This is a genomic window from Rossellomorea sp. LJF3 (assembly GCF_037046045.1).
Taxonomy (GTDB): Bacteria; Bacillota; Bacilli; order Bacillales; family Bacillaceae_B; genus Rossellomorea.
In genome coordinates this window covers 1-54698 of record NZ_JBANLY010000013.1, presented here as the reverse complement: position 1 = coordinate 54698, position 54698 = coordinate 1, and the positions used below count along the sequence as shown (strand labels likewise).

The window sequence follows — 54698 nt, the reverse complement described above, 5'->3', positions numbered from 1 at the left end:
GATTCAACAGTATCAGGACATTTCCGGTATCCTTGCCAATCTGCATGAACTGACTCCTTCACAACGGAAGAAGATTGAGGAAGACCTTGACATGCTGCATGTTTCAAGGAAACTGGCTGAAATTCATTGTGAAGTTCCTCTGTCTGTGTCGGTTGAAGAAGCCAGATGGGAGCATGTATCACATGATACACTTACGCTTGTGGATGAATTGGAGCTTAAAGTTCTTAGACGGTTTTTAGTAGGTTCGAATGTGCTTTCGGCTTCGAGCTAAATATGATAAGAGTGTCAGGATTTAAGCCTGACACTTTTTTTGTGGTTTATTTTTTATTCGTTTTTTTAGCAGCATTCTCTAATGCGCTTTTCGGTTCGGTCGCGAATTCAGCATCCTGTGAAATTCCTTGGGGGTTTACACTCTTGGCGCTTTTCCCTTTATTTTTATTATTCCCTTTAGTCATACATAAGACCCTCCTTTCGTGTGATCTTTACTATTTTGTCTTGGTTACCTACAAATATCCCATGTACAGAGAATTTTAGGACACACTACGAATAAGGGAGGTGTTAGGGTGAATAAAGGAATCATTACCGCACTGATCAGTATTGCGTTTGCCCAAGGATTGAAGATTCCGCTGCACTTCTTGAAAAAGAAGGAGTGGAAGCCTGAACTGTTTTTTCAGACAGGGGGAATGCCGAGCTCCCATAGTGCCGGAGTGGCATCTTTGACGACATTCATTGCGTTAAAAAGAGGGGTAAGAACGATTGATTTCGCTCTTTCATTCATCTTTGGTCTGATCGTCATGTACGATGCCCAGGGAATTCGCCGCCAAACCGGTGAATTGACCCTTAAAGTAAATAGTCTAGATGAGCTTGTCAGGAAGGCACATGAAAAGGAAACCGTTGAATTCGAAGAGAAGAAACCTAAAAGACTGAAGGAAATGCTCGGACATCAGCCGCAGGAAGTGGTCGGTGGTGCATTGCTTGGTTCCCTTCTTGGTTTCATTGCCTTCTTGTTTTCCAAAAAGGATAGGCAAAAGAAAAGATTTTCTGTAAGATAAGAGAAGACAAAGTGGCGATAAGGTGAGGAGAAACGTGAAAAAAACAACAGAAGAATATCTCATAGATCTGGAAAACAAAGGATTCAAATTTCAGGAAGACGCGATAGGCTTCATCTATTTCGGCAAAAAATACACAGACGCCCCGGATGAACTGGTCAATAGTGCCATTGAAATTACGTTAAAAGCACAGAAGCAATTTGACAGCAGTTTCTATATGTCTATATTAGAAAGACTCCATTCCCAGAAAATCCCTTCCAGAAAAGAAGCATTAAGGTGGATGGAGAAACAGGGATTGGCATAACCCAGGGACCATCAGAAAGGCATATATCCTTCCTGATGGTCTTTTCTTGTAGTGTTTGTAAAGCGCTTGTGGAAATTTGATAAAGGCGAAATCAGTAAGGCTGAATCTCTTTTAGTTCAGGTGGATGGCTTTCCGGGCCAGTTCATCAGCTGCTTTATTTTCCTTGCTGGGTATCCATTTTACAAAAAATAGGTTCATTTGCTTCGTCAAGTTCAATATATCGCCGAGCAATGGTTTATATTGTAGATTACGTACAAACTCTTTCTCAATCGCATGAACGACAGCTTGCGAATCACTTTTCAACCATACGGTATCTGTCTGCTTCTCCAAACAGATTTCAAGTGCTTTTTTGCAGGCAAGGAATTCAGCTTCATGATTGTCCATGATCCCTAAAGGAATGCAATGTTTTTCCACTTCACCGTTGTATTTGATGAAAATACCGGCTCCACTTGGTCCGGGGTTCCCGGCACTTGCACCATCAATATATACTTCTAACAATCGTATTCACCTCATACACATTCAGAATATAAATATAGTAGCATATTAAGAGAGAGGAAGGAGAATGCTTTATGGGATTCTTGACAATCCATACTCTCTCTATACATAGCAAGAGCCGGGTGTAAGGCATACACCCGGCTTCGGTCATCCCATATTCTTCGGAAATCGTTTTGCGATATAGCCAAAAGGGGTATCCATAAGGGAAATCACCCATTTGAGAAGGTAGGTTGTAATGAAAATCTCAAACCAAACGTGCATCGGATATTCACCAAGGAAGGCGATGCTTGTGAAGACGAGGGTATCCAATAGTTGACTCACCATCGTACTCCCGTTATTGCGGATCCAAAATTGGCCATCTGTCGGGAACTTCTTCTTCAGATACGTAAAGATATATACGTCCGTAAATTGGCTTACAAGATAAGCGGCAAGGCTGCCAAGTGCAATCCTCGGGATGATGCCAAAGATCGTCGCAAGGGATTCCTGGGCGAAATCGTCAGGATGTGGTTGAAATAAGAGCGCCAGTTGCATAATAATAGTCATGACGATCAACGTGAAGAATCCAAGCCAAACCGCTTTCTGTGCATCTTTTTTACCATACTTCTCGTTCAGGATATCCGTCACAAGAAAGGCGGAACCGTACATGGCATTCCCGAGTGTCGCCGTCAGACCAAAGATTTCAATTGTCTTTACGACCTGAAGGTTTGCAAGTATTGTCGAGATCCCTATCCAGACAAAGAGTCCGGTTCGTCCAAACATTCGATACATGACAAGTAAACATGAGAATGTAATGAGTACGAAAACCAGGCCAAACCATATATTAAACATAATAAGTCCTCCTATCGTTCATAAGTGAATGAAACAATAGTCCTCATTATACAAAGAAAAAATGATTTTGAAAAATAAAATGAAGAAAAGGGAGTGAAAGAGGAATGAAAATGAAAATTAAATTTAAATACAAAAGCAAAACGGCATCCGATATATGGTTCGAGTCTGGGTTTTTCCAGCGAAAAGAAACATTGATACATGTAGATGATCTGATGAAAACGGGAAGGGTCATTGATCTTGAAATCATTGATGAAATGGGAAACTCTTGGACAAGGAAAGAATACATCAAATTGAATCAGGAGTTAGAAAAGGAACCCGAAAATATCGTTGTGTTTTTTGATGGCGGGTTCGATAAGGAAACGAGCTATGCGGGTGCCGGAATGGTCATCTATTATGAAAAAGGCGGGGAATCTTTTCGGATCAGAAAAAATGCACTTCTCGAGGAAATCGAAAATAATAATGAAGCTGAATACGCTGCATTACATTTAGCCATCGGGCTGCTTGAAGAAATCGGGGTGAAAAATGTGCCTTGTACGATAAAAGGAGATTCCCAGGTGGCAATGAAGCAGCTTACGGGAGAGTGGCCTTGCTATGAAGAGGGGTTGAGCAGATGGCTTGATCGAATTGAAGGATTGATTCAAAAGCTTGGGCTGAAACCCAACCTTATCGTCCTGAACAGGAAAGACAACAAAGAAGCCGATAAGCTTGCCAACCAGGCACTTCAAGGCATTAAGGTACACAGTAACAAACGATTAGAATAATTCTGCTGTGTATTATATACTCTATTAATACAATGATTTGCTGTTCGTGAAAAAATCTAGGAGTGATCTCATGAATCGAAAAGAAGTGGTGGATAAAGTGGATGAGCTTATCGACACCTACTGTAACGACTGCTTACTGAAAGCACACTTTCGCAAAGAGTATGGCAAAACGTATGCTCACCGCTTTTGTATCGAACAATGCACCATCGGGGAACAAATCCGTCACTACGGAGAATATTTGAATAAGAACAATGCATATCAAAAATAAAGGGCAGCCATTCAGGGGCCGCCCTTCATCATGTTGATCTATTGTTTTGTACGATTATAATTTGACTACGTTTGCAGCTTGTGGTCCGCGATTCCCTTCAACAACATCGAAAGAAACTTCTTGACCTTCTTCTAATGATTTGAATCCTTCACCTTGAATCGCTGAGAAGTGAACGAATACGTCCTCTCCACCTTCAACTTCGATGAATCCAAAACCCTTTTCATTGTTGAACCATTTTACTTTACCATTTTGCATGTTAGAATCCTCCTAAATCGTTCAAGCACGTTTGTGCCTCTGGAAAATAGTTTTCACGAAATGAATGATGATTATGGCTTGTATATAAGCATAAAAATCGTTCACTTCAATGATGTCTTAACTATACAATATGACGTTTTTCGAGTCAACATTCGTCCTATTTATGAAGGATGTAGTTGACTGTGCAGGGATAACGGTGGACTGGTGAGTTATGCGGCATGTCGGGGTCCGGGTTGTATTCATCCTGTAGTTATAGTAAACTTTTAATGATATTTATGGAAATTTGGAGGGTAAAAAATGCCTACACCAAGTATGGAAGATTATATAGAACAGATTTATATGTTAATTGAGAACAAAGGTTATGCCAGAGTATCGGATATAGCAGAAGCTTTATCTGTCCACCCCTCCTCAGTTACCAAAATGGTGCAGAAACTTGATAAGGATGATTATCTCATTTATGAGAAATACCGAGGTCTTGTTCTCACTCCGAAGGGAAATAAAGTAGGAAAGCGTTTAGTTTACAGACACGAGCTATTGGAGCAATTCCTTCGTGTCATTGGAGTGAAGGAAGAACATATTTATGAAGACGTGGAAGGAATCGAACATCATTTAAGCTGGGATTCCATTGATCGCATTGGTGACCTCGTACAATTCTTTGAGGAAGAAAAGAGCCGGGTAGAAGGACTGCGAACGATTCAAAACCGCAGTGAATAATGTTCATATCCATTTTCTAAAAGCCGCGAATAGCATAAGACAAGGGTAAAGGACTTTCATTTCAAATGAAAGTCCTTTTTGGATGGACGGTTCGGTAATCAAAATATTGAAGGGTAGTCGTTAAACGTTCCATCCTCGACTGACAGACTGGATAACTCCGCTTCTCCCCATTCATTCTCGTTGAGTGTGACGCCTTGAAGTAAACCTTCGGATGCTTCCAAAACAGCTTTCCGGTAGGAAATGATACGGCCGGAAGAGGTTTGAAAGCTTATAATGTCTCCGTGATAATTCCGTTGCACCTTAGAGATTTCTTCCATATCTATCACCTTCTCTGTTCAGACTTTACCATTAGTATGAACAAATCAGAAAGAAAACATAATGCTAACTGAAAGATAATTATAAGTTTACATAATAATATTATGTTTATAAATTGATTCATAATGCCTTTATGCAGGAATTGAGGCGGTGGACTGAGAATATAGAACAGTATAGAAAAAAATGTTGAGGTGTACATATGAAAAGTTCAGAATGGCATACAAGCGCCAAAACCCGCTGGGAAGATAATGCCGATCATTGGCATTCAAAAAGCGTCGAAATGTGGACTACTGGAAGCAGAAAGGCCGTCATCCCTTTCTTTCATGATCATGCAGGGAATGCAAGAACCGTTGCGGACTTAGGGTGTGGCGATGGATATGGCTCTTATCTGTTGTATGAAAAAGGATATTGGGTCACAGGGATGGACTTCTCAAGGAACATGATCGAACTTGCCAAGGAGCAGGAAAGGGACAACCTGTCCTTCGTTCAAGGGGATTTGAATTCCCTTCCATTCCAGGATGGGCAATTCCATGCTGTAATGGCGATCAATTCAGTAGAGTGGACGGAAAATCCTTTACACACATTAAATGAGATTGAACGGATAGTGGCTAAGGATGGATTTATTTGCATCGGCTTATTGGGACCGACTGCTCATCCAAGGGAAAATGCGTATCCCCGTCTTCAAGGTAAAGAGGTCATCTGTAATACCATGATGCCGTGGGAACTGGAGAAGCTTGGGCGGGACAAGGGATGGAAGAAGGTCGGCGAAGACTATATCTACAAAAAAGGCGTGAAATCCACGCATACAGACAACCTCTCCAACGAATTAAAGCAAGCCTTGACGTTCACGACATTATTTATGTTTCAAAAATAAAACATGATCGATTCTCATCGTCCCGGGAGTCGATCATGTTTTACTATTCCCCATCATTACCATCAAGTTTGTGTAGGGAGAAGCTTGAGAGAAGAGCAAAAGTGTTCATTTTTAGTGTAAAATATAGATACAATAGAAATAGACAAGCTACGGTTACTCTAAATTTAAAGCTAAGAGGGTGAACTGCCATGACTACAATAAAGAAAAAAGTATTATCGGATATCGAGATAGCTCAACAATCCACTTTACTGCCGATCGTGGACATTGCTAAAAAAATCGGCCTGACAGAAGATGACGTGGAGCTTTACGGCAAGTACAAAGGAAAGATATCCTTTGAAGCGATACATAAACTGAAAGACTATTCACAGGGGAAATTAATCCTTGTAACATCGATCAATCCAACGCCTGCAGGTGAAGGGAAGTCTACAGTGACAGTGGGACTCGGGGATGCTTTGAACCGATTAAATAAAGAGACCATCATTGCCATGAGGGAGCCTTCACTTGGACCGACGATGGGGATCAAAGGGGGAGCGACAGGGGGCGGCTATTCACAAGTGCTTCCCATGGAGGACATCAACCTCCACTTCACCGGTGATATCCATGCCATTTCCACAGCCAATAATGCTCTGGCTGCTTTGGTGGATAATCATATTCATCAAGGTAATGAATTGAATATCGATCAAAGAAGAGTGGTGTGGAAACGATCGATTGATATGAATGATCGTTCCCTTCGCCAGATCATCGTCGGTTTGGGTGGACCCGTACAGGGGGTTCCACGGGAAGACGGCTTTGATATCTCTGTAGCGTCTGAAATCATGGCTGTTCTCTGTCTATCTCAGAGTATCGGTGAATTAAGAAAAAGACTCGGTCAGATGGTCGTCGCCTATAACTGGTTAAAACAACCGGTGACCGTCGAGGATCTCGGTGTGGAAGGGGCTCTGACGTTATTGCTGAAGGATGCCCTCAAGCCTAATCTCGTCCAGACGATCGAGCATTCCCCTGCTCTTATCCACGGAGGTCCGTTTGCCAATATAGCTCACGGGTGTAATAGTGTCATGGCGACGAAAACAGCTTTGAAGCTCGCTGATTATGTGGTGACAGAATCCGGGTTCGGGGCAGACTTAGGAGCGGAAAAATTCCTGAATATCAAGTCCCGTGCTGCAGGTAAATCTCCCGATGCCGTAGTTCTGGTTGCCACCATCCGTGCCTTGAAAATGCATGGTGGCCAGTCGAAAGAGGACCTTCATACAGAAAATCTACCGGCCCTGGAAAAAGGATTGTCCAACCTGAAGAAACATATGGAGACCCTCGAGCAATTCAATGTGCCATTTGTCATTGCCATCAACAAGTTCACAACAGACAGTGACCATGAAATCGATGCCCTGATCAAATGGTGTGAAAACCAGAATAAAAAGGTTTCATTAACTGATGTATGGGCTAAAGGCGGAGAAGGTGGTATCGATTTAGCACAGAAGGTTTTAGAAGAGATAGAAGGGAATAAAAAGGAATTCTCCCCGCTTTATGAACTGTCAGATTCCCTGCAAGTGAAAATTGACACCATAGCAAAAAAAGTATACGGGGCAAGTGGAGTGGAGTACACGGTCAAAGCGAGAAAACAGTTGGAAGAGTTTGAAACACGTGGCTGGGGCGTTCTCCCGATCTGTATGGCCAAGACGCAGTACTCCCTCTCGGATGACCCGGCAAAACTCGGCCGTCCGGAGGATTTCACCATCACGATACGCGAACTGAAGCCAAAGATCGGAGCCGGCTTCATCGTTGCGTTGACGGGAGAAGTCATGACGATGCCCGGATTGCCGAAAAAACCGGCTGCGTTCGGAATGGATGTAGATGAAAACGGCAGGGCAATCGGACTGTTTTAAAGATGAATGATGGAAGGGAGGAGCGAAGATGTTTGACCCGACAGCATTTGATAACTTGAAGGTAATCTTTGAAGGAGCAGTCTACGATCTTGACTTGACAGGGGATATTCAGATACTTGATCGGAAGGATTTGTTTGATTTTGCTCATTATGAGCGGTGTTATCAAATTCATTATTCCCTCCCATATAAAAAATCGCTTTCAATCGAGTTTCATCTGAAGGCGGATATGGGACATTTCCTGGCAGAAAGAAAGATGATGACTGAAAAGAATACGGCAGGAGCGGACATACTAATCATCTATAAAGGTGATGAAAAACTTCAACGTCAGATGGAAATCCTTGAAGAAGCCTGGGGGAAAGATAAATACTGGGAGTGGAAAGAAGTGAAGTCCTCCGTTAAACCGACCTTATTTGAAGGAATCTTAACCTTCAATCGGGTGATTACGGAGGAAATGGTCGATGATGTTTTACAGATGATATCGTTCTCTGTAGACACACTGAAACAACTTGACCGAAAGGACTTCTAGTCCTAGGTTGAGCTCATATAAATAGAAAAAAGGGGAATTTTTCATGAGAATAGCATGGGTAACAGATAGTACTGCATTTGTTCCAAATCAATCGGAGAATGGGGAAAACGACATCTATGTTGTTCCGATGAGCATCCTGTTCGGGGAGAAGGAGTATATGGACGGAATTGACCTGTCCCCTGAAGAATTGTTCGCTAAATTAAGGACCGAAAAGGTGGAAGTGAAAACCTCCCAGCCTTCAATCGGCAGGTTTAAGGAATTATTCGAACAACTGTCAAGGGACTATGACTATATCTTCTCCATCCATGTTTCGTCTCATTTCAGCGGCACCTTTTCGTCTGCTTATCAGGCAGCGGAACTACTGAAGGACACCACTCCAAATATTAGTTGCATCGATTCGAAAATACTTTCCAACCCGTTGACAGAATTGATTCAGTACGGTCAACGTTTATCGGGGGAAGGAAAAGATCCCCTCCAGATAAAAGAGGCGATTGAAGAAAGAATAAAATCATGTGAGACGTATGTGATGGTAGGGAGCCTGGAACAGCTACATAAAAGCGGAAGGATGGGCGGTCTATCCTTCTTTCTGGGGAGCGTCCTGAAGATAAAGCCCATGCTTTCCATTGAAGATGGTAAGCTTAAAGTGGAAGACAAGGTAAGAAGCATAAAAAAAGGCTTAAGCAGCATGAGTCACCAGTTGGATCTTGCTCTCGCAAATAGGAGCATAGGGAAAGTATCTGTATTACACGGGTTAAATCGGGAAGATGCTTTAGAATGGATGGAACAGCTGAGACAAGCTTATCCTGAAATTGAATTTGGCGCCTATCCCCTCGGGGCAGTGATCGGCGTACATGCTGGTGAAAACACAATCGGTAAAAGCTGGTTTTCAGAAAGTAAATGAAAAAACCAAAGAAGGAGTGATGTGTAGATTCAGGCATCCACTCCTTTTTATTCTGAAAGTAGAACATCATTTGGTACAATGGAGGAGAAGGTGGAGATATGGAGCGTAAAGAGCTGGACCAAGTAATAGACTATTTAAAACAAGAGTACATAGGTGAATCAACCGGACATGATTGGTATCATTTAGATCGAGTGAGAAAACAGGCCCTTAGAATCGCGAGGGAAGAGCAGGTGTCCCATACATATATCATTGAGCTTGCGGCACTGCTTCACGATGTGCCGGACGATAAATTCGTAGGCGAAGAAGAAGGAAAGAAAAAGCTGGATCATATCTTAATGAATCTCACACTCAATGAAGGTGACATGACGTTACTGAAATCGATCATCTATTCCATCTCGTATAAAGGTGGTCATGAAGCGGAATTGACTACGCTCGAAGCGAAAATCGTCAGGGACGCCGATCGCCTTGATGCCATCGGGGCAATCGGCGTCGCCAGGACATTTGCTTATGGTGGCAGGAAAGGCAGAGCGATGTATGACCCTGATTTTCAAGTGAGGGAACAGATGACCGTAGAGGAATACAGAAATGGGGATAGCTCGAGCATCCATCATTTTCACGAGAAATTACTGAAGTTGAAAGATTTAATGTGCACGGATACCGGCAGGATTCTGGCAGAAGAACGCCATGAATTTATGCTGCGGTTTCTAGAGCAATTCAATAAAGAATGGACTGGTCAAGAATGAGAATGTTAACTGCTGAGAATCTTTCCAAAACTTATGGGGAGAAAACTCTGTTTAAAGATATATCCTTTTCCATCACGGAAAAGGAAAGAGTCGGACTGATTGGAGTGAACGGTACAGGTAAATCAAGTCTGTTGAAACTGATAGCCGGAATGGAAGAATATGATACCGGTGATCTTTCAAAACCGAACGACTATCATATTGCCTACCTTCAACAGGAACCCGCATTTGATGGGGAATTAACCGTTCTTCAACAAGTATTCCGCGGAGAAGCGAAGATCATCCAGGCTATGAGAAACTATGAAACGGTGCTCATGGAGATGGAGAAGGACCCGGAAAGTCCAAGGGTACAAGATGAATTATTTGAAGCACAAAAGCAAATGGATCTCCTCAACGCCTGGGATGCAAGTGCAAATGCAAAAGCCATATTAACGAAACTAGGCATCCACGATTTCGGGAAGAAGATGAATGAATTATCCGGGGGGCAAAAGAAGCGGGTGGCCCTGGCAGGGGTCCTCATTGAAACTCCGGACCTGCTTATATTGGATGAACCGACCAACCATTTGGATTACCAGTCCATCAAGTGGCTGGAGGACTATTTGGGGAAGTATAACGGATCGGTGTTACTCGTTACACATGACCGGTATTTCCTTGATAAAGTGACAAATCGCATTTTTGAATTGGATGGAGGCAGTCTCTATGCCTATAGAGGGAATTATGCTTCCTTTATTGAAGCCAAAGCTTCACGTGAAGAAGTGGAACGCCAATTATCCGAAAAACAGCAAAACCTTTACAGGAGAGAGCTTGCATGGATGAGAAGGGGAGCAAAAGCCCGGACCACGAAACAAAAGGCCCGTATCCAGCGATTCGAACACCTGGAAGATACCATGTCATCCGGTCCGTCCAATGGACAAGTAGATATGGCGCTTGGAGGAAATCGTTTAGGCAAGCAGGTGTATGAGTTCAAAGGCGCGTCGAAACAATTTGAAGACAAGCGAATTTTAAATGAATTCTCTTTCCTGATCAAGCCTAAAGACCGGATCGGGATAGTAGGGAAAAACGGAAGTGGTAAATCCACCTTCCTCAATCTCCTTGCAGGAACCGATGAGCTGACAAAAGGAGAATTGCTCAAAGGACAGACCGTCAAGATCGCCTACTATACCCAGGATCATGAAGAACTGGATGAAAGTATGAGAATGATTGAATATATAAGGGAAGCGGGAGAGTATATAACCACAGATAAGGGAGAACAAGTTTCCGTGACGTCCATGCTCGAGAGATTCCTATTTCCAATGAGCACCCATGGGACTTTGATCCGAAAGCTGTCAGGCGGTGAAAAACGAAGGCTCTTCCTGCTGAAACTATTAATGTCAAAACCGAACGTCCTGCTTCTGGATGAGCCTACCAACGATTTAGACACAGAAACCCTGACAGTGCTTGAAGATTATATCAAAGAATTTTCCGGTGTTGTGATCACTGTTTCACATGACCGCTACTTCCTGGATAAAACAGCAGATCAGTTGTTAATTTTCAATGGAGATGGACAGATCGATTTCTATTACGGGGAATATACTGAGTATCTGGAGAAGAGTGAAGCTTTAAATAAGAAGCAGCCGACAGATACAACGAAAGAACCAGTCCCTGTTAAAGAAGTGAAGGAGAAAGAGAAAAAAAGGCTCTCTTATATGGAAAAAAGAGAGTGGGATGAAATTGAAGATAAGATGGCAGGCATCGAAGCAAAAATAGAGGAAGCGGATGCCGAGCTCCAAAAAGTCGGCAGCAATTTCGAAAGGGCACAACAGTTGATGAAGGAAAGTGAACAGCTCAACGAAGAACTGGAAAGGCTCATTGAGAGATGGACCTATCTCTCTGAATTTGCTGAATAAGTCTCTTTCTTTAAGGCAACAAGGATACTGTGTTAAAATGGAAGGTAAATGAACAGTTTAGAGAAAGGGGTAACAGTCTTGAGGATTTTATCAATTGAACCTACTCCAAGTCCGAATACGATGAAAGTTCTTCTCGATCAGGAAATGAAGGCCGGGAAGAGCAACAATTATAAAAAAGATGAAGCGGAGGGAGCTCCTCCCGTCATCAAGGAAATCTTGGCCATCGAAGGTGTGAAAGGGGTATACCATGTTGCCGACTTCCTGGCCGTCGAACGGAATGCTAAATTCGATTGGCAAGAGCTTTTGCCTCAGGTGCGAAAAGCATTCGGTGAAGATACAGCTGATGAGAAAACGGAATCCCCCATGGAGGAACATTTTGGTGAAGTGAATGTCAGTGTACAGATGTTCAAAGGAATTCCGATGCAAGTGAAGGTGACAGATGGGGAACAAGAAAAACGCTTTTCCCTGCCTTCTTCATTCCTTGAAGCGATTGGTCAGGCCCAAAAAGTGGGGGATAATGTCGTCCTTCTCAGAAAGTGGAAAGATTATGGCATCCGGTACGGTGATCTCGATGAAATCGGCAGTGACGTGAGTGAAGAATTAGTTGCAGCCTATCCTTCTGAAAGACTATCGGGGCTTATCGTGGAAGCACAGGAAACAACCGATGCCAAGGGACCACTCATTTATAAGAAAAAGCAAAAGGTGACCGTTGAGGATTTTGAAGCGCCGGAATGGGAAACCAGGTATCAGAAACTGGATGCGATGGAGGATCCTACATTGGGCGACTTACCTCTACTTCAAAAAGCCCTCGAGGACGAGAAAGTATCGATCCGCAGATTAGCCGTTGTGTACCTTGGAATGATTGAAGATGAAAGAGTCCTTCCATTGCTGTACCAAGGATTGCATGATAGATCCGTTACAGTAAGAAGGACGGCGGGTGACTGTCTTTCTGATCTGGGCTTTCGAGCGGCCATCCCTGAAATGGTTGCAGCCTTGAAGGATAAGAGTAAACTGGTTAGATGGCGCGCGGCCATGTTCCTTTATGAAGTCGGTGATGAATCTGCCCTCCCTGGTTTAAAAGAGGCGGAAAATGACCCTGAATTCGAAGTGAAACTTCAGGTGAAAATGGCCATTGAACGAATTGAAGGCGGCGAAGAAGCAAAAGGATCGGTTTGGAAACAGATGACTGAAGCACGTCACCAATAAACAGGAAAGGATTGATTATACATGTCTATGGCATATGAAGAATATATGAGACAGTTGGTTACGCCGATGAGGCAGGAATTGACGCAAGCAGGCTTTAAAGAACTTGGTACAGAAGAAGAAGTCGAGAATTTCATGGAAAACACAGAAGGAACGACCCTTGTTGTCGTTAACTCTGTTTGCGGATGTGCAGCAGGACTTGCACGTCCCGCTGCCACTCAATCCGTCATGAATAACGATAAGACCCCTGACCAACTTGTCACGGTATTTGCAGGACAGGACAAAGAAGCGACTGCCAGGATGAGGGAATACTTCGACGGTTACGAACCTTCTTCTCCGTCCATGGCTTTGCTTAAAGGAAATAAGGTCGTGCACTTTATCCCCAGGGAAGAAATTGAAGATCACGACATTTCTTCCATTATTTCAAACCTGGTGACTGCATTTAACGAAAACTGTTAACAGTCCATAAAAAAAAGAGCGGGTGACAGAGTCATCCGTTCTTTTTTTGTGGTAGGATAATGAAAAGATGATAGAAAAACGAATATCCGAAGGAGAATCACTAACGTGTTTGTCACCACTTGTGGAAGAGCCAATCAGAACGTAATAGATAAAGCGCATAAGGCAGCCGATCTCCTTTCTATACCATATATCCCGAGGGAAAAAAGATCTATACGTCACCATATGGAAAAAATCGATGGGGACTGCCTCGTCATCGGGAAAGAACGGCTTGAGCTGCATACGCGGGAAGGGAAGGGCGAGCCATTCTTTTTCCATCCAAATTCCGCATCCTTCCGAATCAAGAGACTTATGAGGGGGGAGAAGGATCCACTCATAGAAGCGGCAGACCTTAAGGAAGGCATGAGCTTTCTGGACTGCACCCTTGGACTTGCTTCAGATAGTATCATCGCGAGTCATATCGTAGGGGAGGAAGGGTCGGTAACAGGGATTGAAGCAAATAAATTCATTGCCCATATCGTTCTTCATGGACTACAGGAATGGAATTCCCCGCTACCTGCGTTAAATAGCGCCATGAAACGTATAAACGTACTCAATGGACATTTTGACGAAGAACTAAAGAAATTCAGGAATGATGCATTCGACGTCGTTTACATTGATCCCATGTTTGAAGAAGCATTGACCGACTCACATGGAATCAATCCCATCAGACAGTGGGCAAGCTATACCGGGGTTACAAAAAAAGGAATAGAAGAAGCGAAACGAGTGGCCAAAAAGCGGGTCGTACTAAAAGAACACTACCAATCACCCCTATTCGAAGAAATGGGCTTTGAAGTAATAAAAAGGCCATCAGCCAAATTCCATTTTGGCGTCATCCGGTTATAAAAGACCTAATAAAATAGACAGGCATCCATCGCCTGTCTAATCCCATAAATATCAATCAGTGAATCCCAGCACAATAAAATAACCTAACAGAAGTATGTATCCGATATTGATCATAATTCCAGTATCCATCTAGTTATCCTCCTTACAAAGTATCCTCATTAATATACTACCACATAAAGATTTTTATATCCTACAAAAAAATGAAACCTTTTTCACTTTTTAATCGTAAGAAGTAGTATAATAATAGACGTAATACATAGGAAAGGACGTTATCTATGTCGATCTGGCTCAAGAAATCGTTTTTTATCTTACTATCCATCCTGACATTTGGACTTGTTTCACCATCACAGGCCTTTCTGAATGAAGAAAATCATGCCCTTGCCAAGAATAATGGCAAGCCTTCCACCGTGGAAACGACCCCAGAGGAAACAAGGGAAGAAGAAGCTGCCCTAACCCATGAGGTATTCATAGAAACCATGGTGGTACAAGCAGAAAAAAATGCATATGAAAAATTCGGGACCAAGATCAAGCCTGTCATAGAGGATGAATTCAGATCGTTAATCCTTCCAAAGATTGAAAAGGCGATAGCGGATACAGCAGCAGAGTTTCCGGAAGAAGACTTAACGTCCCTAACCATTTCAGAAGTACCTCAATATGCTAAAACCGAAAAGATCTTTCACATCTATGACGAGCGTTCGGGTGAAGATATCATTCGTTTTCATGTAAGAAAAGACCATCCACCTAAAGATGGCCATTATTTCAACTTTCACTACCATACGGTACATGACCAATTCCAAGCACACCATGAACTGGGAAGCATTTTCTGGGATAAGAACACCCCTCCTCAATGGATGAGCGTGTCCTGATCTAAAATATATCAAAATAAAACAAAGCAAGCACGTGGATGAGCGTGCTTGCTTTTTTGCTCATTTTTAAGAAATGGAAATAATACTCTCTGAAATCGGGTCTATCATTATGGTAAAATAGTAATAATTGTATCATCGGCGCATCATAAGACAAAGGAGGGATCAGAGTGAAACGTACCTTCATCATCCTTCTGATTACAATCACTCTTGTCATTCTCTGGACCCATACAAATGCTACTTACGATGGCACCCTCTTAAAACACTCAACTCTTAAAACGCATGTAAACCTTCAATCCAGTAAGCAGCTGGAAAATATGATCCTCTTACCAGAATCAACGTTTGATCAAGAAGAGGCAGGTGCTATGATCAAAAGACTGGACCATATTCCGACATCGCTATTGGAGTCCGCCGAATCTCAGGATATCAAAATTCGTTTATTCCAAAACAAATTAACCGATTTTTCTACGACAAGTCACTTGAAAGGAGTCACCCCGAGAGGGTACACTAATAAAAGTATTACGTGGGATGATGTCCCTGGAATAGGTGGTTCCAAGCTTGTATTAGTGAAAATCGGTCACAGCGGGAAAGGAAAAGGGCACAACTCATATAATCTGGAACTTCACGAGTTCGCCCATAGCATTGATCGGTACGTCTTAACGGATCTGTATTATGAGCTGAAATTCTTACCCCTCTGGAAAAGGGAAGCACCCCGGGTTTTCCCGGGTGAAGAGTATTTCCTTCAATACAAAGAAGAATATTTTGCTGAAACATTTGCTATGTATTATTTGAATCCCGAAACTAGGAATCTACTGAAAGAAAAGGCACCCGCAACATATCGTTTTTTTAAAGAACTATAAACTAGTAAAAGGTGTGGTCACTGTGAAGCAGTATTTAGACTTGTGCAAACATGTACTGGAAAATGGGACAAAGAAAGAGGATCGGACGGGAACGGGTACGATCAGTACGTTCGGTTATCAGATGCGTTTTGATTTGCAGGAAGGATTCCCTCTTCTTACAACGAAGAAGTTGCATGTCAAATCCATCATCCATGAACTGCTGTGGTTCTTAAAAGGGGATACCAACGTAGCCTATCTTCAGGAAAATGGAGTCCGTATCTGGAACGAATGGGCTGATGAAAATGGTGAATTGGGACCTGTATATGGGCATCAGTGGAGATCATGGACTGGTGCAGACGGTGAAACGATCGATCAGATCACTAACCTCATCGAAACGATCAAACATAATCCTGACTCTAGAAGGATGATCGTCAGCGCATGGAATGTCGCTGATGTGGATCACATGGCTTTGCCTCCTTGTCACTGCCTGTTCCAATTCTACGTGGCAGATGGTAAATTATCCTGTCAGTTATATCAACGATCTGCCGATGTATTCCTTGGCGTTCCGTTTAATATTGCTTCATATGCTCTTTTAACGATGATGGTGGCACAGGCTTGTGATCTGGAAGCAGGTGAATTCGTCCATACTTTCGGTGATGTGCATATCTACCAGAATCATGTAGATCAAGTGAACTTACAGCTTTCAAGAGAGCCTAAAGCGTTGCCGAAGCTTGTAATCAATCCTGAAGTCAAAGACATATTCAATTTCAGCTTTGAAGACTTCAAACTGGAAGGATACGATCCCCATCCGCATATCAAAGGAGTCGTGAGTGTATGATTTCGTTTATATGGGCGATGGATCAGAATCAGCTGATCGGGAAAGACAATGGACTGCCTTGGAGACTGCCAGAGGATCTGAAATTCTTCAAGAAGACGACGAACGGACATGTTATCGTAATGGGGAGGAAGACATTCGATTCCATTGGTAAGCCGCTGCCTAATCGTGAAAATGTGATTTTGACCAGAGATACAGCATTTCAACAAGAAGGCTGTCTTGTCATGCATTCTGTTGAGGAAATTATGAAATGGGCTAAAGAAAAAGGCGGAGAAATCTTTATTATGGGGGGAAGGGAAATATATAAACAGTTCGTCCCTTATGTAGAGAGACTATATGTCACACAGATCCATCATGAATTTGAAGGGGATACAACCATGCCTGCCATCCCATGGGAAGAATTCACCTGTATCTCATCGGAAAAGGGTGTCAGGGACGAGAAGAATCCTTACGACTATGAATTCATGATCTATGAAAGAAAATAAATGAACGACCCGTGTGAAGCTCAGATCATAATGGGCTTCCCTTTTTTTTATTCTCCGGACGATTCGGATTCTGTATAAAAGATTGGGAAAGGCTGCCTTGGACGAGTTGAGAATCGCATCATAATAAAAAAGGTCCAGCCATACGCTGGACCTTTTTATCCATTGGAATGATGAATTTACACATAGAATAAGATACAGAAATACATAAAACCGCTGCCGGCAAGGACGAACAGGTGCCAGATGGCGTGATTATAAGGAAGCTTGTTCCACACGTAGAAGATGGCACCGACGGAGTACATGATCCCTCCTGTTAAGAGAAGTCCGAATCCAGCCCCTGTCAAACTGGCATAAAGTGGTTTAATCGCAATGATCACGAGCCAGCCCATCACAAGATAGAAGAGGGTGGAGACCACTTGGTAGCGCTGAACAAAATAACACTTGAACACGATCCCCACTATGGCAAGACCCCATACGATTCCAAATAAAGTCCATCCTAATGCGCCTCTCACACTGACAAGCATAAATGGCGTATACGTTCCTGCGATCAGCACATAAATGGCCGAATGATCCAATATCGCAAATAGATTTTTCACCTTTGAAGGCTTAAAGCTGTGCAAGAGTGTCGAAAATAAGTAAAGAAGAATCATCGAAGCTCCGAATATCGAGAAGCTGACAATATGCCAGGCAGATCCTTCGTGAACGGCAAAAATGATTAACATCACTAATGCCGGAATGCTGAGAATCAAGCCGATGCCATGGGTGATGGCGTTCGCAACTTCTTCCTTCCAATTGGAAAAATCGAAATCATATGTCAAGGTGGTTTCATCCTTTCTACGATCGTCTGATTTGATTGATCGCTTAACGAATCTCATATATTCATGATAATCCTCTTTGTGCTATTGTGCAATCATCAACATAGTAAAGGAGTAAAGTATTATGGTTGGATTCGAGTGCGGAATGATGTATATTCCTAAGTAAAGATACGATGATGAGGTGCCAAATATGTGCGGTAGATTTTCTTTGACGACCCCCTTGGAAGAATTGGTAAAACACTATTTGATAGATGAATTTCTTGAAGACTGGCAGCCGAGATACAATATCGCTCCATCTCAGAACGTCCTTTCCCTTATTTCTCATAAGGGGAAGAGGAGGGCAGGTGAAATCACATGGGGGCTTGTTCCCCATTGGGCTGACGCCTCTAAGTGGAAACCATTGATCAATGCCCGTAGTGAAACGCTCCTCGTTAAACCCAGTTTTAAATCACTTGTGCATTCAAGAAGGATGGTGATCTTTGCCGATGGTTTTTATGAATGGAAGAAGGAGGGATCAGGGAGGATTCCAGTAAGGTTCCAATTGAAAGAAGAAAAGCCATTTGTATTTGCCGGGTTATGGGACAGGAATGGGGAGGTCACCACATCGACCATTCTGACAACCGAAGCCAATTCACTGGTTGAAGATGTACATGAAAGAATGCCTGTGATGCTCACAAACAGTGAAGATATTGAGAAATGGCTCAACACCGATGAATACTCCTTTGATCAGGCGGCATCCGTCTTAAAGCCACTCCCACGTGAAATGATGAAGGGGTACCGGGTGTCCACCTACGTGAACTCTCCTAAACATGATTCATCGGAATGCATTGTTCCGGTATCAGAAGGATAAAAAATTTTCATACTTTTGCACGGTTTGACATTTTATGCGGGCGTAAATAGGGTATAATATAGGCATAAACGGGTGAAAAAGAGGATTGATACTTTGCTTACCAAAACCATCGAGTTCAAATCAAAGTATGGACGGAAGGTCAAAATCTCAGAAGTTCCTGTATTGAAGAAAGACAGCCCTCTCTACCTAAGGGTAAATCTCAGGCTGCATCAATTTATCACTAAAGTGATGAATCATAATGGGCCTAAGACCATCTTCAGCTTTAGAGAACATTTAAAGAGAACGACGAAATGGTCAGAGTACGAAGAAATTTATCAATCAGAAGAGTTAAAGAATAATGCATAAGTTTGACGGGGTTCTGATCCTAAAGGCATAGAGATGCCCTTGGATCAGACCTTTTTCTATGACTTCCGTTCTGGTAGGGCCTTATCCCGGCATTTATACATCCATCCATGGCCTATGAGGAGGTAAATGCTTACTATCTATTTAAATCCTCAGCGATTAACGATATAATACTAATGATATGGGAGATAGGATGTGGCAAAATTGACCAAAATTAAGATTGTAACAGATTCGACAGTTGATTTATCTGATGAAGTCGTAAAAGAATTGGATATTCATGTGGTTCCTCTGTCCATTTCAATTGATGGAGAAACATACTTAGATAGAGTAGATCTTTCACCTTTAAGCTTCTTAGAAAAAATGAAGGCTTCGAAAGAATTACCAAAAAGTTCTCAACCGCCTGCAGGGTCATTTGTTGAACTGTATGATGAATTAGGTAACGATGGATCACGCGTTTTATCCATACATATGACCGGTAATATGAGTGGGACCGTTCGATCGGCAGAGTCTGCTGCGGAAATGTCTTCAGCGGATGTGACGGTAGTAGATTCCCGTTTCATTTCAAAAGGGTTGGCCTTTCAGGTGATTGAAGCCGCCAAACTTGCTCAAGAAGGAAAGTCTATGGATGAAATCCTTGCAGCCATCGAAGAGATCCGCTCCAACACCAAGTTGTTTGTCGTGGTGGATACCCTTGAAAACCTTGTAAAGGGTGGGAGAATCGGGAAAGGGCGCGCCATGATCGGTTCCCTGCTCAATATCAAGCCGATTGCATCACTGGAAGGAGCAGAGTATACTCCGGTTGCAAAGGTTCGAAGTCACTCACAAGTAGTGAAGTATTTAACGGCACAATTTGTGGAAGATGTGAAAGGAAAGACCGTACGGGGAGTTGGACTCGTCCATGCGGATGGAATGAATCTCGCTCAAAACCTGAAAGCCAAGATCATAGAAAAAACGGGTTACGATCAAATCGAGATCGCTCCGACAACACCTATCATCAGTACTCATACAGGTATCGGGGCCATCGGTTTCATGTATTACACTGACTAATGAAAAAAGACGAATGGGAATCGATCCTTTCGTCTTTTTTTCTGTATGAAAAAGACAGCAGGAAATCCTGCTGCCTGTTATCATGAAGGCATCGGAGTAGGGGTGGGCTTTGCGTATCCTTCTTTATACTGTTCATCTATAAATGTTCTGATTTGTTTGATGGAATCACCATTCTTATACTTTACGATGGATTCAGCTGCGATTTTCAAGCAAAGCTCACATCTGGTACCGTGGTCGTCCCACACCACTTTGTCACCCTCCGTTTTATAAACAAAGCAATTCAGATTGCTTTCGTGCCCGGCCGAATCACCGCATCCGCAGTAACAAGGAATATATTTTAGAAGCTCAGGGTTTTTAGCTGCCGAGGAATAGATGAGTTTCATATTGTCATCCTTATCATCAAGAAAAGAGGGGAGGGTGTCGACAGAAGCGGTTTCTTCCCTGATGTCCCCGTTAGCAGCAGTATGGTCTTTATGAGTATCTTCATTCTTATCACTTGAACAACCGGCAAGTAATCCTAATAAAGCAATCAAAAACGTGAAATATAAAAAGATATTTTTCTTCATTCCAATCACCTTTCATTTTAGATATATACGTATTGTATCATGGTAACCATATCGGGTTCGTCCATGTTATGGTTGATTTTATGAATATTCTTGCCACCTCATAACTACAATCAACATATCATAGAAATATAATAGGCAAGAAAGGCTCAAATTGAATCGGGAACGACAGCATTTCCTCCTTATTAGAGGATGTTTGGTGAAGGGAAGTGTATGTGCTTGTCTGATAAAAAAAAAGTATTGGTGATTTCAGATTTTGGAATCGATGATATCGTCGCGGTACTGTATGCTTACTATAGCGATACGATTGAAGTCGTTGGGATCGTTTCGGACTATGGGAATGTTTCCAGAGAATCCGCATTGAAAAATGTAAAATACCTGCAAAGCATTACGGGGATAACCGATATCCCGGTTATCGGTGGTGCAGTATCTGCCTTGACGGGTACCCGGCCGAATTTCTATCCGGAAGTTCATGGCGTGGCGGGACTCGGGCCGATCGTTCCGGATGAAATGGCATTCGACCCTTCTGACATAAGTGAAAATTTCTATGAAATCAAGGAACTCATCAATCAATACGCAGGAGAACTCTATATTTACTCTGCAGGGCGATTGACCTCATTGGCCACTGCCTTTATTTTGTACCCGGAAACGATGAAGAAAGTGAAAGAATTTTATGTGATGGGTGGGGCTTTCAATGTTCCGGGTAATGTGACCCCGATTGCAGAAGCCAATTTCTATGGAGATCCTTATGCTGCGAATATCCTGATTCAGCTTGCCCCGAAGAAAATTCACCTCATTCCATTGGATGTTACAATGTATGCACTCATAACCCCCCTCATGATTGATCAACTTCACGAATTTTATCTGAAATCAAATGATAAGGTTGGCCAGATCATAAAACCAATGGTTGATTATTATTACAGGTTTTATAAGAAGACCTATCCAGGTATTACTGGAAGTCCCCTTCATGATCTAGTGGCCATGTGGGCCCTGGCCGATGGTGGGAAGATGGTATTCGAGGAAGTCCCGATACGGGTTGCCGTCAATACGGGCTGTACATTTGGTCAAAGTATCGGGGATTTCAGGAAGTCAACGGATAAGGAACCTTGGCGAATCCATAACATTGCAAAACAATTCCATTACGGACAATTTATAAAGGAGGTTTTTGCCACTTTACAATCAGGACCGAGCCGTCAAGAATGGCGATGACCAATTGATGAGTGTATTAATGTTTTACAGGTAAAGAACCGTGATATAATAATGAAAAGAGTAAGCGAGGTGACACATATGAAAAAGATGTCCATTCTCATGCTCGCTTTTGTTTTTTTCCTGGCAGGGTGTTCGTTAGAAGATGCTGCAGATCACATTACAAGGGAAGTATCCAACTGGGATAAAGAAAGTCCCAATGAAACTTTTATACCGAAAAACTTGAAGGTGGTTTCAATAGGAGATTCATTGACTCAAGGTGTCGGTGACAGTACGAAAAACGGTGGGTATGTTCCTTATCTGGAAAAGAGCCTCGAAACATTGGATGGTGTAAAGGATGCCCAATTTCATAACTACGGAGTCAGGGGAAACCGTACCGATCAATTACTGAAAAGACTGAAGAAGGAAGATGTGAAATCTTCCATTAAAGAATCTGATTTAGTTATGATCACCATCGGTGGAAACGATGTTATGAAAATTTTTCGTGAAAATTTATCACACTTGAAGTTAGAGGTATTCCAGGAGGAGAAACGACAATATCAACTCCGGTTAAAAGAGATCATTGAAACGATCAGAAGTTATAACCCCGATGCAGGCATTGTCCTGGTCGGTCTGTATAATCCTTTTAATACTTGGTTCTCGGATATTGATGAAGTCAATCAGGTGATTCATAATTGGAATGAAGCTAGCATACAGGTACTGGCGGGTTATGATAAGACGTTATTCGTGAAAATCGAGGACTTATTTATCGATGCAGGGGATACTTTGTTGTATGAAGACTACTTTCATCCGAATGATGAAGGGTATAAACTGATCGCAGACCGAATGTTTACGGATCTGGCAAAAGGGGAAACATTAGCTACATTGACAGATAGAAAAGATTCTGTTGAGGAAGAGGAGCAGCCGTCATGAAGAACAAATGGAAGGTGGGGTTCTTTGTCCTTTTAGGTATGATCATACTGGGATTCGTCATCATCGTGTCCATGATCTTTATGCCTGTAAAGGATGATGCACTGCCTGACAACAACAAAAATACAGATAAACAAGTAGGATTTAATGTAGAGACCAACAAGAAGGATTTAAATCTTATCATTGAACATTATATTGAAGAAGAAGGGATGAAAGGGCCGGTGGATTACGATGTTCAGCTCAAGGATGATGTTGAACTACTGGGATCCGTCCCTGTCTTTACTTCAGATCTGGACTTTAAATTGAATTTTGAACCGAAGGCGTTGGATAATGGGGATATTCTGTTAAAACAAAAATCCATTTCAGTAGGTTCACTGAATCTTCCGGTCAACTATGTATTGAAAGTGATCAGGGATTCTTATAATTTCCCGGACTGGGTAAAGATCCAACCCAATGATGAATTGATTTATGTCTCTTTGCAAGACATGAAACTGAAGAGTGATGTGAAAGTACGTGCAAACGAATTTGATTTGAAAGAAGATAATATTTCATTCAGACTTCTCGTCCCTGTCGACCGTGCACAATAAGAAAAAGGTGGCTTCCTGCTGGAGTCACCTTTTTTGTATGGTAAACCATTTTATGCTGTGACTTTACCCTTTCAACAGTAGAGCTTCCAATTCCGGTGTTCCATTGGCTAATCCAACGGCAACGATCGTATAGGCCTGATTCGGGCTCAGCTTTACATTCGGAACGTTCAGTACACTGTTTTTACTTCCGGCGACCCTTGCCTCGAGATTGACGGTCATTGGAGTCAACCCAAGATAATCGGTCGCTTGTTTAAAGGATATATCCGGGAATATGACATCCCCGCCTTTTACAGCTATATCGACTGCAGGGGCATCAGGGGAAAGGTGAATGAACTTTACCTTTGTTTCCCCAACTGGAACTGTTGGGTCATCCAGATAAGGAAGTAATTGCATTTTATTAAGTGTTCCGACAGCTGCAAAAGTGTAAATCTTTCCTGGATCGATTTTTACTTTTTTACTAATGACTGTTGTCACACTTGTACCTGCAGGGTATACATCAATATGATATTTTCCGGCTGGCAAAGTTAAATAATCACTAACATCCTTGAAGGCTACATCCCGTAATACACGATTTCCGTTTACATATACATCGACATTCGGTGCATCAGGTACGGCATGTAACACACGGACGTACGAAGGCTGAGCAGAGATGGTCATGTCAGCCCGCTGCGCCTGCAGGGCAAGCCTCATATATTTAAGATGTTTCTGGTAGTAATGAACGTGCATGGACGGATCGGAATATTTATAATAACCGGATAACAAGTCATACATCGCAGCTTTCGTCAAATAATCATGTTGGCTCATCCGTATCTCTCCCTTAACAGTATTAACACAATAGAATATGCCGGGGAGACAAAATGGTGAAAACACCTATTTTTATAAAAATCAGAAATATAGCTTGCAATCAGGATGAAAATATTGGATAATAAAAGTATTAATTGAGAAAGTGGGTGATGTCATATGAACCTATCATTAATTGAGCAAAAGGCTAATGTAAATACGTATTATATCGGTTCTGCACGTCAACTCACTTTAAACGGGATTCTTTGATTTTTTTCATTTCTTCTATCGTGAAAAATCCGTTGACGTGTCGAACCACGCAACGGATTTTTTATTTTGGGAGGAAACAAGTTGAATACTAAAGAAACAGTTTTTGAAATGATGAACCACCTGACAGAAGAAGGATTTATATTGGGAAGGGTTGTGACCGAACAGAGGGGTGCCTTTATGGTCATGACAAGAACAGGGGAAGTGTTAAGTAAGATTTCAGGGAAACTCAGGTTTGATACCGTTCAGCGCGAAGACCTACCCGCCGTAGGTGACTGGGTACTTCTAAGCAAGGAAGGGGCGGTCATTGAAAAGGTACTGCCTCGGACTAGTAAATTCTCGAGGAAAAAAGCAGGAAATGAAGCAGAAGAGCAAATCATTGCCGCGAATATCAATACAGTCTTCATCCTATCTTCATTAAATGATGATCTCAATAGCAAGCGGATGGAGCGCTATTTACTTCTATGCTGGGAAAGCGGTGCAAATCCTGTCATCGTCCTGACAAAATCGGATACATGTTCCGATATAGAAGAAAAGAAAAAAGAAGTGGAGAATACTTTGCTTGGGGTGAAAGTCGTTACCATAAGCGCCGTCAGCCGGGAAGGGATAGAGAACCTGATGCCTTATTTAGATAAGGGGCAAACCGTCGCCCTCGTTGGTTCTTCAGGAGTGGGAAAATCCACACTGACCAATCTGCTTGTAGGGTATGATGTCCAGAAGACAAAGGAAATAAGGGAATCCGATGACAAGGGCCGCCATACCACGACTCATCGGGAACTGTTCCTGTTAGAAAATGGTGCTGCGATCATTGATACACCGGGGATGAGAGAAATCCAATTGTGGCAGGGGCAGGAAGGATTGTCCACACAATATCATGACATTGAGGAATTGGCCCTTCTCTGCCGATTCAATGACTGCCAGCATGAAGATGAACCAGGCTGCGGGATTCGCATGGCCATTGAAGAAGGAAGCCTTTCAGAGGAGAGGCTCGAACACTATCAGAAGCTGCAAAGGGAAATCGCTTATATGGAAAGACGGGGAAATAAGCGGTTAGAATCTTTGGAACGAAAGAAGTGGAAAAGTATTGGGAAGCAGAGAAAGCTTAAATAAAGGACGAAAAGAGTGACCCCTTGGGCACTCTTTTTTTAGTCATGAAGAGGCTCGACTCAAGCTAATTGCTTTCCCTTTTTAACTGGAATGCGTTAAAATCGCATACAAAGGGAATAGTGAAGGAAAATGTTATGGAAAGGATGACGAGCATGTCAGAAACTGAAATGTATCAAAAAGCCACGTTTGCCGGAGGATGTTTCTGGTGCATGGTAAAACCATTTGATGAACAGCCCGGAATCGGCAGTGTGACATCCGGATACACAGGGGGACACGTTCCAAACCCATCTTATAAAGAAGTATGTTCAGAAACGACAGGTCATTATGAGGCCGTTCAAATCGAATATGACCCATCTGTTTTTCCTTACGAGAAGTTATTGGAACTGTACTGGCAGCAAATCGACCCGACGGATCCAGGCGGTCAGTTTTTTGACAGGGGCCAATCGTATAAGACGGTCATTTTTTACCATGATGAAGAGCAGAAAAGGCTTGCCGAGGAATCGAAGGAAAAGCTCGGACAGTCAGGGATCTTTTCCAAGCCCATCGCCACCGAGATTTTACCTGCCAAGGAATTTTATCCGGCAGAGGAATACCATCAGGACTATTACAAAAAGAACCCGGGTCATTATCAACGATACAGCAGGGGATCTGGAAGAGTTGCATTTATTGAAAATCATTGGGGGGATAAGAATGAGTAAAGATGATTTAATGAAAAAGCTGACACCCGAGCAATATGATGTCACCCAGAACAATGGGACGGAGCCGCCGTTTAGAAATGAGTATTGGAATACGTTCGAAGAGGGCATCTATGTAGATGTCGTCTCGGGAAAACCTCTATTCAGCTCAAAGGACAAATATGATGCCGGCTGCGGATGGCCAAGCTTCACTAAACCGATCGATGAAGAAGAGGTTTTAGAAAAAGAGGATAGAAGCCACTTCATGGTCCGGACGGAAGTTAGAAGTAAAGAAGCAGATTCTCATCTGGGTCACGTGTTCAATGATGGACCCGGCCCGACAAAACTCCGGTATTGTATCAATTCGGCAGCACTCAGGTTTGTCCCCGTCGGGAAATTGGAAGAGGAAGGCTACGGAATTTACAAGAAATTATTCTAACATAATGAATTGTTGTGAAAACATTCACATATGTGATAAAATAGACTTTCCATGTTTACTTTAAGTTACATATGTGTATATAAAAATATGAAGAGGAAGGTGAATGATGATGCTTAAAAAGCTTTTTGGCAAAAAAGAAGAAGCACCTAAAACGGTTAATGCTGTAGCACCTTTAACAGGTACCGTGAAGTCACTTGAAGAGGTACCGGACCCTGTATTTTCACAAAAAATGATGGGGGACGGAATCGCCATCGATCCGACCATAGGAAAAGTCGTTTCACCTGTAGACGGTGAAGTCATGCAGCTTTTCCCGACAAAACACGCAGTTGGAATCAAAGCGAAAAACGGCGCTGAAATCCTGATCCATATTGGACTTGAAACCGTCTCCATGAACGGTGAAGGGTTTGAGGCTCATATCTCAGAAGGATCAAAAGTGAGTATCGGTGATCCACTGATAACGTATGACCTTGAGCTTGTAAAAGCAAAAGCGAAAAGCACCATCACTCCTATTATCATCACAAACGGTGATGACATGGGAGATCTTGTGAAAAAAGACGTGACAAGTGTGACAGCAGGACAGGAAGAAGTATTGGAAATCTCTACGAAATAATAGGGAGAGGAAAGACCGGCGAAGAGGCCGGTCTTTTTTTATTTGGAGAGAAGTTTAATTTTAGGGAAAAGTTTTTACGGTGAATAATTTACCCTGTTTGATCCTGCAAACCGACCACTAATGCTCTTCATAAAAATATGCGTAAAGAAGTCCCTTCAAATTAAATGGGCGAATGCACAAACACATTCTAGGTGAATGACATAGAGTATAAGGTAAATAAATAATTTTTTGAGGAGTGATAGGTATGAACTATGGTTATGGCTGTGATCCATGTTATCAAGGTGGATATGCTTATCCAGTTGCCGGTTGTGGCGGTAGTGGTTTTGCGTTAATCGTTGTGTTATTCATACTGTTGATTATTATTGGAGCCGTTTGTTACTGCGGACATTAATCCGTATAAGGGATATTTGAAAATAATGATGAAAAAAAGAGCTGTCGCTAGACAGCTCTTTTTGGATTATATTTTGAAGCTTGAAATTAACTCTTTCAGTTTTTCAGCTTGCTGGGAAAGTTCTGATGCACTTGCCGTGACTTGTTCCATGGCAGCAGATCCTTCCTCTGATGCAGCGGCAGTGGTCTCGGTGTTAGATGCGGTGGATTCGGCAATTTCATTTACATGGGCAAATGAAGTGGCCACCTCTTGACTGAGATTCAGTGTTTCCTGAATATGGTCCACCATTTCATCCACGACTACCGTTGTTTTCGTCGTTTGACTCAGGATATCTTCAAGAGATGCATTGGTTTCATTGGTGATTTCTACACCTGCAATGACTTCCTTCACCCCGTCGGAGTTTTGCTTGATGATGATATTGACTTCTTCCTGAATGCTGTGGACGATCTCCGTAACACCCTTGGCAGCCTGTCGGGATTGTTCAGCAAGCTTTCTGACTTCTTCTGCCACGACTGCAAATCCCCTGCCGTGTTCCCCTGCCCTGGCTGCTTCGATGGCAGCATTCAGTGCGAGAAGGTTGGTTTGTTCGGCAATGTCAGTGATGGTGCCGATAATAGTGGTGATTTGTGTTGAACGCTGTCCCAGGGCTTCAACGGTTTCACTCGTATTGGACATGGTTTCTTCAATGCTCATCATTTTAGTTGAAGAGGCATGGACGGTTTTTCCGCCTTTTTCAGCAACGACTCTCATATCACGAGCGGTTTGTCTGACAAGTTCTGCCTGGTTGAACAAGAAGCGGGCAGCTTCCTCCAGGCTGTTCATTTTCTCTAGTGAAGAGGACATGCGATGTGTCGTCTGGTCGCTTCCTGCAGCAATTTCACTTGACGTTTCCGCAATGGACGTTATCGTGCGTGATGTTTCCTCTGCAGATGCGAGAAGCTCCTGGCTGCTTGCAGATACGTTTTCTGCCATCTCAGAAACCTGTTTTACAAGGATGGCGATCCCGGCGATAAGCTGATTCGTATCCGAAGCCAGGTCAGCCAGCTCATCTTTTGATTTCACATGGATTCGTTTCGTTAAATCTCCACCTGCATTGGCAATCTCCAAAATCGATGTACTGATTTTCTTTGTATTGGTTTTAATCGTATGAGATAAAATGATTCCAAAGAATACCGCTAAAAGAACGGCGAATGCCGATAAGCCGATGGTGACGAATTGTGACAGCTGGACTTGTCGCGTCAGGGAGTCGATCCGTGCATCCAGATCTTTTTGCTGGTCGACGACGATCATATCTACATATGAACGGATCCCGTCCAGATATTTTTTACCTACTCCGGTTTCGACGAGGTTCGCAGCCTTTTCGAGACCTTTATCTTTCCTGGTCTCGATCACCCGATCGACAAATTGCATCCAGAAACCGTACTGTGCTTCGATTTTCTCCATCTTCTCAAGCTGTTCAGGATCATCTTTCAAGAGTGAATTTAAATCTTTGATTTGCACTTCCACTTCTCTTTTTCCATTTTGATAGGGTGCAAGAAAACCTGTTGCACCTGTAATCACGAAGCCTTGCTCCCCGATTTCGATATCGTTTAATACTTTTGAAAGATCCTTTAATTTGGTATCGACTTTCATATCATATGTGATCAACGTGTCGATCTCTTTCTTGAGCTTCATCATATTGATGTAAGAAGTAGACGCAAGGACCAACAGGACAATGGTCAAAAGCCCGAATGACAGGACGACTTTTCCTCTAATGGTACGAAAATAAGAGAAGATACCTAAGCTGCTTTTCGGTCTTTCTTTTTTCATTTTCTTTCTTTTTGGCGATTTTAGCCATTTTTCTCTTGTTTTTTTCACCGTTTCCCCCTCCTGAAGATAAGCAAAAAGTAGCATCTAAGGATGAACTTACCATTATTTTATACATATCGACCTAATATATCTAGTCAATTCGCAGAAATTTTGTCGAATTTTTGAGAATTTTAGTATATTTCAATCATAGTAAAAGAAACTCTCTTTCGAACGTTGCCTGATTACATGGGAAATCCAAAGATAAGATGATTTTTTAATAAAAAATGAAAGATTCGGCTTTTCACACATATGAATAATGTATGGGAAATCTTGAAGAGCATCCAGATGAGCGAATCGAAAGAGAGTACGAATCTGATTCTTTCAGGAGGGGGAACAATGCCTCATTCGCATTTAATAAAACCGTTGATTGGGGAGCGATATCCAACGATCGATTATGGAAAGGGTGTTTTCTTGTATGACACCGATGGCCATGAATATGTAGATGCCTGTTCTGGAGCGGTGACGGCAAATTTGGGACATGGTATGGAAGAAATCCTTCAATCAATCGTGAATCAAGGAAACAAAGTGGCGTTTGTGTACAGGTCTCAGTTCAGCAATCAGCCGGCAGAGGAGTTAGCCTCCTTTTTGAATGATAAAACAGGTTATCCCTGGACCTTCTTTGTAAATAGTGGATCAGAGGCAGTGGAAACAGCCATCAAGATCGCCATTCAACATTGGCAGGAGAAAGGTAAGCCGATGAAGAGGAAAATATTATCACGGTGGCTCAGTTATCACGGAATCACTTTTGGGGCTTTATCTGCTTCAGGGCATCCATCAAGAAGGGAACGGTTTGATTCATTTTTAGGGGACTGGCCAACCATTGAACCGCCTTATTGTGCGCACTGTCCATTTGGCAAGACTTACCCTTCATGCGGGTTGGCATGTGCGTCCCAACTGGATACCATGATAAGCAGGATAGGCGCTGATAATATAGCTGCTTTTATGGCAGAACCGATCATCGGAGCGGCAGGGGGGGCGATCACCCCTCCAAAGGGATATTATGAGCGGATTAAGGAAATCTGTGAAGCCCATGATATATTATTCATTTCCGACGAGGTGATGACCGGATGCGGTAGGACGGGAACCTTCTTAGCTTTGGAACAATGGGGAGTGAAGGCAGATATCGTCGCTGTCGGAAAAGGACTGAGTGCAGGATATGCCCCGATCGCTGCCACCCTCATTTCAGAAAAGATCATGGAACCAATTGTACATGGAAGTAAAGTGGTCATGAGCGGCCATACCTTTAGTGGGAACCCCATGTCTGCGACGGCGGCATTGGCCGTTCTTAAGCTGATAGATTCAGAAAGGATCATTGAAGGAGTCGATCAGAAAGGGATCTATTTAAAGAATCTTCTGGAAAAATGCAGGACTGAATTTCCCTTTATTCAGGACATAAGGGGAAGGGGCCTTATGTGGGGGATTGAATTTAATGAGTGGGGTGCGGGGTTTACGTCTTTCATCGTGCAGAATGGAGTGGATAACGGAATATTGTTGTACCCTGCTTCAGCCGGTATTGATGGCAGGAAGGGCTCTGCCATCATGGTGGCACCGCCATTGAACAGTACGAAAAGAGAGCTTGAGGAGATGGTTAAAAGGTTGAGAAGAACTTTTCAAATGGCAGCAGATAATTGGAAGGTGAATTAGATGTCCGCACATCACAATAAGATGAGCCACTATGAGGGAATCCGCCACTATTTTCATGACGAAATGACGATGATGTTTGGAGGGTTTGGAGGGGTTGGCTCCCCGCCTACCATGATAAACCATCTTCTGGAGTGGGGTGTGAAGGATCTTACCATCATCGGAAATGACACAGGGTTCCCCCACATCGGCATCGGTCAATTGGTTGCAAAGAATCGAGTGAGGAAAGTGATTGCTTCACACATAGGCTCTAATCCGATTGCAGGAAGGTTAATGAGTGAAGGGAAGCTCGAAGTTGAATTCTCCCCGCAAGGTATTTTAGCTGAAAGAATCAGGGCAGGGGGAGTGGGATTAAAAGGGATCATAAGCGACATAGGAGTAGATGACCCCTACTTGAATAAGGGAAAGACTTTCGTTGAGGTAGAGGGTGATCGTTTTGTATTCGAGACGGCACTGGTTGCTGAAGTGGGGATTGTCTATGCGAAGAAAGCCGATACATTCGGGAACCTTGTCTATGACAAGAGCGCAAGGAATACGAATCCCCTTATCGCAATGGCCTCGGATATTACGATTGTCGAGACGGAGGAAGTGGTTGCTTACGGAGAGCTGGATCCTGAGGAAGTAGTCACTTCAGGAGTGTTTGTGGATCATATCGTCTTGTCTAAAGGAGTCGATTGGAAATGGGCCTGGGAAACGAATTGAAGGAAAAGATGGCAAAGCGTGCAGCGCTTGAGGTGAAAGAAAATATGATTGTGAATCTGGGGATCGGGATTCCCTCCCTCGTTCCAAATCACCTTCCTCAAGGATTTCCGGTCATATTTCAATCTGAAAATGGAATCATCGGCATCGGTCCTGCACCAGTGGAAGGCCATGAAGATGAAAATTTGTGCAATGCCGGGGGATTCCCGGTTTCGTTGATGGAGGGGGGATGTTATACAGACAGCTCCATCGCATTCGCCATGATCCGCCGGGGCAAAATCGATCTAACGATACTTGGCTCCCTGCAGGTCAGTGAAAGTGGGGATCTTGCCAATTGGATCATCCCGGGCAAAAAGGTACCGGGGATGGGAGGAGCAACCGAACTTGCCTCCAAAGCAAAGAAAGTTATTGTACTCATGACACACTTAGACAAGAACGGTGGCAGCAAGATCGTGAGGGAATGTACCCTTCCATTGACGGCGAGGCGCTGTGTTTCTATGATCATCACTGACCGTGCTGTATTCTCACTTGAAGATGATCAATTAATCCTGCGTGAGATATTCAATCCTTACACATTGAAGGATATAGAGGAGACGACGGAAGCCCGTTACATCTTAAGCCCTGATATCAAGTTTATAGGGTAGGGGGAGGAATTCAAATGGACACTCATCGCCTCATTAAAGAAAAGATAGAAGAAAAAAAGAAAAGTACGATCAAGCTTCTGCAAAGACTGGTGCAGGAAGATAGTGTCAGGGGAAACGAATCAAAGGCGCAGGCGATCATTATAGAAAAGTGCAGAAAACTTGGTTTGGAGCTGGACATTTGGGAAATAAAAGAGACCGATATAAACCATCATCCTTTTTACAAGTGTGACCGGAAAAATTTTAAAGGTAATCCCAATGTGGTAGGGGTTTTAAAAGGCACAGGCGGGGGGAAGAGCCTTCTTTTAAATGGTCATATAGATGTTGTACCTGAAGGGGATAGAAAAGATTGGTGTCACGATCCCTATAGCGGACTCATCAAGGACGGGAGGCTTTACGGGCGGGGAGCAACGGATATGAAAGGCGGTTCGGTTGCTTTGCTGCTCGCCATTGAAGTGATAAAGGAGTTGAATATTCCTTTAAAGGGAGATGTGATTTTTCAAAGTGTCATAGAAGAGGAAAGCGGGGGGACGGGTACCTTAGCTACATTAATAAGAGGCTATAAGGCGGATGCTGTCATCATTCCTGAGCCGACCAATATGAAGATCTTTCCTAAACAGCAAGGATCCATGTGGTTTCGCCTAAAGGTAAAAGGGAAATCTGCACATGGGGGAACCAGGTATGAAGGGGTAAATGCAATAGAGAAAGCATACAAGGTCATTCAAGTTCTTCAGCAATTGGAGAATGTACGTAACGAGAGGGTGAATGATCCATTATATCGTAATATTCCCATCCCTTTACCGGTTAATATCGGAAGAATCGAAAGTGGGAAATGGCCATCTTCCGTTCCGGATACGGCTATCATTGAAGGCAGGATAGGTGTCGGACCTTGGGAGACACTTCAAGAAGTCGAACAGGAATTCATAACCGGAATTTCCAAGCTGAAATCAATCGATACATGGTTTGATGAACACCCTGTTGAGGTGGAATGGTTTGGCGGGCGCTGGCAGCCGGGCAACCTTCCAAGTGACCATGAATTAGTAAACACCCTGTCGATGCATGCTAAACAGGTAATGGTGTCTGATCCGATCATTGAAGCCTCACCGTGGGGAACGGATGGGGGGATTTTGTCTCAAGGGGGCAATATGCCAGTGGTGATTTTTGGACCGGGAACAACTGAAGTGGCCCATGATGCAAATGAATACATTGAATTAGAGAGGATTTACCAATCGGCTGAAATTTTTTCTCTCTTTATGGTCGATTGGTGTAATAAGCCCTCATGATTTTTATCCTAATGGGGTAGAAGGTAATAAGGTGCTATACTCATCCGTTTGGTGAGGATTGGTCATGACCCGGACATTCCTCGATATAAGAACGAAGTCGCACATCCAACCTTTCATCACCCTTAGACAGGAACAACTCACTTGATTCAAGTATGAGGTTGTTCCCTTTTTATGGTGGTTTGTTTCATAACTTATCTCATGCCTTCATATGTTTGTTAAAAAGGGGCTTAAAAGAATGCAAAAATATGAATATATACAACAACCGAAAGTGGAAGCGACCATTTATAAAGATGATTATAATCGTAGGCTCAGGGTGGATGAATTCAGAGGGAATGCAGGAAGGCTATTGGAGTTCATGGTCAATATGGCTGAGACCCATCGGTTCGAAAAGATCATTGTGAAGGCAAGGTCAAATCAGGTTGCCCACCTGGTAGAAAAGGGATTTATTGTGGAGGGGGGAGTAAACGGTTACTTTAAGGGAGACAGTGCTTTCTTTATGAGTAAATTTCTGACCGATGATCGAAGGAATAGTTCTTTTTGGAGAAAAGAGGATGACATTCTTCAAGCGGTTCAACAGCTTGATAGTAAAACCATGGAAGGGTCAGGATTGATATCTGTAGCCACCGGGGGGGATGCAGAGAAATTAGCAGATCTCTATCAAGAAGTGTTCACGCTATATCCTGTACCATTACAAGATCCCGATTATATAAGAGAATCCATGAAAAATGGGACAATCTTTGTATACATCGAGGAGGATGGAAGGATTGTCAGTGCAGCTTCTGCTGAAATATCTTCATCCAACAAGAATGCTGAACTAACGGATTGTGCTACGAGATCTTCTCATCGTAAAGGCGGGTATATGAAGCATCTGCTGACGAAATTGGAAGATGAATTGGTGAAACAGAACATTTTTTGCGCTTATACGATTGCTAGGGCACTTTCATTTGGGATGAATGCTGCATTCCATCAGCTTGGGTACAAGTATGGTGGGAGACTTGCGAATAACTGCATCATCTTTGACAAAATGGAAGATATGAACATTTGGGAAAAGGATTTAAGTGAAAGGTAGAAGAAATCATCCTGGCCTTGTGGAACGAAACTTTCTGGAAAGTTGGTGGAATAGATGAAAATGAATCTCTATAAACCAAAAAGGGATTGGAAGGATATTGAGCTTTGGAAAGATGTCACGGATGAACAATGGAATAACTGGTTATGGCAGCTGACAAACACAATCAGAACCCTTGATGACTTAAAGAAAGTGGTGAACTTGACGCCGGAGGAAGAAGAAGGGGTCAAAATTTCAACTAAGACCATTCCGCTGAATATTACTCCTTACTATGCATGGCTCATGAATGAGGATGATCCCCGCTGCCCGATCCGGATGCAATCCGTTCCGATTGGCCAGGAGATCAATAAAACAAAGTATGACTTGGAGGATCCTTTGCATGAAGATGAGGATTCCCCAGTACCGGGGTTGACGCACAGATACCCGGACAGGGTGTTATTTCTCGTCACCAATCAATGTTCCATGTACTGCAGATACTGTACGAGAAGGAGGTTTTCAGGACAGATCGGAATGGGTGTTCCAAAGAAGCAGCTTGATGCGGCCATTGAATATATAAGGGAAACGCCGAGCGTAAGGGACGTGCTGCTTTCTGGCGGGGATGGTCTCTTGATCAATGATCAAATACTCGAGTATATATTGAAGAATTTGAGGGATATACCGCATGTCGAGATCATCCGGATTGGAACGAGGGCTCCAGTCGTGTTTCCACAACGGATCACTGAAAACCTGTGTAATATATTGAAGAAATACCATCCGGTTTGGTTAAATACTCACTTCAATACATCCATTGAAATCACGGAAGAGTCCAAGAAGGCATGTGAGATGCTGGTGAATGCAGGAGTTCCTGTAGGGAATCAAGCTGTGATCCTGGCAGGCATCAATGACAGCGTTCCGATCATGAAGAAGCTTATGCATGATCTGGTTAAAATTCGCGTGCGTCCGTATTATATTTATCAATGTGATCTATCGGAAGGGATCGGCCATTTCAGGGCACCTGTCAGCAAAGGGCTTGAAATCATTGAAGGGTTGAGGGGACACACATCCGGTTACGCCGTACCGACCTTCGTATTGGATGCTCCCGGAGGCGGAGGGAAAATCTCCCTGCAACCGAATTACCTGATATCCCAAAGTGCTTCGAAAGTGGTCGTAAGGAATTTCGAAGGCGTCATCTCCACCTATCCGGAACCGGAGGAATACGTAGCAGGAAGGGCAGATGAATACTTTAAAGAAGTTTATCATGATGAAGAAATCACAGAACCCACCATAGGTATCGCCGGGTTGATGAATCAAACCCATTCTTCTCTGACGCCCGCTGGTCTCAAGCGTTTGGAGCGTCGCAAGGAATATCAGGAGAACCCGGACCATAATTCTCTCAAGGATTTCAGGGGGAAAAGGGATCAGCTAAAGGAAAAGAAGCATAAAGCGATGCTTTCAAAAATGAATCAGGACAAAAATGATGATAAGGAAGAAACCATCAATGGCTAAAAATACGGCAAAGGTGTGCGAATGGTGTGAAAAGAACACGGCTCATGCTCATCAATCAAGTGTGTACTGGGAGCTTCCTGATGGCTCACGGGCGGTGCAGATTGCGAATGTCCCGAGCCTCTGCTGCAGTCATTGCGGGATGGACTATCAGGAGGAAAACATCATCAATGAAATTGAAGACCAACTGATGCTGATCGATACGAGGTTAATTGATAAAGTGATTTCTTATAAAGATTTAATGGCGCTTCCCCGCTTACTTAAGAAAAATTATTTTCGATTTTAGAGGTGGAGGCACCGATATGTTCTCTTTCGAAGCAAACACTTTACGAATTCATCTTCTTCCGCTATCCTTTTAGAAAAGAAAGAACAAGGGCAGGTGGAAGAGATGAGAAAATCCTTTTATCATTACTTAATGAAATACAGGCAACCTACTGCCAAGGATGATATAACCCGATTTGCGAATTCAGCTTATGATGATCACAGCTTTCCGAAACAGTCCTGGCATTACCATGAAATCAGTTCCTATCTCGAAATGAATGGGCACTACCTTGAAAGCATGTCCATCTTCGACATGGCCTGGGACCAGTACCAATTAGAAGAAAAAGATTAACGATAATCCAAGCCCACGGACTGACATTTGTTTCCCGCAAACGTCGGTCCTTTTTTAAAAGCAAAGCTCTTTTCATAATAGGGCATGTTTTAAAAACTGAATCTTCAATGCTCTGTCAACCAGTATGTGGTGGATGGTGAGGGGAACTGCTTCGCTTTCCGCGGACGTTCGGCCAAGCCTCCTAAAGCTTTCGCTTCCGGGGTCTCGGCACGCCCGTTTCCCGCAGGAGTCTACGAAGTTCCCCTCACCATCTAAATAAGACTTGTGAGACAGAGCTGTCAAAATGACAGGTATGAAATAGGTGGATCTCAGCTTTAAGTGCTAAAAGTGGCTGCTGTAAAAAACGTGCAGGTTTCTAAAATAGTTAGTAATGCATGCTCAGGAAGTTGATTGGAGCGGAAGGAGCTCGACTCCGACGGGAATAGCGGGAAAGTCTGAAAAGCGGAGGTGGCTTGTTCAGCCCCGACAAGCATAAGATGAATGGGCTAAGAAGGCGTTTTTTTGCCTTCATGGACCATTTAGCTTATGACCTCGAGGCGCTAGCCACCGTAGCTGGATCTTGAGACCCCGCAGGGCAAAGCCCAAGGAGGCTCAACTCACGCCCCGCGGAAAGCGAGCACCTGCAGCGGAAATCAACCAGCACTATGCTATTTGATTCGTTTTTTGGTCATTTCTTACCCTAAAGAAAAGATAGTCAGGGATTTCGTGTATACCGATATGATTGTTATTGCATATCATATAAAAAAGGCGATTAAGGGTGAGGGGAGAATGAAGAAACGAAAAGAGCCTAGATTCAGAGTTGGGGAAACAGTAGTCGTCACAATCTATGGTACCGTCGGGAAAATCACCGACATAAAGAAGATTGACGGAGAGTTTTTATATGAGGTTAACGAAAGTGAAGGGTTATTCAAGGAAAAAGCATTAGAACTGCTTGATTCTTATGATGGATATATTTTTGAACAGGAACAGATCGATATTGAATACAAATTTCTGTTTGGTGACCTTGTCCTCGTGAAGGGATACGAAGAGGATCTCTTTAAAGTGGTGGGTTTCAGAACAGAGATATGGAGATATAAAGATGATGCGTGGGAAGACGTGATCTATGAATTAATGAGGATCACAGATGGTGAATGGCTGGAGGCAGACGAAGATGAAATTACCCTGGTTGCCGATGAAGAGCAGGCGGAAGCTTTCATAAAGAAATATGGATTCGTCTTCCCACAAAAAAAAGAAGGTAAATCCAAATCGCTCCATTCACCTGCATTTCCAAAGCCGACCTGGATTGATCAGCTCCTTGATCATTACAATGACTACAAAACACTGTACCTATTATTCAATGATAGTAAATACAAGAATAAAATGGATTATGTGTTAGAACAGTTGAAAAATCATACAAACACACAGTCTATCGTCAAAGAGAAGGAATAAGCCACATAATATATAGAAAAACCGGAACGCTTATGACCAGAAATGATAATAGTATGACACGAAGGATCCATTGCATACCTGAAACAATGATCCCTTCTCCATTCTCCAGCTCTCTTACCATCGATTTCGTTTTTTCTGTAAATGTATGTAACATACTATCGCTCCTCTACCTTTGATGATAAAGTCTATGCTTGTCTTTAAAGTGTTATGAAAACTTTTTTCTCTTGGCATAACCGGGATAGTATTATCATAAATTGAGAATCAAAGGGGGCGATCACATGCGGGAGATAGAAGTCTTTATCGACACCGAGGAAATTGCTGAGTTCTTTATGAAAGAACTGATCCAAAGAGGGTATGCACCATCAGAAGATGAACTGGAAGAAATAGCGGATATCACATTCGAGTATCTGATTGCCAAATGTATCATTGATGAAGAATGGGAAGATGAGGTTTAAATTCTTTTCACCCATCGATATTGATTTCATTTAGTATGCCAACGACCATTCATATAACGGGGATTGACTCTGATGTGTCGCTCATACCTTCTTTTATGAAGGAAGGGGGGCACATTATTTTGAGTCAATCCCTCTTTAGTTTCAGAAGAATAGTCGTTCTTGCTTTCCATTTACGGGTCATAGAGAAATGATGAGGGACCGTCATCGTCAATAGGGGCGACATGACCTCAATCGTTTGCTCTCTAAACCAATCCGTCGACGAAGGATCGTCATAACAGATATTTTCCCAGACAGCTCCCAGTTCGGGGCTGAATAGATGCTTTCTTTTCTTCACACTCGAGTATATATGCGGCCAATAATCCTCCCTGGATCCCGTATGTGGATGGTGAAGGGAGAAAGAGAATGCAGTGGGAAAAACAATCGGATGAAATAATACTCTATATAATTTCTTACCTAATTGAATTCTGCGATCCACTTTCTCAAAGTGGGAAACGGAAAGTCCGGCCAGGGAGTATGGGGAATGCTTGCCATAAGGAAAGAGTATGGAAGTGAATTCAAGCCGGTCCTGCAGGAAAAACTTCCACTTTTCAATTCCCAGATTAAGATTGGGACTGGATAATATTTTGTTTTGAATCAGGTGCTGCTCATTCATAATGAGTGCGGTGGTCAACACAGGGTGGTTCCCCGTCTTGAGATAATCTGCCCATATCTTCCGCATGAATACCGAAACGTTGAACTTCTTCAGGAGGTGAAAGGGGTGGCGGCCGGTTAATTTCCAGTTTTCATAAAGTAATAGTTGAGGATAAGCATCGTCAAAGATAGCGGCATTACAACGTTCCAGGAACTCGAATAGAGATTGCTGTTCGTTGTCACTCATTACATGTGAGAGCAGATCGTTCTGGATATCTGTCATATGATAACCGGCATTTCTCGATACCATGTGGGCGAGAAAGGACCAGTGCAATTCAGGGTGTTTTTTGAATAAATCAAGATAGGAAGAAGTTCTTGTAAGGTTATTGATATTCCCTTTTTTTACTTTAGTGAAAATTTCCTTGAACAAAGCTTGTTCTTCAGGAAAATAGACATCAGGGACCGGGTCCTGCTTCATTTCTTCGTAAAGCCTGTCAACCGCCTGGACATCGAGAAGGGGGGACGTATTCTTGCGTTTACCAGGTTTGAATAGGTTTGAAATGACTTGAAACGGTGAATAACCCAATTAATCACACCTCTCAAAAAAATGAAATATATTTTTTTTGTGTGAAACCAAACTTGAGGTGAATCGTATATAAATACATATGAAGAAACTCTTTTTGATTTTCGTCCTTACAAGAAGTTATTTTTTAATCACGTCCAATATGTGGGAAAAGAAAGGGATGCACTGGAAACTTTTTTACGCCGCATCTTTGAGGAATTGTTTTTGCAAGAAGGAAAAAAGTGTTCGGTGGAAGAATTCCTTAAAAGTAGATATTTAATTATGGAATGAGGAGACGAAGGAATCGTGAAGGCTCGAAGTGAAACTGGGATGTATGATAGGTGATTGAAATATTACACATACAATAAACAAGGAGGAGTTATCTTATGTCATTTTTTAATAAAGTTTTTGCTTCGATCGGTATTGGAGCAGCTACAGTGGATACGAAATTGGAGAAATCGAGCTACGTTGCAGGGGAGACGGTAAACGGGGTGGTGGAAATTACGGGGGGAAGTACGGAGCAGAGTATCGATGCCATCTATTTGACACTTTTCACTACATATATTCGTGAATCGGATGATAAGAAATATACAGATTACGCCCCGATTCAAAAGGTGCAGATATCCAATCCATTCACCGTTTTGGAAAATGAAAAAAAAGAATTTCCATTTACCTTCACCCTGCCCTTTGAAACCCCGATCACATATGGGAACACCAGGGTTTGGGTAGCCACAGGGGTGGATATCAAAAATGCAGTGGATCCAAAAGACAAAGACTATATTGAAATCGTGCCGAATCAGTTGACGAATGCCATCCTGACTTCTGTACAGGAACTCGGCTTCAGAATTCGTACAGTGGAATGTGAAGAGGCGCCGAGACGTTACAGAGGGAGATATCCTTTCATTCAGGAGTTTGAGTTTGTACCGGTGAATGGACCATATCAGCGGAAATTGGATGAACTTGAAGTGATGTTCCTGAATCAAACGGAAGACCGGGTAGAACTGCTCCTGGAAGTGGACAGACGGGCGAGGGGACTGGGGGGGTTCCTGGCGGAGGCTCTCGAAATGGATGAATCCATGGTCAGACTGACCATAAGCTCGTCCGATATTCCCCATTTAGCATCGAAACTTCAACAAGCCATCGACAAATTTGCGTAAAATAGTCCATTCGACAAAGATTCCCATGATTCTGTGAAGGATTCGACACGCTGTTTGTGTAATTGTATGAGTACAACATAATGACGGAGGGGTGCTCATGCCTTTACTTGAAAAAATCATTCGTCCAAAGCTTTTGAGATCGACCTATGACGTGACCATTTTCCAAACCCCTAATTATGGGGAGGATAAAGGGTACGAAAAGGTTTATCGTATCTCGGTAGAAGCAAATAATCATGAAGAAGCCCTGTATCAGACATTCAGAACGTTCAATGTACCAGACTTGGTTCCAAAGGATTATCAAGGCAGATATATTGCTACACGTGACATCGTCTTCATTGATGAAGGACGGAGGGGCCATCATTATTATCGTCTCCAGCCAAATGGCTGGAAGAGGGTGAACCGGATCGTCATTCATTAGATAATGTACTAATCGAAAAAAGGAAAGAATCTGCCTCATAGGCCGGATTCTTTCCTTTCTTTATAGGTCCTTACATATTATGTCCCGGACCATTTTTTCTATTTAGACCTGTGTTCTCTTTCCCGTGTGCATTATGCTCGGCATCCAATGCTTCTTTTGGAATATGATTATTTTTCTTAGGGGCATTGATTCGATTTCGGTGTTTTTTTCCCATCCATGTGTCCCCCTTTGTTATGATTTTAATTTTTCGGTTCTTGAAGAGGTTGGTTGTGTCCCCGTCCGGGTAGAAGGGTTGGTTTCATTTGCATGTTGTACTGCTTGCTTCAATTTTTTGCTCATTTGTTCTTTAGCCATGTTCAATCACTCCTTCTGCCTTTATTTTGACCTCTCACTCAGCATTCTATCCTTCCATTTCCTAGCGTTGCATATGTTCGGAAAAAGAATTACAATGGTCTTTCAACAGTCTTGATAGGAGGAATAGTTTAGTGAGTATACATATTAATGCGAAAGAAAATGAAATTGCAGAAACGGTTCTTTTACCTGGGGATCCACTTAGAGCAAAGTATATTGCGGAAACGTTCTTAGAAGATGTAACATGCTACAATGAAGTACGTAATATGTTTGGATACACGGGAACGTACAAAGGAAAAAGAATTTCGGTACAGGGAACTGGAATGGGTGTCCCGTCGATTTCCATTTATATTAATGAATTGATGCAAAGCTATAACGTCCAGAACTTGATTCGTGTCGGTACATGTGGTGCCATTCAAAAGGACGTGAAAGTACGCGACGTCATCCTGGCCATGACATCATCCACTGATTCTCAAATGAATAAATTAACGTTCAACGGGATCGATTATTCTCCGACGGCGAACTTCGATCTTTTAAAACGAGCATATGATGCAGGGATAGAGAAAGGACTTAATCTGAAAGTTGGAAACGTATTCACTGCTGACATGTTCTACAATGACAATGCGGAGCATGAGAAGTGGGCTCAATATGGTATTCTTGCCATTGAAATGGAAACGTCCGCCCTTTACACATTGGCAGCTAAATATGGTCGAAATGCACTTTCTGTTCTAACTGTAAGCGACCATATCCTCACAGGGGAAGAAACCTCTTCAGAGGAGCGTCAGACGACTTTCAATGAAATGATTGAAGTGGCTTTAGAAGCGGCCATTCAAGAATAATTTATAGAGGCAATAGGAAAAAGCTGCTTACAATCCCGAGTCGGGTTTATAGGCAGTTTTTCATTTTGTGAAGTTTCTCCTGCTTACATATAGCCCGGAGCATGGTAAGATGGAGAATGGAACCATTATAGAGAAACTAGGTGAAAGTATGAAAAAGATCATCTTCATAACTGCTGCCTCCCTGGTTATGTTATCAGGTTGTTCGCAAGTGGAAGAGTGGTCAGACGAATTATTTGGCCAAAAGCAGCAAGAGACACAGGAAAAAGAACCAAAAGTTCAAACCCCGGACAACGGGCAGGGTGAACAATCATTGCCGGAACAGAAGCCTGCCGAAGAAGCGGTACCTAAAGAGCTGCAATTAGAGTCCCAATACTTCAATGACGTAAAAGTCGTGGACGGAAAACAGGTGATTCAAAATCCCTCCAATTTATTAGTATTGGTGAATAAGGAATATGCTTTAGATGAATACAAACCTGCCGATCTAGTCCGTCCAAATGTTCCATTCGTATTCGGGGATGAGGACCTTGAAAAAGCGCACCTTCGAAAAGAAGCTGCAGAGCAGTTGGAAAAGATGTTCGCAGATGCCAAATCTTTAGGGGTTTTCTTGACAGCCATTTCAGGTTACCGTTCATACGACTACCAAAAAATGCTCCTGGATAGGGAAATAGCCCAATTCGGTAAAGAAAAGGCGGTCATGGCCGTTGCGCCTCCGGGACAAAGTGAGCATCAATCAGGATTGGCTATGGATATTTCCAGTCAAAGTAACCAATTTCAAGTGAATATAGAATTTGCTGAAACGAAAGAAGGAAAATGGCTGGCAGAAAACGCCTATAAGTACGGGTTCATTCTTCGCTATCCCGAAGATAAGGTATCCATTACCCAATATCAATATGAACCTTGGCACTATAGATATGTTGGAATGGAAGCCGCTAAAGTGATTCATGAGAACGATTGGACACTTGAAGAATACTTTAATAATGTAAAGAAAATCTAATAATGATAAAGGGTCAGGGCCAATGGTTCCTGACCTTTTTTAGAGGGGATTTGAGGATATCAAGATCTTTCTGCTTCTAAAGGGGATGAATTCCCTTCCGCCTTGTTCTCTTTCTTTGTATTTCCACATACAACAGTAATAAGGGATGTCCAATTTGGAATGGGTGGGTGGATGGTATGATGAGGGTGTTCAGTATAATCATCATTGGCAGTGTTTTCGTCGGGATAGGCATCAATCTATTTTTCGTCCCCCATCATTTTCTCGATGGGGGCATGATCGGGATCGGTTTGATTGCCCACTACTGGCTTGGTGTGAAACCAGGTCTTACCATCATTCTCCTGAGTATCCCCCTTTATCTGCTTGCATTCTTTAAAGATCGAATCCTCTTTTATAACAGTATTCATGGGCTGTGGTTGTCCTCTTTAATGATCGATTACTTTTATCAATGGCATACCATCTTCCATCTTCCGCCACTAATGAGTGCTTTTTTTGGAGGTGCTTTTGTCGGGATCGGAATCGGTCTCATGTTAAGGGGGAATTCCGCTACGGGTGGATCTGACTTATTGGCACAATTAATGGGGAAGAGTTTTGGATGGAATGTTGGTAAGCTGATCTTCGCCTTTGATAGTGTCGTACTTATGGCGGGCTTCCCCATTATTGGAATGGAAGCATTTTTATATTCTTTGTTAGCTGTCAGTACGGTGGGGTTTTTTACGACGATTTTGACGCATCATAAAGGGGAAGATGGATTTTCCTTTCGCTAACATGGAAAAGCTGATAGAATGAAGAAGTTATGAGCTTACGATTGCTCAGGGGAATGTTTCATGATATTCTAAACGAAAATTCACACAAGATACATAGCAACGAAAGTGGTGGAAGCTTTGGAACAAGATAAGACAGAACAGGCACAACAGGAAACCCAATCAAGTTATATAAAAATGAAAAAATTCAAATTCGTCATGCTCCTATTTTTCCTTGTATTCCTAACAGCAGGAATTACAACATTTGCATTGGCGTTTGGAGATGAAAAAGCAGTCAACGTAGGGGTTACAGAACGATCTGAATTTCAGAAGCTCTATGAAGCCTATGATAAGTTAAACCAGAATTATTACAAGGACCTGGATCAGGACAAACTTGTAAACGGTGCGATCAATGGGATGATCGATAGCGTCGGGGATCCCTATTCCGATTATATGAACGAGGATGAGGCGAAGAAGTTCCAGGAAAGCATTTCTTCTTCGTTTGAAGGGATCGGAGCAGAAATTCAGGAGAAAGAGGGTTACATATCCATCGTCTCTCCAATTAAAGGTTCTCCTGCAGAAAAAGCCGGCCTGCAGCCGAACGACATCATCACGAAGGTAGATGATAAAAGCATTCAAGGAATGTCTGTGACAGACGCCGTTCTCCTTATTCGTGGAGAAAAAGGCACAAAGGTAACGCTGACCGTTCAACGGCCTGGCCAGGATAAACCGATGGACGTCACCATCACCAGAGATGAGATTCCGATTGAAACGGTTTATGCAGAGATGAAAGATAATGGCGTAGCTGAAATCCAAATCACGAGTTTTTCAGAGAATACGTACAAAGAATTGACAGAAGCGTTAAATGAGATGAACGATAAAGGCATGAAGAAACTCGTTCTGGATCTTAGACAAAATCCAGGTGGATTACTTGATCAAGCTGTCAAGATCTCGAATCTGTTTGTGCCTGAAGGTGAAGTCTTATTCCAAGTGAAAGACAGTAATGGTAAAGTGGAAAAGTATGTATCAGAATCGGGTCAGAAGGTAGAAGTTCCTACAGCCGTTCTGGTTGATGAAGGAAGTGCAAGTGCTGCAGAAATTCTATCAGCAGCCGTAAGCGAATCCAATGATATACCTTTGGTTGGAACGAAGACATTCGGTAAAGGGACCGTTCAAACGGCAGAAACCTTCAAAGATGGCTCAAATATGAAATTTACGACGGCTAAATGGCTGACACCAAAAGGAAATTGGATTCATGAAAAAGGCATCAAGCCAGATGTCGAAGTGAAGATGCCTGATTATGCCCAACTTCCTTACATCAATCCAGACAAGGAACTAAAGGAAGAAGATTTATCAGATCATGTGAAAACAGCAGAGCAAATGCTCGAAGCTCTGGATTTAGATCCAGGGAAAGTAGACGGCTATTATGATGCAGATACAACGGCAGCCGTTAAGGAATTCCAGGGGGAAAACGACCTCGAAGTGACAGGTACAATGAACGGGGAAACAATCTTGAAGCTTATGACCGACCTAAGAGAAAAGCTGAAAGAAAACGATCCCCAACTGAAAAAGGCGATTGAAGTGTTAAACAAAGATCAATAAATCCTAGGTCTCAGGTGATTTCACCTGGGATCTTTTTTTTGTCCGGTAACAGCGGTCGATTGCCGAATTGGTTTCTGAATCCTCGTATAGAATGTCCATTCCATACCAACAATGAAAGTATATATGAGGTGATTCAATGAAAAAGATAGCGTTAGTCCTTTCAATCCTGCTTTTTCTCTTTGTGGCTGTGAGTTGTTCTCCCATTTGGAAGGCTGAAGGAGTGCCTGCTGTAGAAGAGGGTTCTCCCCCGAAAAAAGTATTAAATGATTCGGATGAATCCATTTTTCCTTTTACCCTTGATGAAAATAAGCAACCGATCAACTTCCTCCTGATTGGTTCTGATCAGCGTGAAAATGAACCTGCACGGGCTGACGTATTAATGGTGGCTCAATATAAGCCCCAATCGTCGACCATTAAGATCATTTCAATCATGAGGGATACATTCGTCGAGATTCCCGGATATGAAAAGAGCAAGATCAATCATGCATATTCCTGGGGAGGGGAAGAATTGCTGGCTGATACGATACAAATAAACTTCGACCTGAACATTCAACATACTGTTAAGATTGATTTCAAAGAGTTCATCAATATGATGGCCCTCGTATTTCCTGAAGGGGTACCTGTTACGGTAACAGAGCCTATGATCACTCACTGGAATTGGTCGAAAGAACCGGGGGGAAACGTGCTGAAAGGAGAAGAAATCCTTCAATATGTGAGGTTCAGGGGAGATAGTCAGAACGACTTTGGAAGAGTAGAAAGACAGCAGGAGATCATGTTATTGGCAGAAAAAAGCCTGATGGAAAAAATGGAGACGGGTGAAGGCATGAGGACGCTTGTTTCTCTCATCAGAGAGGGTTTTAAAAACGTTGAAACCTCCACTCCGATAAGTGAAGTCATGAAATATGGGATGTCTGTCATGCTGCATCCAATCGACAAAGTGGAAACGCTGCGGGTCCCGGTAGAAGGAAGTTTCACTGATCTTAAGGCTGCACATGCAGGACTGGTCCTCGATATGGATGAACAAAAGAATCGGGAAGCCATCATGGATTTTCTTGATTCAAGTCACCATGAATGATATTCAGAAGAATCAAGGTCCAGGAACGATTCAATCTTTTTCATTTTTCTTATGATCAATTCGTGCAGATAGTCTTTATATTTCTGATCTTCTGCCAGATCATGTTCCATATGAAGAATTTTTAAGTGCTCAAGGTGCTCCTTTAATGTTTTTTCATCGCTGTCCGACCCTCCTGACTGAACTTTCCGGAGAATGACATCCACTAATTTGTCGTGAGTAGCTTCAATCGTCTTGGTTCCTTGCCTGACATAAATTGCCCCATACCGCAATTCCCCCCTTGTGACAATGGAAGTGTAAGGAACGTACCTTGGATCATAATCGATGATGAGGACTTGGAATCGTTTAAGGCTCATCAATGGATGGGTGCTTTCAGGGAAAATGAAATCTTCGGTGCGATAACGCAAATATTTAGGCAGCAGATGTTGGAGTTTATTATCAACATCTGCTTTATCGAGAAATTCTTCATCGGTCAGTCCTTTTAAATCGACTGATCCATCATCGAATTGCATCACCCCGACGATGATACATCCACCTCCTGTATTGGATATGGCAAGGATATGTTTTGCCATCTTGGTGAATTCGATCCAATCGGACTTGAAATCCACATAATCTGTTTCCCCTGTATTATGAAGTAACAGATCCTTCAATGTTTCATGAGAAGGATTCTTCAGGAAATCTCTAAGTTTAAGCGGAACAATCTTCTCATAATACATGAATCTTCCCACCTTTTACTGATTCTTCAGCTATCAATATGACGGCACACAGCCATATTACATTCTATGCGTAAAAAAAGTGGATAACGCTCTTTAAACGAATAATTCTTCCCTGCCTATGGTCATCCATCGGTGATGTCCGTTGTGTTCCTATTCACTTTCTAATAAAATGTGTATAGGGATCAAATGAAAGGAAGATTACATGAAAAAAGATGTCTATATATTATCCGGATTTCTTGGCAGTGGAAAAACGACTTTACTTAAACAATTGCTGAAGTCCTTAAAGGATCATGATAAAAAACCCGCGGTGCTGATGAATGAATTAGGAAGTGTATCCATCGATAGTGATGCGGTTGATGATGACACAGCATTGCGTGAACTTCTTGATGGCTGTATATGCTGCACCATTTCAGAAAAATTGGAGTCCCAGCTCCAGGAACTTCTACTGAACGAAGACTTTGATGTACTGGTCATTGAAACAACGGGTGCTGCACATCCAGTTGAGGTGGTCGATTCCATCCTGTCCCCTCTGTTTGCCGATCGTTTTGAATTCAGGGGTATCCTCACAGTGGTGGATGGCCTACAATGGCGGAACAGGGGCGACTTCAGTCCGGCTGTCTTACATTTGATGAGAGAACAAATCCGTCATGCCCAGTTCATCATTGCGAATAAAATGGACTTGCTGACTGAAATGGAGCAGGGGACATTCTCTTACGAACTACAACAAATGAATCAGAATGCCAAGGTGTATTTAACCAATTACTCTCAAGTGTCCATGAAAGATATTCTGTCTTTAAAAGCACAACAAGAAACACTTACGTATGATCGAGCTTCCATTGGGGAACATCTGACTCTCCAGGCGGTTGTTTATACGTTCAGCGGGAAAGTGAGTGGAGAAGCCTTTGAAGAATGGGTGAAAAGCCAGCCCGATTCCATATACAGGATGAAGGGATACGTCCCTTTGCAAGGAAGGAACTATCCAACGTTGTTTCAGTACTCATACGGGATGCCCCTCTTTATGCCCGGAGATATGAAATACCCTACCAACTTCGTCATAATCGGAGAAAATTTACATAAAGAAGAAATAATACAGTCTTTACAGAAGATTGACCTGACGGAGTAATTCGGAGGGGTGGGGGAGTCCTGATATGGTTTTTTTATTGTTTAGTGTTGAACTCATATTATTCATTGCGGGGGTTTACGGTTTAAGTATCCATGAAAGCAAACTGCAGTTGTTCATCTTCGCCGGCTTGATTGGGGTCAGTATACTGTTATTCATATGGACAGTCATATATTATCAGCGGAAAAATCATGGCAGGCAAAGAACGAATGACTGCTGGGATTGTGCCATTTATTCCCCTGATTGCCTGCCCGCGCCAAGAGGAAATAAACTCGACTGCGATTCACCGGACTGTGACTGTACTCCGGATTGCAGCCCATAGGAGGGATTGAAGTGAAAGAATGGTATACACTCTCCTTCATGCCGTGTCACAGAATGCCTGAACGTTCACTGATGGTAAAGGGGAAGCAATTCCCGATATGTTTCAGATGCATGGGAATACTCATGGGAATACTTTTGGGAATCCCCATCATCTGGCTGCTGATTCCTTCCTTATCGTTTATCGCTCTCATGATGGCTGGTGGGCTGACTTTTCCCCTTTTAGCTGATGGGTTCACCCAGAAGTGGGGGTGGAGGAGGAGTACGAACATGCTTCGATTGCTGACGGGTCTTTTGTGCGGAACGGGATTATCGATAGGTGTCGTCCTGCTTTCCAAATGGGGAGTAAGTATGATAATGCTAATAACAAGTTTAAACCATTGACAATATCGAATAAAATGTATATTATTTAATAGTTAACTTAGTGAAGTATTTATTGAGTGTAAGAAAGGTCGATTTTTAGTGGGAAAAGAATTGTTCGAGCTAGAAGGACTGTTTAGGTCCGTTTTTAGAATGATGAAATCAGATATTCGAACCATCTTTGGAGAATTCATTTCGAATGGGGAATTCCGGGTGCTTCAACTCATCAGGGAAAATGGTGCACTGAAATCCTCGGAAATTTCAAAGCGAATGGAAGTCTCGGCAAGTCACATTACGTCCATTACAGATACACTGGTTGAAAAAGACTACATTACAAGACAGCGATCCAATGAAGATCGTAGAGTCGTAGAGTTGGCCGTTACTCCTGAAGGAATGGAAGTGCTGGCACAATGTGAAGAGAAGAAGTCGCACTATTTTCAGCAGTTATTCCAAACCTTTGAAAAAGAGGAAATCGAGCACCTGATCGAACTGTTCGAGAAACTGTTGAGTTCATCCGTTCGTAAGTAATAGTGTCCGGTAAATGTCACTGTACTGCTTCGGAAACAGAGTTGTTCAGTCATATATTTAAAAAGAATGCAAAGGGTTGACCTTTAGAGCGGTCATCCCTTCTATTATGCTCATTTACTTAAGTTGGTTAATTATTCATACTATAAATATTGAGGGAGACAGAGAATATGGAGCATTTAGAACATCGGAAAAAAGTACTGATCATGATTGCGATCATGTCAGCCATGTTATTCGCCGCATTGAATCAGACCATTGTGGGGACCGCATTGCCAAAGATCATTTCTGAAATCGGAGGTATGGATTATTATAGCTGGGTATTCACCATCTTCATGTTGACCAGCTCCGTAACCGCCATTTTGGTCGGTAAATTATCCGATATGTATGGAAGGAAGCCTTTTATCTTACTTGGAATAGGAGTCTTTATGATTGGTTCGTTCTTAAACGGACTATCCGCTTCCATCATACAGTTAATCATTTTCCGGGGGATTCAAGGATTCGGTGCCGGTATGATCATGTCCACCGCCTTTACTGCTGTCGGGGACTTATTCTCTCCACGAGAAAGAGGGAAGTGGCAGGGGCTGATGAGCAGTGTGTTTGGTTTAGCCAGTGTATTCGGTCCGACACTCGGAGGCTGGATAGTAGATAATGCCGATTGGCACTGGGTATTCTGGGTATTCCTTCCGGTAGGATTCATCGCATTTGGGATGATTTATAAAATGTTCCCTTCCCAAGAACCGAATAGAGGTTTGAAAGTGGATTACCTGGGATCCATCATGCTGACTTTAACGATCATTCCGTTATTACTGGCCTTTACGTGGGGTGGAAACGATTATGAATGGGTTTCACTTCAAATCATTGGACTACTGACTACCTCGGTTATAGCACTGATCCTATTCATCATAACGGAAAAACGAGCTAGTAACCCTGTACTTCCACTACAATTGTTTAAAAATAAGATCTTCACCCTTTCCAATATCATTGGATTCATTCTCGGAGCCGGGATGTTCGGGGCCATTATGTATATGCCGTTCTTCATTCAGGGCGTAATGGGTACCTCCGCGACGAAATCCGGACTCGTGATGATGCCCATGACATTGAGTATGGTATTTGCCAGTACGATCGGGGGACAAATCATTACGAAGACAGGGAAATATAAGTTTCTCGCACTGATTGGTTTGTTCGTCATGAGTGCGGGTATGATCCTATTATCTTTCATGGATACGGATACGACCAACGCCAGAGCCCTGCTGAATATCATTATAGTAGGAACGGGACTTGGACTGAGTTTCCCCGTCTTTACGCTGACGGTTCAAAACGCAGTGCAGCATAAGTTCCTTGGTGTCGCCACGGCCGCAACGCAATTGTTCAGACAAATCGGAGGGACGATAGGGGTAGCCATCATGGGAACCGTGATGAATTCTTCCATGACGTCAAAAATGACAGAGAAAATGTCTTCAGTAAAGGACTCTCCATTATTGACAGATCCTGAAACGGCTGGAGTCATGAAGCAGCTTCAAGATCCCCAGAACATCATGAACGGTGGGAAATTAAAGGAGCTTCAATCAACATTGCCACAAGAATTCCAAGGGATCTATGCATCCATCCTTGAAGGTGTTAGAGAATCATTGAGTTATGCGTTAACGAACGTATTCTTTATTGGAGCCATGATTCTTCTCGTAGGATTTGTTTTAACCTTCTTTATGAAAGAGATCCCATTAAGGATGTCAAATAAAGATGTTACAGAGGAAGAAAAGGAAACAGAGCTTAAAGAAGCTTCCAATCACTAATAACCATTAAATAAAAGAGGGTGACCGTGTCTGCTGATTGTGGCAGGCATGGTTACCCTCTTTCTGATTAGGACATAGTACTTTCTCCAAACTTCTTAAAGGTCATTTCATCCTCCACCAAGCCACAAGCCGCACATTGAACTTTTAACTGGGGTCCGTTGTAAGCGAGGTGAAATGGCTCGAGTTGATTTTGCTCATAATTCTGAACGACTTCTCCTGAAGCAGGATCAAGTTTCACACTCTGAGGTACTTGTTGTATAATATTAAATCGTGTTCGATTCGTTTTACAGCTGGGACAGCGATAGGGTGTAGTCATTGATATCACCTTTCTTCGTTTTTTTTAGTATGGTTAAAGAATAACGATTTTATGTAAAGGATGATTGAATATGTCAGTAGTATTCAACGATTTGCTGATATCATACAGACAAATATGGAAAAACCGCATGCTAACAAACGATGCCGTTTCACCGGAACAAATATTAAAAGAAGCCATTAGACGTGAACTGGAAGATGCAAATAGTCACCCAAGGGTTCGTAAGTCCATTGAAATTAAATATTATTTGGCCACTAAAAGAATTACTGAATCCGACTTGTCAAACGATGATAAAATTCGTTTAATCCAGCTACATATCGAAATGGGCGCACAATTAATGAAAGACAGGAATCTCTAATCAGGAATGATCATCATGAAAGTAAATATGAGCAGTTCGCTTTTCAACTATACCTACTCAGGTATATAATGAGGGGAGTTTAATGAAAAGGGTGATATCAGTATGCCTCTACTAACAATAGTATTAGTCAGTATACTCTCATATATGATCTATTATCGATATTTTCCCGTACGAACAAAACAATGGAATTCCCTTGAAGTGACGACAGAACATGTAGTAGTGGATGCCAGGGATTATCAGGACTCGTCAAAAGGAGATTGCGAAGAGGTCATAGCCTTGCCTTGCGGATACATTCGAAGATATGCAAGTGATATTCCAGAAGGGCCTGTCATTGTGATGGGAAGCAATTTCGTCGAGTGTAATGTGGGCGTGAGACAATTAAAACGCCTAGGGTTCGATGTGAAGGGATACCTGCTCATCGGTTCTGACAAAAAATGCAATGAATACCTTTCTTTGGGGTGAAATCCTTCCCGTTTTGAAATGTTCCTGTAATATCCGTTACATTGGGTGGGCTCTTAAAAACCTGTCAAGAATAAGATACCGGTAATAATTAGTTCCAGCATCCAATTCATTCAGCTGTTGGAAATGTAAGTAAATCATTTAAAAAATGCTTTTCTTCCTACTAGAATCAGTGGTTACTATCTTACTATAAGGAAATTGTCTTTCAAAATAGAACAATTGATTACTAGTTACCAAGTTCTCCCGTAAATGTAACAAAAACAGGGTGGTATGATGAATGTGCAGCAAAGAAAAACACATTCACTAAGGAGGAATTCATTTTTATGAATAAGAAAATGATGGTTTCAGCAGCAACAGCATTAACATTATTAGCAACTCCATTCGCAGCAGGTAAAGCTGACGCTGCAGCACCGTGCCCGGCACAAGATAAGGTCGCTCAAAAAGTGAACGCCTTTAAATATAATGGTAATCAAGAAGATCTAAACAAATATGTTCAAGATGTTCTATCAAAATACCAAATCAACGGTCAAAATATAAATGTACAAGAATTATTGAATGGACAGGCTCCAAAAGCAGAGGCGGCGGCACCTGCTCCAGCTAAGGAAGCACCAAAAGCGGAAGCTCCTGCACCAGAAGAAGCACCAAAAGCAGAAGCTCCTGCACCTAAGTCCGAAGCACCTGCACCAGCTCCAGCTTCAAATGAGCAAAAACAACAATCAGAGCAAGCAAGTGAACAATCTGGTCAATTAAGCCAGTTTGAACAAAAAGTAGTGGAATTGACTAACCAGGAACGTGCAAAACAAGGTCTTCCAGCTCTTAAAGTAGATGCAGAATTAAGCAAGGTAGCACGTGAGAAGTCTAAAGATATGCAAGCGAACAACTACTTCTCTCACACTAGCCCTACGTATGGTTCACCATTCGACATGATGAAGCAGTTTGGTATCGAGTACAGCTCTGCAGGTGAAAACATCGCTATGGGTCAACAGACTCCTGAAGAAGTAGTACAGGCATGGATGAATAGTGAAGGTCACCGTAAAAACATCATGAGTTCTAACTACACTCACATCGGTGTGGGATATGTAGAGAACGGTAACTACTGGACTCAACAGTTCATCGGTAAGTAATTTCATGAACAAAAGCAGTCTCTCTTTGGAGAGTCTGCTCAGCTTGTAGACAAAGTCTAAGAATTAGACCAAGTCTACAAGCTTTTTTTGTATAATAGAAAGGAATAAAGCTTTTGTGGGGGATAAAAATGTTATCAAAACACACTAA

At 42.6% G+C, this 54698-nt stretch carries 70 protein-coding genes (1 of these 70 running past the window's edge); 55 read left to right on the top strand and 15 right to left on the bottom strand.

What is annotated here, in order from left to right; translation table 11 throughout:
- On the top strand, positions 1-271 hold the end of the coding sequence (locus V8G47_RS13435) for a 5'-3' exonuclease (protein WP_336200606.1). Its footprint begins 662 nt before the window's first position; the window shows 271 of its 933 coding nt (coding positions 663-933); the start codon falls outside the window, past its left edge; the stop codon is at positions 269-271.
- A 46-nt stretch (positions 272-317) separates the two neighbouring features.
- Here V8G47_RS13435 and V8G47_RS13430 read toward each other — a convergent pair whose 3' ends face one another.
- Positions 318-455 (bottom strand): small, acid-soluble spore protein L, encoded by a 138-nt coding sequence (locus V8G47_RS13430; RefSeq protein WP_336200560.1) that lies wholly within the window; start codon positions 453-455, stop codon positions 318-320.
- Between the two features lie 108 nt (positions 456-563).
- Between V8G47_RS13430 and V8G47_RS13425 the strand changes: the two genes are divergently transcribed.
- Both V8G47_RS13425 and V8G47_RS13420 read left to right on the top strand, forming a co-directional pair.
- Positions 564-1052: a divergent PAP2 family protein gene (locus V8G47_RS13425; protein WP_224519671.1), complete on the top strand. Its 489-nt coding sequence runs from the start codon at positions 564-566 to the stop codon at positions 1050-1052.
- 34 nt (positions 1053-1086) lie between these two features.
- Positions 1087-1353, top strand: coding sequence for a DUF6123 family protein (locus tag V8G47_RS13420; protein ID WP_336200559.1), 267 nt, complete (start codon positions 1087-1089; stop codon positions 1351-1353).
- A 111-nt stretch (positions 1354-1464) separates the two neighbouring features.
- On the opposite strand, the gene V8G47_RS13415 is transcribed toward V8G47_RS13420, so the two are convergent.
- The gene (locus V8G47_RS13415; protein WP_336200558.1) at positions 1465-1851 is read right to left on the bottom strand and encodes a reverse transcriptase-like protein; all 387 of its coding nucleotides are present in this window, start codon (positions 1849-1851) and stop codon (positions 1465-1467) included.
- Positions 1852-1995: 144 nt separating this feature from the next.
- Entirely contained in the window at positions 1996-2676 is a 681-nt protein-coding gene (locus V8G47_RS13410) for a queuosine precursor transporter (RefSeq protein WP_336200557.1), read from the bottom strand.
- Between the two features lie 110 nt (positions 2677-2786).
- On the opposite strand from V8G47_RS13410, the gene V8G47_RS13405 reads away from it, so the two are divergent.
- Positions 2787-3437, top strand: a complete 651-nt coding sequence (locus tag V8G47_RS13405; protein WP_336200556.1) for a reverse transcriptase-like protein — start codon at positions 2787-2789, stop codon at positions 3435-3437.
- A gap of 70 nt (positions 3438-3507) precedes the next feature.
- Entirely contained in the window at positions 3508-3705 is a 198-nt protein-coding gene (locus V8G47_RS13400; RefSeq protein ID WP_336200555.1) for a zinc-finger domain-containing protein, read from the top strand.
- Between the two features lie 54 nt (positions 3706-3759).
- Here the strand turns inward: V8G47_RS13400 and cspD are convergent, their stop codons facing one another.
- Positions 3760-3960: a cold-shock protein CspD gene (cspD, locus tag V8G47_RS13395; protein ID WP_201713251.1), complete on the bottom strand. Its 201-nt coding sequence runs from the start codon at positions 3958-3960 to the stop codon at positions 3760-3762.
- Between the two features lie 297 nt (positions 3961-4257).
- Here cspD and mntR point away from each other — a divergent pair, with 297 nt between their 5' ends.
- Complete coding sequence (gene mntR / locus V8G47_RS13390) at positions 4258-4674, top strand: transcriptional regulator MntR (RefSeq protein ID WP_034758545.1); 417 nt, start codon at positions 4258-4260, stop codon at positions 4672-4674.
- A 98-nt stretch (positions 4675-4772) separates the two neighbouring features.
- Here the strand turns inward: mntR and V8G47_RS13385 are convergent, their stop codons facing one another.
- Complete coding sequence (locus V8G47_RS13385; RefSeq protein WP_258261572.1) at positions 4773-4991, bottom strand: DUF3892 domain-containing protein; 219 nt, start codon at positions 4989-4991, stop codon at positions 4773-4775.
- A 197-nt stretch (positions 4992-5188) separates the two neighbouring features.
- Between V8G47_RS13385 and V8G47_RS13380 the strand changes: the two genes are divergently transcribed.
- From V8G47_RS13380 to V8G47_RS13320, 13 genes are all read left to right on the top strand, one after another.
- Positions 5189-5863, top strand: a complete 675-nt coding sequence (locus V8G47_RS13380) for a class I SAM-dependent methyltransferase (protein ID WP_336200554.1) — start codon at positions 5189-5191, stop codon at positions 5861-5863.
- Positions 5864-6051: 188 nt separating this feature from the next.
- Entirely contained in the window at positions 6052-7743 is a 1692-nt protein-coding gene (locus tag V8G47_RS13375) for a formate--tetrahydrofolate ligase (protein ID WP_336200553.1), read from the top strand.
- A 28-nt stretch (positions 7744-7771) separates the two neighbouring features.
- Entirely contained in the window at positions 7772-8269 is a 498-nt protein-coding gene (locus tag V8G47_RS13370) for a hypothetical protein (RefSeq protein WP_336200552.1), read from the top strand.
- A gap of 43 nt (positions 8270-8312) precedes the next feature.
- Positions 8313-9170, top strand: coding sequence for a DegV family protein (locus V8G47_RS13365; protein WP_336200551.1), 858 nt, complete (start codon positions 8313-8315; stop codon positions 9168-9170).
- Between the two features lie 98 nt (positions 9171-9268).
- Positions 9269-9913, top strand: a complete 645-nt coding sequence (locus V8G47_RS13360) for an HD domain-containing protein (RefSeq protein ID WP_336200550.1) — start codon at positions 9269-9271, stop codon at positions 9911-9913.
- Positions 9910-11796, top strand: coding sequence for an ABC-F family ATP-binding cassette domain-containing protein (locus V8G47_RS13355; RefSeq protein WP_336200549.1), 1887 nt, complete (start codon positions 9910-9912; stop codon positions 11794-11796). Before V8G47_RS13360 ends, V8G47_RS13355 begins: the two co-directional genes overlap by 4 nt.
- Before the next feature lie 78 nt (positions 11797-11874).
- A complete protein-coding gene (locus V8G47_RS13350; protein ID WP_336200548.1) occupies positions 11875-13002 on the top strand; it encodes a conserved virulence factor C family protein in 1128 nt (375 codons plus the stop codon).
- A gap of 21 nt (positions 13003-13023) precedes the next feature.
- Complete coding sequence (locus V8G47_RS13345) at positions 13024-13458, top strand: BrxA/BrxB family bacilliredoxin (RefSeq protein WP_336200547.1); 435 nt, start codon at positions 13024-13026, stop codon at positions 13456-13458.
- 105 nt (positions 13459-13563) lie between these two features.
- On the top strand, positions 13564-14340 hold the full coding sequence (locus tag V8G47_RS13340) for a class I SAM-dependent methyltransferase (RefSeq protein ID WP_336200546.1): 777 nt from the start codon (positions 13564-13566) through the stop codon (positions 14338-14340).
- Positions 14341-14615: 275 nt separating this feature from the next.
- Positions 14616-15206 carry a YpjP family protein gene (locus V8G47_RS13335; RefSeq protein ID WP_336200545.1) on the top strand — a complete coding sequence of 197 codons (591 nt, stop codon included), beginning with the start codon at positions 14616-14618 and terminating at the stop codon, positions 15204-15206.
- A 167-nt stretch (positions 15207-15373) separates the two neighbouring features.
- Entirely contained in the window at positions 15374-16063 is a 690-nt protein-coding gene (locus V8G47_RS13330) for an anthrax toxin lethal factor-related metalloendopeptidase (protein WP_336200544.1), read from the top strand.
- A gap of 22 nt (positions 16064-16085) precedes the next feature.
- The gene (locus tag V8G47_RS13325) at positions 16086-16880 is read left to right on the top strand and encodes a thymidylate synthase (RefSeq protein WP_336200543.1); all 795 of its coding nucleotides are present in this window, start codon (positions 16086-16088) and stop codon (positions 16878-16880) included.
- Entirely contained in the window at positions 16877-17362 is a 486-nt protein-coding gene (locus V8G47_RS13320; protein ID WP_336200542.1) for a dihydrofolate reductase, read from the top strand. The genes V8G47_RS13325 and V8G47_RS13320 overlap by 4 nt, the downstream gene beginning before the upstream one ends.
- A gap of 176 nt (positions 17363-17538) precedes the next feature.
- Here V8G47_RS13320 and trhA read toward each other — a convergent pair whose 3' ends face one another.
- Positions 17539-18234 (bottom strand): PAQR family membrane homeostasis protein TrhA, encoded by a 696-nt coding sequence (trhA, locus tag V8G47_RS13315; protein ID WP_336200541.1) that lies wholly within the window; start codon positions 18232-18234, stop codon positions 17539-17541.
- 130 nt (positions 18235-18364) lie between these two features.
- Here trhA and V8G47_RS13310 point away from each other — a divergent pair, with 130 nt between their 5' ends.
- The 3 genes from V8G47_RS13310 (at position 18365) to V8G47_RS13300 (ending at position 20413) form a co-directional block, all read left to right on the top strand.
- Positions 18365-19024 carry an SOS response-associated peptidase gene (locus tag V8G47_RS13310; protein WP_336200540.1) on the top strand — a complete coding sequence of 220 codons (660 nt, stop codon included), beginning with the start codon at positions 18365-18367 and terminating at the stop codon, positions 19022-19024.
- Positions 19025-19117: 93 nt separating this feature from the next.
- Positions 19118-19369, top strand: a complete 252-nt coding sequence (locus V8G47_RS13305; protein ID WP_098440095.1) for a DUF2535 family protein — start codon at positions 19118-19120, stop codon at positions 19367-19369.
- A gap of 201 nt (positions 19370-19570) precedes the next feature.
- Positions 19571-20413, top strand: a complete 843-nt coding sequence (locus V8G47_RS13300) for a DegV family protein (protein WP_336200539.1) — start codon at positions 19571-19573, stop codon at positions 20411-20413.
- A gap of 80 nt (positions 20414-20493) precedes the next feature.
- Here the strand turns inward: V8G47_RS13300 and V8G47_RS13295 are convergent, their stop codons facing one another.
- The gene (locus V8G47_RS13295) at positions 20494-20979 is read right to left on the bottom strand and encodes a PCYCGC motif-containing (lipo)protein (RefSeq protein ID WP_336200538.1); all 486 of its coding nucleotides are present in this window, start codon (positions 20977-20979) and stop codon (positions 20494-20496) included.
- Positions 20980-21195: 216 nt separating this feature from the next.
- On the opposite strand from V8G47_RS13295, the gene V8G47_RS13290 reads away from it, so the two are divergent.
- From V8G47_RS13290 to V8G47_RS13280, 3 genes are all read left to right on the top strand, one after another.
- Entirely contained in the window at positions 21196-22185 is a 990-nt protein-coding gene (locus tag V8G47_RS13290) for a nucleoside hydrolase (protein WP_336200537.1), read from the top strand.
- Positions 22186-22263: 78 nt separating this feature from the next.
- Positions 22264-23094 carry an SGNH/GDSL hydrolase family protein gene (locus tag V8G47_RS13285; RefSeq protein ID WP_336200536.1) on the top strand — a complete coding sequence of 277 codons (831 nt, stop codon included), beginning with the start codon at positions 22264-22266 and terminating at the stop codon, positions 23092-23094.
- Entirely contained in the window at positions 23091-23678 is a 588-nt protein-coding gene (locus tag V8G47_RS13280; protein ID WP_336200535.1) for a YpmS family protein, read from the top strand. The genes V8G47_RS13285 and V8G47_RS13280 overlap by 4 nt, the downstream gene beginning before the upstream one ends.
- Before the next feature lie 63 nt (positions 23679-23741).
- On the opposite strand, the gene V8G47_RS13275 is transcribed toward V8G47_RS13280, so the two are convergent.
- Positions 23742-24482, bottom strand: a complete 741-nt coding sequence (locus tag V8G47_RS13275; protein WP_336200534.1) for a DUF4397 domain-containing protein — start codon at positions 24480-24482, stop codon at positions 23742-23744.
- A gap of 327 nt (positions 24483-24809) precedes the next feature.
- Here V8G47_RS13275 and rsgA point away from each other — a divergent pair, with 327 nt between their 5' ends.
- The 5 genes from rsgA to V8G47_RS13250 all read left to right on the top strand — a co-directional run bounded on the left by rsgA (position 24810) and on the right by V8G47_RS13250 (position 27946).
- Positions 24810-25835 carry a ribosome small subunit-dependent GTPase A gene (gene rsgA / locus V8G47_RS13270; protein WP_336200533.1) on the top strand — a complete coding sequence of 342 codons (1026 nt, stop codon included), beginning with the start codon at positions 24810-24812 and terminating at the stop codon, positions 25833-25835.
- 149 nt (positions 25836-25984) lie between these two features.
- Complete coding sequence (gene msrA, locus V8G47_RS13265) at positions 25985-26530, top strand: peptide-methionine (S)-S-oxide reductase MsrA (protein ID WP_336200532.1); 546 nt, start codon at positions 25985-25987, stop codon at positions 26528-26530.
- Complete coding sequence (gene msrB, locus V8G47_RS13260; protein ID WP_336200531.1) at positions 26523-26945, top strand: peptide-methionine (R)-S-oxide reductase MsrB; 423 nt, start codon at positions 26523-26525, stop codon at positions 26943-26945. The genes msrA and msrB overlap by 8 nt, the downstream gene beginning before the upstream one ends.
- A 109-nt stretch (positions 26946-27054) precedes the next feature.
- Positions 27055-27555 carry a PTS sugar transporter subunit IIA gene (locus tag V8G47_RS13255; RefSeq protein WP_336200605.1) on the top strand — a complete coding sequence of 167 codons (501 nt, stop codon included), beginning with the start codon at positions 27055-27057 and terminating at the stop codon, positions 27553-27555.
- Positions 27556-27799: 244 nt separating this feature from the next.
- A complete protein-coding gene (locus V8G47_RS13250; protein WP_079531961.1) occupies positions 27800-27946 on the top strand; it encodes a YjcZ family sporulation protein in 147 nt (48 codons plus the stop codon).
- A 66-nt stretch (positions 27947-28012) separates the two neighbouring features.
- Here V8G47_RS13250 and V8G47_RS13245 read toward each other — a convergent pair whose 3' ends face one another.
- Positions 28013-29803: a methyl-accepting chemotaxis protein gene (locus V8G47_RS13245; RefSeq protein ID WP_336200530.1), complete on the bottom strand. Its 1791-nt coding sequence runs from the start codon at positions 29801-29803 to the stop codon at positions 28013-28015.
- 327 nt (positions 29804-30130) lie between these two features.
- On the opposite strand from V8G47_RS13245, the gene V8G47_RS13240 reads away from it, so the two are divergent.
- The 9 genes from V8G47_RS13240 to V8G47_RS13200 all read left to right on the top strand — a co-directional run bounded on the left by V8G47_RS13240 (position 30131) and on the right by V8G47_RS13200 (position 38647).
- Complete coding sequence (locus V8G47_RS13240; protein WP_336200604.1) at positions 30131-31438, top strand: aspartate aminotransferase family protein; 1308 nt, start codon at positions 30131-30133, stop codon at positions 31436-31438.
- Between the two features lie 21 nt (positions 31439-31459).
- Positions 31460-32137, top strand: coding sequence for a CoA transferase subunit A (locus V8G47_RS13235; RefSeq protein WP_336200529.1), 678 nt, complete (start codon positions 31460-31462; stop codon positions 32135-32137).
- The gene (locus V8G47_RS13230) at positions 32116-32778 is read left to right on the top strand and encodes a 3-oxoacid CoA-transferase subunit B (RefSeq protein WP_336200528.1); all 663 of its coding nucleotides are present in this window, start codon (positions 32116-32118) and stop codon (positions 32776-32778) included. The genes V8G47_RS13235 and V8G47_RS13230 overlap by 22 nt, the downstream gene beginning before the upstream one ends.
- Positions 32779-32792: 14 nt before the next feature.
- A complete protein-coding gene (locus V8G47_RS13225) occupies positions 32793-34058 on the top strand; it encodes a peptidase (protein ID WP_336200527.1) in 1266 nt (421 codons plus the stop codon).
- Positions 34059-34293: 235 nt separating this feature from the next.
- Positions 34294-35127, top strand: a complete 834-nt coding sequence (gene ablB / locus V8G47_RS13220) for a putative beta-lysine N-acetyltransferase (RefSeq protein ID WP_336200526.1) — start codon at positions 34294-34296, stop codon at positions 35125-35127.
- Between the two features lie 54 nt (positions 35128-35181).
- Positions 35182-36609, top strand: a complete 1428-nt coding sequence (gene ablA, locus V8G47_RS13215; protein WP_336200525.1) for a lysine 2,3-aminomutase — start codon at positions 35182-35184, stop codon at positions 36607-36609.
- Entirely contained in the window at positions 36602-36892 is a 291-nt protein-coding gene (locus V8G47_RS13210; RefSeq protein WP_336200524.1) for a YokU family protein, read from the top strand. Before ablA ends, V8G47_RS13210 begins: the two co-directional genes overlap by 8 nt.
- Positions 36893-36994: 102 nt before the next feature.
- The gene (locus V8G47_RS13205; RefSeq protein ID WP_336200523.1) at positions 36995-37219 is read left to right on the top strand and encodes a YozE family protein; all 225 of its coding nucleotides are present in this window, start codon (positions 36995-36997) and stop codon (positions 37217-37219) included.
- A gap of 768 nt (positions 37220-37987) precedes the next feature.
- Positions 37988-38647, top strand: a complete 660-nt coding sequence (locus V8G47_RS13200) for a hypothetical protein (RefSeq protein ID WP_034758621.1) — start codon at positions 37988-37990, stop codon at positions 38645-38647.
- On the opposite strand, the gene V8G47_RS13195 is transcribed toward V8G47_RS13200, so the two are convergent.
- Positions 38631-38801: a hypothetical protein gene (locus tag V8G47_RS13195; protein ID WP_336200522.1), complete on the bottom strand. Its 171-nt coding sequence runs from the start codon at positions 38799-38801 to the stop codon at positions 38631-38633. The genes V8G47_RS13200 and V8G47_RS13195 overlap by 17 nt on opposite strands.
- Positions 38802-38925: 124 nt before the next feature.
- Between V8G47_RS13195 and V8G47_RS13190 the strand changes: the two genes are divergently transcribed.
- The gene (locus V8G47_RS13190) at positions 38926-39102 is read left to right on the top strand and encodes a YozD family protein (protein WP_079531952.1); all 177 of its coding nucleotides are present in this window, start codon (positions 38926-38928) and stop codon (positions 39100-39102) included.
- Between the two features lie 124 nt (positions 39103-39226).
- Here the strand turns inward: V8G47_RS13190 and V8G47_RS13185 are convergent, their stop codons facing one another.
- The gene (locus tag V8G47_RS13185; protein WP_336200521.1) at positions 39227-40318 is read right to left on the bottom strand and encodes a DUF2515 family protein; all 1092 of its coding nucleotides are present in this window, start codon (positions 40316-40318) and stop codon (positions 39227-39229) included.
- A 362-nt stretch (positions 40319-40680) separates the two neighbouring features.
- Between V8G47_RS13185 and V8G47_RS13180 the strand changes: the two genes are divergently transcribed.
- Both V8G47_RS13180 and V8G47_RS13175 read left to right on the top strand, forming a co-directional pair.
- Positions 40681-41451, top strand: coding sequence for a sporulation protein (locus tag V8G47_RS13180; protein ID WP_336200520.1), 771 nt, complete (start codon positions 40681-40683; stop codon positions 41449-41451).
- A gap of 97 nt (positions 41452-41548) precedes the next feature.
- Positions 41549-41869, top strand: coding sequence for a YodL domain-containing protein (locus V8G47_RS13175; protein ID WP_098440115.1), 321 nt, complete (start codon positions 41549-41551; stop codon positions 41867-41869).
- A gap of 70 nt (positions 41870-41939) precedes the next feature.
- Here the strand turns inward: V8G47_RS13175 and V8G47_RS13170 are convergent, their stop codons facing one another.
- Together V8G47_RS13170 and V8G47_RS13165 are read right to left on the bottom strand one after the other, a co-directional pair.
- Positions 41940-42083 (bottom strand): hypothetical protein, encoded by a 144-nt coding sequence (locus tag V8G47_RS13170; RefSeq protein WP_167562123.1) that lies wholly within the window; start codon positions 42081-42083, stop codon positions 41940-41942.
- A 17-nt stretch (positions 42084-42100) separates the two neighbouring features.
- The gene (locus tag V8G47_RS13165) at positions 42101-42223 is read right to left on the bottom strand and encodes a hypothetical protein (RefSeq protein ID WP_336200519.1); all 123 of its coding nucleotides are present in this window, start codon (positions 42221-42223) and stop codon (positions 42101-42103) included.
- Positions 42224-42354: 131 nt separating this feature from the next.
- Here V8G47_RS13165 and deoD point away from each other — a divergent pair, with 131 nt between their 5' ends.
- The 5 genes from deoD to V8G47_RS13140 all read left to right on the top strand — a co-directional run bounded on the left by deoD (position 42355) and on the right by V8G47_RS13140 (position 47470).
- Complete coding sequence (deoD, locus tag V8G47_RS13160; RefSeq protein ID WP_336200518.1) at positions 42355-43059, top strand: purine-nucleoside phosphorylase; 705 nt, start codon at positions 42355-42357, stop codon at positions 43057-43059.
- A 109-nt stretch (positions 43060-43168) separates the two neighbouring features.
- Positions 43169-44053 (top strand): M15 family metallopeptidase, encoded by an 885-nt coding sequence (locus V8G47_RS13155; protein ID WP_336200517.1) that lies wholly within the window; start codon positions 43169-43171, stop codon positions 44051-44053.
- A 179-nt stretch (positions 44054-44232) separates the two neighbouring features.
- Entirely contained in the window at positions 44233-44817 is a 585-nt protein-coding gene (locus tag V8G47_RS13150; protein ID WP_336200516.1) for a YitT family protein, read from the top strand.
- 117 nt (positions 44818-44934) lie between these two features.
- Entirely contained in the window at positions 44935-46395 is a 1461-nt protein-coding gene (locus V8G47_RS13145; protein WP_336200515.1) for a S41 family peptidase, read from the top strand.
- A 136-nt stretch (positions 46396-46531) separates the two neighbouring features.
- On the top strand, positions 46532-47470 hold the full coding sequence (locus tag V8G47_RS13140; RefSeq protein WP_336200513.1) for an LCP family protein: 939 nt from the start codon (positions 46532-46534) through the stop codon (positions 47468-47470).
- On the opposite strand, the gene V8G47_RS13135 is transcribed toward V8G47_RS13140, so the two are convergent.
- Positions 47458-48183, bottom strand: coding sequence for an AlbA family DNA-binding domain-containing protein (locus V8G47_RS13135; protein WP_336200512.1), 726 nt, complete (start codon positions 48181-48183; stop codon positions 47458-47460). The genes V8G47_RS13140 and V8G47_RS13135 overlap by 13 nt on opposite strands.
- A 202-nt stretch (positions 48184-48385) precedes the next feature.
- Between V8G47_RS13135 and V8G47_RS13130 the strand changes: the two genes are divergently transcribed.
- The 5 genes from V8G47_RS13130 to V8G47_RS13110 all read left to right on the top strand — a co-directional run bounded on the left by V8G47_RS13130 (position 48386) and on the right by V8G47_RS13110 (position 52296).
- The gene (locus V8G47_RS13130; RefSeq protein ID WP_336200511.1) at positions 48386-49306 is read left to right on the top strand and encodes a CobW family GTP-binding protein; all 921 of its coding nucleotides are present in this window, start codon (positions 48386-48388) and stop codon (positions 49304-49306) included.
- 25 nt (positions 49307-49331) lie between these two features.
- Complete coding sequence (locus tag V8G47_RS13125) at positions 49332-49625, top strand: hypothetical protein (RefSeq protein WP_336200510.1); 294 nt, start codon at positions 49332-49334, stop codon at positions 49623-49625.
- Positions 49626-49636: 11 nt separating this feature from the next.
- Complete coding sequence (locus V8G47_RS13120) at positions 49637-50005, top strand: DUF2085 domain-containing protein (protein ID WP_336200509.1); 369 nt, start codon at positions 49637-49639, stop codon at positions 50003-50005.
- A 129-nt stretch (positions 50006-50134) separates the two neighbouring features.
- Positions 50135-50509 (top strand): MarR family winged helix-turn-helix transcriptional regulator, encoded by a 375-nt coding sequence (locus V8G47_RS13115; RefSeq protein WP_336200508.1) that lies wholly within the window; start codon positions 50135-50137, stop codon positions 50507-50509.
- A 167-nt stretch (positions 50510-50676) separates the two neighbouring features.
- Entirely contained in the window at positions 50677-52296 is a 1620-nt protein-coding gene (locus V8G47_RS13110; RefSeq protein WP_336200507.1) for an MDR family MFS transporter, read from the top strand.
- Between the two features lie 67 nt (positions 52297-52363).
- On the opposite strand, the gene V8G47_RS13105 is transcribed toward V8G47_RS13110, so the two are convergent.
- Entirely contained in the window at positions 52364-52612 is a 249-nt protein-coding gene (locus V8G47_RS13105) for a DNA alkylation repair protein (protein ID WP_224519717.1), read from the bottom strand.
- Positions 52613-52682: 70 nt separating this feature from the next.
- On the opposite strand from V8G47_RS13105, the gene V8G47_RS13100 reads away from it, so the two are divergent.
- The 3 genes from V8G47_RS13100 (at position 52683) to V8G47_RS13090 (ending at position 54550) form a co-directional block, all read left to right on the top strand.
- Positions 52683-52967, top strand: coding sequence for a hypothetical protein (locus tag V8G47_RS13100; RefSeq protein WP_261750621.1), 285 nt, complete (start codon positions 52683-52685; stop codon positions 52965-52967).
- 102 nt (positions 52968-53069) lie between these two features.
- Positions 53070-53429 (top strand): hypothetical protein, encoded by a 360-nt coding sequence (locus tag V8G47_RS13095; protein ID WP_336200506.1) that lies wholly within the window; start codon positions 53070-53072, stop codon positions 53427-53429.
- Between the two features lie 320 nt (positions 53430-53749).
- Positions 53750-54550 (top strand): CAP domain-containing protein, encoded by an 801-nt coding sequence (locus V8G47_RS13090; RefSeq protein ID WP_336200505.1) that lies wholly within the window; start codon positions 53750-53752, stop codon positions 54548-54550.
- Positions 54551-54698: the final 148 nt, after the last annotated feature.

Excerpts from the sequence above, each read along its gene's own strand:
- V8G47_RS13175 (WP_098440115.1), top strand. The coding sequence starts at position 41,549 with ATGCCTTTACTTGAAAAAATCATTCGTCCAAAGCTTTTGAGATCGACC.
- V8G47_RS13410 (WP_336200557.1), bottom strand. The coding sequence starts at position 2,676 with ATGTTTAATATATGGTTTGGCCTGGTTTTCGTACTCATTACATTCTCA.
- V8G47_RS13105 (WP_224519717.1), bottom strand. The coding sequence starts at position 52,612 with ATGACTACACCCTATCGCTGTCCCAGCTGTAAAACGAATCGAACACGA.
- V8G47_RS13200 (WP_034758621.1), top strand. The coding sequence starts at position 37,988 with ATGAAGAAACGAAAAGAGCCTAGATTCAGAGTTGGGGAAACAGTAGTC.
- V8G47_RS13150 (WP_336200516.1), top strand. The coding sequence starts at position 44,233 with ATGAGGGTGTTCAGTATAATCATCATTGGCAGTGTTTTCGTCGGGATA.
- V8G47_RS13335 (WP_336200545.1), top strand. The coding sequence starts at position 14,616 with ATGTCGATCTGGCTCAAGAAATCGTTTTTTATCTTACTATCCATCCTG.
- V8G47_RS13295 (WP_336200538.1), bottom strand. The coding sequence starts at position 20,979 with ATGAAGAAAAATATCTTTTTATATTTCACGTTTTTGATTGCTTTATTA.
- msrA (WP_336200532.1), top strand. The coding sequence starts at position 25,985 with ATGTCAGAAACTGAAATGTATCAAAAAGCCACGTTTGCCGGAGGATGT.
- V8G47_RS13310 (WP_336200540.1), top strand. The coding sequence starts at position 18,365 with ATGTGCGGTAGATTTTCTTTGACGACCCCCTTGGAAGAATTGGTAAAA.
- V8G47_RS13135 (WP_336200512.1), bottom strand. The coding sequence starts at position 48,183 with ATGTATTATGAGAAGATTGTTCCGCTTAAACTTAGAGATTTCCTGAAG.
- mntR (WP_034758545.1), top strand. The coding sequence starts at position 4,258 with ATGCCTACACCAAGTATGGAAGATTATATAGAACAGATTTATATGTTA.
- V8G47_RS13110 (WP_336200507.1), top strand. The coding sequence starts at position 50,677 with ATGGAGCATTTAGAACATCGGAAAAAAGTACTGATCATGATTGCGATC.
- V8G47_RS13190 (WP_079531952.1), top strand. The coding sequence starts at position 38,926 with ATGCGGGAGATAGAAGTCTTTATCGACACCGAGGAAATTGCTGAGTTC.
- V8G47_RS13210 (WP_336200524.1), top strand. The coding sequence starts at position 36,602 with ATGGCTAAAAATACGGCAAAGGTGTGCGAATGGTGTGAAAAGAACACG.
- V8G47_RS13155 (WP_336200517.1), top strand. The coding sequence starts at position 43,169 with ATGGAGAATGGAACCATTATAGAGAAACTAGGTGAAAGTATGAAAAAG.
- V8G47_RS13370 (WP_336200552.1), top strand. The coding sequence starts at position 7,772 with ATGTTTGACCCGACAGCATTTGATAACTTGAAGGTAATCTTTGAAGGA.
- ablB (WP_336200526.1), top strand. The coding sequence starts at position 34,294 with ATGCAAAAATATGAATATATACAACAACCGAAAGTGGAAGCGACCATT.
- V8G47_RS13180 (WP_336200520.1), top strand. The coding sequence starts at position 40,681 with ATGTCATTTTTTAATAAAGTTTTTGCTTCGATCGGTATTGGAGCAGCT.
- V8G47_RS13235 (WP_336200529.1), top strand. The coding sequence starts at position 31,460 with ATGAGCCACTATGAGGGAATCCGCCACTATTTTCATGACGAAATGACG.
- msrB (WP_336200531.1), top strand. The coding sequence starts at position 26,523 with ATGAGTAAAGATGATTTAATGAAAAAGCTGACACCCGAGCAATATGAT.
- trhA (WP_336200541.1), bottom strand. The coding sequence starts at position 18,234 with ATGAGATTCGTTAAGCGATCAATCAAATCAGACGATCGTAGAAAGGAT.
- V8G47_RS13380 (WP_336200554.1), top strand. The coding sequence starts at position 5,189 with ATGAAAAGTTCAGAATGGCATACAAGCGCCAAAACCCGCTGGGAAGAT.
- V8G47_RS13385 (WP_258261572.1), bottom strand. The coding sequence starts at position 4,991 with ATGGAAGAAATCTCTAAGGTGCAACGGAATTATCACGGAGACATTATA.
- V8G47_RS13365 (WP_336200551.1), top strand. The coding sequence starts at position 8,313 with ATGAGAATAGCATGGGTAACAGATAGTACTGCATTTGTTCCAAATCAA.
- V8G47_RS13195 (WP_336200522.1), bottom strand. The coding sequence starts at position 38,801 with ATGTTACATACATTTACAGAAAAAACGAAATCGATGGTAAGAGAGCTG.
- V8G47_RS13225 (WP_336200527.1), top strand. The coding sequence starts at position 32,793 with ATGGACACTCATCGCCTCATTAAAGAAAAGATAGAAGAAAAAAAGAAA.
- V8G47_RS13165 (WP_336200519.1), bottom strand. The coding sequence starts at position 42,223 with ATGGCTAAAGAACAAATGAGCAAAAAATTGAAGCAAGCAGTACAACAT.
- V8G47_RS13255 (WP_336200605.1), top strand. The coding sequence starts at position 27,055 with ATGCTTAAAAAGCTTTTTGGCAAAAAAGAAGAAGCACCTAAAACGGTT.
- V8G47_RS13275 (WP_336200534.1), bottom strand. The coding sequence starts at position 24,482 with ATGAGCCAACATGATTATTTGACGAAAGCTGCGATGTATGACTTGTTA.
- V8G47_RS13430 (WP_336200560.1), bottom strand. The coding sequence starts at position 455 with ATGACTAAAGGGAATAATAAAAATAAAGGGAAAAGCGCCAAGAGTGTA.
- cspD (WP_201713251.1), bottom strand. The coding sequence starts at position 3,960 with ATGCAAAATGGTAAAGTAAAATGGTTCAACAATGAAAAGGGTTTTGGA.
- V8G47_RS13360 (WP_336200550.1), top strand. The coding sequence starts at position 9,269 with ATGGAGCGTAAAGAGCTGGACCAAGTAATAGACTATTTAAAACAAGAG.
- V8G47_RS13355 (WP_336200549.1), top strand. The coding sequence starts at position 9,910 with ATGAGAATGTTAACTGCTGAGAATCTTTCCAAAACTTATGGGGAGAAA.
- V8G47_RS13250 (WP_079531961.1), top strand. The coding sequence starts at position 27,800 with ATGAACTATGGTTATGGCTGTGATCCATGTTATCAAGGTGGATATGCT.
- V8G47_RS13125 (WP_336200510.1), top strand. The coding sequence starts at position 49,332 with ATGGTTTTTTTATTGTTTAGTGTTGAACTCATATTATTCATTGCGGGG.
- V8G47_RS13320 (WP_336200542.1), top strand. The coding sequence starts at position 16,877 with ATGATTTCGTTTATATGGGCGATGGATCAGAATCAGCTGATCGGGAAA.
- V8G47_RS13100 (WP_261750621.1), top strand. The coding sequence starts at position 52,683 with ATGTCAGTAGTATTCAACGATTTGCTGATATCATACAGACAAATATGG.
- V8G47_RS13130 (WP_336200511.1), top strand. The coding sequence starts at position 48,386 with ATGAAAAAAGATGTCTATATATTATCCGGATTTCTTGGCAGTGGAAAA.
- V8G47_RS13400 (WP_336200555.1), top strand. The coding sequence starts at position 3,508 with ATGAATCGAAAAGAAGTGGTGGATAAAGTGGATGAGCTTATCGACACC.
- ablA (WP_336200525.1), top strand. The coding sequence starts at position 35,182 with ATGAAAATGAATCTCTATAAACCAAAAAGGGATTGGAAGGATATTGAG.
- V8G47_RS13230 (WP_336200528.1), top strand. The coding sequence starts at position 32,116 with ATGGGCCTGGGAAACGAATTGAAGGAAAAGATGGCAAAGCGTGCAGCG.
- V8G47_RS13345 (WP_336200547.1), top strand. The coding sequence starts at position 13,024 with ATGTCTATGGCATATGAAGAATATATGAGACAGTTGGTTACGCCGATG.
- V8G47_RS13115 (WP_336200508.1), top strand. The coding sequence starts at position 50,135 with ATGATGAAATCAGATATTCGAACCATCTTTGGAGAATTCATTTCGAAT.
- V8G47_RS13090 (WP_336200505.1), top strand. The coding sequence starts at position 53,750 with ATGAATAAGAAAATGATGGTTTCAGCAGCAACAGCATTAACATTATTA.
- V8G47_RS13240 (WP_336200604.1), top strand. The coding sequence starts at position 30,131 with ATGCCTCATTCGCATTTAATAAAACCGTTGATTGGGGAGCGATATCCA.
- V8G47_RS13405 (WP_336200556.1), top strand. The coding sequence starts at position 2,787 with ATGAAAATTAAATTTAAATACAAAAGCAAAACGGCATCCGATATATGG.
- V8G47_RS13285 (WP_336200536.1), top strand. The coding sequence starts at position 22,264 with ATGAAAAAGATGTCCATTCTCATGCTCGCTTTTGTTTTTTTCCTGGCA.
- V8G47_RS13280 (WP_336200535.1), top strand. The coding sequence starts at position 23,091 with ATGAAGAACAAATGGAAGGTGGGGTTCTTTGTCCTTTTAGGTATGATC.
- V8G47_RS13140 (WP_336200513.1), top strand. The coding sequence starts at position 46,532 with ATGAAAAAGATAGCGTTAGTCCTTTCAATCCTGCTTTTTCTCTTTGTG.
- V8G47_RS13375 (WP_336200553.1), top strand. The coding sequence starts at position 6,052 with ATGACTACAATAAAGAAAAAAGTATTATCGGATATCGAGATAGCTCAA.
- V8G47_RS13095 (WP_336200506.1), top strand. The coding sequence starts at position 53,070 with ATGCCTCTACTAACAATAGTATTAGTCAGTATACTCTCATATATGATC.
- V8G47_RS13205 (WP_336200523.1), top strand. The coding sequence starts at position 36,995 with ATGAGAAAATCCTTTTATCATTACTTAATGAAATACAGGCAACCTACT.
- V8G47_RS13170 (WP_167562123.1), bottom strand. The coding sequence starts at position 42,083 with ATGGGAAAAAAACACCGAAATCGAATCAATGCCCCTAAGAAAAATAAT.